At 52.8% G+C, this 57,671-nt stretch carries 41 protein-coding genes and 1 pseudogene (1 of these 42 running past the window's edge); 14 read left to right on the top strand and 28 right to left on the bottom strand.

All coding sequences use genetic code 11. From position 1 onward, the window contains the following. Nucleotides 1-868, bottom strand: the 5' portion of a protein-coding gene (locus tag ON072_RS10500; RefSeq protein ID WP_261752439.1) for a dipeptidase. The gene continues 764 nt to the left of window position 1, outside the view; the window shows 868 of its 1,632 coding nt (coding positions 1-868); it begins with the start codon at nt 866-868; the stop codon falls past the left edge of the window. A 202-nt stretch (nt 869-1,070) separates the two neighbouring features. Here ON072_RS10500 and ON072_RS10495 point away from each other — a divergent pair, with 202 nt between their 5' ends. Next, nucleotides 1,071-3,281 (top strand): M3 family metallopeptidase, encoded by a 2,211-nt coding sequence (locus ON072_RS10495; protein ID WP_208242133.1) that lies wholly within the window; start codon nt 1,071-1,073, stop codon nt 3,279-3,281. Between the two features lie 109 nt (nt 3,282-3,390). On the opposite strand, the gene ON072_RS10490 is transcribed toward ON072_RS10495, so the two are convergent. Further along, nucleotides 3,391-3,807, bottom strand: coding sequence for a GFA family protein (locus tag ON072_RS10490; protein WP_208242132.1), 417 nt, complete (start codon nt 3,805-3,807; stop codon nt 3,391-3,393). 161 nt (nt 3,808-3,968) lie between these two features. Between ON072_RS10490 and ON072_RS10485 the strand changes: the two are divergent. Continuing rightward, a pseudogene (locus ON072_RS10485) lies at nt 3,969-4,250 on the top strand (IS4 family transposase); the annotation flags it as partial. A gap of 37 nt (nt 4,251-4,287) precedes the next feature. Here the strand turns inward: ON072_RS10485 and ON072_RS10480 are convergent. Then, complete coding sequence (locus ON072_RS10480) at nt 4,288-6,453, bottom strand: M3 family metallopeptidase (protein ID WP_208242131.1); 2,166 nt, start codon at nt 6,451-6,453, stop codon at nt 4,288-4,290. Between the two features lie 436 nt (nt 6,454-6,889). Between ON072_RS10480 and ON072_RS10475 the strand changes: the two genes are divergently transcribed. Together ON072_RS10475 and ON072_RS10470 are read left to right on the top strand one after the other, a co-directional pair. Next, the gene (locus ON072_RS10475) at nt 6,890-8,941 is read left to right on the top strand and encodes a bifunctional 2',3'-cyclic-nucleotide 2'-phosphodiesterase/3'-nucleotidase (protein ID WP_167714738.1); all 2,052 of its coding nucleotides are present in this window, start codon (nt 6,890-6,892) and stop codon (nt 8,939-8,941) included. 160 nt (nt 8,942-9,101) lie between these two features. After that, a complete protein-coding gene (locus ON072_RS10470; RefSeq protein WP_144168430.1) occupies nt 9,102-9,722 on the top strand; it encodes a DUF938 domain-containing protein in 621 nt (206 codons plus the stop codon). A 157-nt stretch (nt 9,723-9,879) separates the two neighbouring features. Here the strand turns inward: ON072_RS10470 and ON072_RS10465 are convergent, their stop codons facing one another. The 10 genes from ON072_RS10465 to fabB form a co-directional block, all read right to left on the bottom strand. Continuing rightward, entirely contained in the window at nt 9,880-10,671 is a 792-nt protein-coding gene (locus tag ON072_RS10465) for a class I SAM-dependent methyltransferase (RefSeq protein ID WP_144168431.1), read from the bottom strand. Nucleotides 10,672-10,770: 99 nt separating this feature from the next. Beyond that, nucleotides 10,771-12,285 carry an amidophosphoribosyltransferase gene (purF, locus tag ON072_RS10460; RefSeq protein WP_025889048.1) on the bottom strand — a complete coding sequence of 505 codons (1,515 nt, stop codon included), beginning with the start codon at nt 12,283-12,285 and terminating at the stop codon, nt 10,771-10,773. Between the two features lie 43 nt (nt 12,286-12,328). Continuing rightward, complete coding sequence (locus ON072_RS10455) at nt 12,329-12,817, bottom strand: CvpA family protein (protein WP_025889046.1); 489 nt, start codon at nt 12,815-12,817, stop codon at nt 12,329-12,331. 107 nt (nt 12,818-12,924) lie between these two features. Next, complete coding sequence (locus ON072_RS10450; protein ID WP_044734295.1) at nt 12,925-13,515, bottom strand: SPOR domain-containing protein; 591 nt, start codon at nt 13,513-13,515, stop codon at nt 12,925-12,927. A 172-nt stretch (nt 13,516-13,687) separates the two neighbouring features. Further along, the gene (gene folC, locus ON072_RS10445) at nt 13,688-14,959 is read right to left on the bottom strand and encodes a bifunctional tetrahydrofolate synthase/dihydrofolate synthase (protein ID WP_261752438.1); all 1,272 of its coding nucleotides are present in this window, start codon (nt 14,957-14,959) and stop codon (nt 13,688-13,690) included. Between the two features lie 68 nt (nt 14,960-15,027). Beyond that, nucleotides 15,028-15,813 (bottom strand): tRNA pseudouridine(38-40) synthase TruA, encoded by a 786-nt coding sequence (gene truA, locus ON072_RS10440; RefSeq protein WP_025889040.1) that lies wholly within the window; start codon nt 15,811-15,813, stop codon nt 15,028-15,030. Between the two features lie 132 nt (nt 15,814-15,945). Further along, entirely contained in the window at nt 15,946-19,170 is a 3,225-nt protein-coding gene (locus ON072_RS10435; protein ID WP_261752437.1) for a FimV/HubP family polar landmark protein, read from the bottom strand. Between the two features lie 166 nt (nt 19,171-19,336). Further along, nucleotides 19,337-20,353 (bottom strand): aspartate-semialdehyde dehydrogenase, encoded by a 1,017-nt coding sequence (locus ON072_RS10430; protein ID WP_025010462.1) that lies wholly within the window; start codon nt 20,351-20,353, stop codon nt 19,337-19,339. Then, entirely contained in the window at nt 20,354-21,484 is a 1,131-nt protein-coding gene (locus tag ON072_RS10425; protein ID WP_129978977.1) for a 4-phosphoerythronate dehydrogenase, read from the bottom strand. Nucleotides 21,485-21,649: 165 nt separating this feature from the next. Further along, nucleotides 21,650-22,861, bottom strand: coding sequence for a beta-ketoacyl-ACP synthase I (gene fabB, locus ON072_RS10420; RefSeq protein WP_028781220.1), 1,212 nt, complete (start codon nt 22,859-22,861; stop codon nt 21,650-21,652). A 140-nt stretch (nt 22,862-23,001) separates the two neighbouring features. Between fabB and mnmC the strand changes: the two genes are divergently transcribed. Beyond that, nucleotides 23,002-25,056, top strand: coding sequence for an FAD-dependent 5-carboxymethylaminomethyl-2-thiouridine(34) oxidoreductase MnmC (gene mnmC / locus ON072_RS10415; protein ID WP_261752436.1), 2,055 nt, complete (start codon nt 23,002-23,004; stop codon nt 25,054-25,056). A gap of 71 nt (nt 25,057-25,127) precedes the next feature. Here the strand turns inward: mnmC and ON072_RS10410 are convergent, their stop codons facing one another. From ON072_RS10410 to prmB, 5 genes are all read right to left on the bottom strand, one after another. Further along, nucleotides 25,128-25,397, bottom strand: a complete 270-nt coding sequence (locus ON072_RS10410) for a YfcL family protein (protein ID WP_025010460.1) — start codon at nt 25,395-25,397, stop codon at nt 25,128-25,130. A gap of 3 nt (nt 25,398-25,400) precedes the next feature. Then, nucleotides 25,401-26,528 (bottom strand): ATP-NAD kinase family protein, encoded by a 1,128-nt coding sequence (locus ON072_RS10405; protein ID WP_025889035.1) that lies wholly within the window; start codon nt 26,526-26,528, stop codon nt 25,401-25,403. Nucleotides 26,529-26,570: 42 nt separating this feature from the next. Continuing rightward, the gene (locus ON072_RS10400; protein ID WP_101059307.1) at nt 26,571-27,758 is read right to left on the bottom strand and encodes an MFS transporter; all 1,188 of its coding nucleotides are present in this window, start codon (nt 27,756-27,758) and stop codon (nt 26,571-26,573) included. Then, complete coding sequence (gene aroC / locus ON072_RS10395) at nt 27,759-28,853, bottom strand: chorismate synthase (protein WP_025010457.1); 1,095 nt, start codon at nt 28,851-28,853, stop codon at nt 27,759-27,761. A gap of 96 nt (nt 28,854-28,949) precedes the next feature. Further along, nucleotides 28,950-29,894 (bottom strand): 50S ribosomal protein L3 N(5)-glutamine methyltransferase, encoded by a 945-nt coding sequence (gene prmB / locus ON072_RS10390; RefSeq protein ID WP_054743814.1) that lies wholly within the window; start codon nt 29,892-29,894, stop codon nt 28,950-28,952. A gap of 84 nt (nt 29,895-29,978) precedes the next feature. Between prmB and smrB the strand changes: the two genes are divergently transcribed. Further along, nucleotides 29,979-30,509 carry an endonuclease SmrB gene (gene smrB, locus ON072_RS10385; RefSeq protein WP_107004651.1) on the top strand — a complete coding sequence of 177 codons (531 nt, stop codon included), beginning with the start codon at nt 29,979-29,981 and terminating at the stop codon, nt 30,507-30,509. A 171-nt stretch (nt 30,510-30,680) separates the two neighbouring features. Here smrB and sixA read toward each other — a convergent pair whose 3' ends face one another. Further along, entirely contained in the window at nt 30,681-31,151 is a 471-nt protein-coding gene (gene sixA, locus ON072_RS10380; protein ID WP_025010454.1) for a phosphohistidine phosphatase SixA, read from the bottom strand. A 171-nt stretch (nt 31,152-31,322) separates the two neighbouring features. Between sixA and ON072_RS10375 the strand changes: the two genes are divergently transcribed. The 3 genes from ON072_RS10375 to ON072_RS10365 all read left to right on the top strand — a co-directional run bounded on the left by ON072_RS10375 (nt 31,323) and on the right by ON072_RS10365 (nt 39,338). Beyond that, on the top strand, nt 31,323-34,112 hold the full coding sequence (locus ON072_RS10375; protein ID WP_261752435.1) for an insulinase family protein: 2,790 nt from the start codon (nt 31,323-31,325) through the stop codon (nt 34,110-34,112). 289 nt (nt 34,113-34,401) lie between these two features. Then, a complete protein-coding gene (locus tag ON072_RS10370) occupies nt 34,402-38,649 on the top strand; it encodes an EAL domain-containing protein (protein ID WP_261752434.1) in 4,248 nt (1,415 codons plus the stop codon). A gap of 155 nt (nt 38,650-38,804) precedes the next feature. Further along, nucleotides 38,805-39,338, top strand: coding sequence for a hypothetical protein (locus ON072_RS10365; protein WP_261752433.1), 534 nt, complete (start codon nt 38,805-38,807; stop codon nt 39,336-39,338). A 196-nt stretch (nt 39,339-39,534) separates the two neighbouring features. Here ON072_RS10365 and ON072_RS10360 read toward each other — a convergent pair whose 3' ends face one another. The 3 genes from ON072_RS10360 to ON072_RS10350 all read right to left on the bottom strand — a co-directional run bounded on the left by ON072_RS10360 (nt 39,535) and on the right by ON072_RS10350 (nt 43,183). Further along, nucleotides 39,535-39,753: a hypothetical protein gene (locus ON072_RS10360; RefSeq protein WP_245003301.1), complete on the bottom strand. Its 219-nt coding sequence runs from the start codon at nt 39,751-39,753 to the stop codon at nt 39,535-39,537. Nucleotides 39,754-39,917: 164 nt separating this feature from the next. Beyond that, a complete protein-coding gene (locus tag ON072_RS10355) occupies nt 39,918-42,371 on the bottom strand; it encodes an ABC transporter permease (protein ID WP_208160841.1) in 2,454 nt (817 codons plus the stop codon). Continuing rightward, entirely contained in the window at nt 42,371-43,183 is an 813-nt protein-coding gene (locus ON072_RS10350) for an ABC transporter ATP-binding protein (protein WP_274626047.1), read from the bottom strand. The genes ON072_RS10355 and ON072_RS10350 overlap by 1 nt, the downstream gene beginning before the upstream one ends. On the opposite strand from ON072_RS10350, the gene ON072_RS10345 reads away from it, so the two are divergent. Further along, entirely contained in the window at nt 43,122-43,796 is a 675-nt protein-coding gene (locus tag ON072_RS10345; protein WP_044735765.1) for an arylesterase, read from the top strand. The two genes, ON072_RS10350 and ON072_RS10345, sit on opposite strands and share 62 nt — an antisense overlap. Before the next feature lie 63 nt (nt 43,797-43,859). Here the strand turns inward: ON072_RS10345 and ON072_RS10340 are convergent, their stop codons facing one another. Further along, entirely contained in the window at nt 43,860-44,360 is a 501-nt protein-coding gene (locus ON072_RS10340; RefSeq protein ID WP_054743804.1) for a GNAT family N-acetyltransferase, read from the bottom strand. 208 nt (nt 44,361-44,568) lie between these two features. Here ON072_RS10340 and ON072_RS10335 point away from each other — a divergent pair, with 208 nt between their 5' ends. Next, complete coding sequence (locus tag ON072_RS10335; protein ID WP_044734279.1) at nt 44,569-45,630, top strand: DUF3083 family protein; 1,062 nt, start codon at nt 44,569-44,571, stop codon at nt 45,628-45,630. Nucleotides 45,631-45,726: 96 nt separating this feature from the next. Here ON072_RS10335 and ON072_RS10330 read toward each other — a convergent pair whose 3' ends face one another. After that, complete coding sequence (locus ON072_RS10330; RefSeq protein ID WP_044734278.1) at nt 45,727-46,446, bottom strand: suppressor of fused domain protein; 720 nt, start codon at nt 46,444-46,446, stop codon at nt 45,727-45,729. Nucleotides 46,447-46,684: 238 nt separating this feature from the next. On the opposite strand from ON072_RS10330, the gene ON072_RS10325 reads away from it, so the two are divergent. Further along, nucleotides 46,685-49,327: an SO2930 family diheme c-type cytochrome gene (locus tag ON072_RS10325; RefSeq protein WP_167714757.1), complete on the top strand. Its 2,643-nt coding sequence runs from the start codon at nt 46,685-46,687 to the stop codon at nt 49,325-49,327. A gap of 73 nt (nt 49,328-49,400) precedes the next feature. Here the strand turns inward: ON072_RS10325 and ON072_RS10320 are convergent, their stop codons facing one another. The 3 genes from ON072_RS10320 to ON072_RS10310 form a co-directional block, all read right to left on the bottom strand. Continuing rightward, entirely contained in the window at nt 49,401-50,411 is a 1,011-nt protein-coding gene (locus ON072_RS10320) for an AraC family transcriptional regulator (protein WP_234518400.1), read from the bottom strand. A 386-nt stretch (nt 50,412-50,797) separates the two neighbouring features. Beyond that, entirely contained in the window at nt 50,798-51,820 is a 1,023-nt protein-coding gene (sohB, locus tag ON072_RS10315) for a protease SohB (RefSeq protein ID WP_045283372.1), read from the bottom strand. A gap of 119 nt (nt 51,821-51,939) precedes the next feature. Then, the gene (locus ON072_RS10310; protein WP_261752430.1) at nt 51,940-54,408 is read right to left on the bottom strand and encodes a VolA/Pla-1 family phospholipase; all 2,469 of its coding nucleotides are present in this window, start codon (nt 54,406-54,408) and stop codon (nt 51,940-51,942) included. Between the two features lie 261 nt (nt 54,409-54,669). Here ON072_RS10310 and ON072_RS10305 point away from each other — a divergent pair, with 261 nt between their 5' ends. Together ON072_RS10305 and ON072_RS10300 are read left to right on the top strand one after the other, a co-directional pair. After that, a complete protein-coding gene (locus ON072_RS10305; RefSeq protein WP_039033424.1) occupies nt 54,670-55,407 on the top strand; it encodes a YciK family oxidoreductase in 738 nt (245 codons plus the stop codon). A gap of 95 nt (nt 55,408-55,502) precedes the next feature. After that, complete coding sequence (locus ON072_RS10300; protein WP_123116156.1) at nt 55,503-56,468, top strand: M14 family metallopeptidase; 966 nt, start codon at nt 55,503-55,505, stop codon at nt 56,466-56,468. A 351-nt stretch (nt 56,469-56,819) separates the two neighbouring features. Here ON072_RS10300 and ON072_RS10295 read toward each other — a convergent pair whose 3' ends face one another. Beyond that, nucleotides 56,820-57,356, bottom strand: a complete 537-nt coding sequence (locus ON072_RS10295) for a TetR/AcrR family transcriptional regulator (protein WP_025886787.1) — start codon at nt 57,354-57,356, stop codon at nt 56,820-56,822. Nucleotides 57,357-57,671 lie beyond the last annotated feature (315 nt).

Genomic DNA, 57,671 nt, shown 5'->3' with positions numbered 1-57,671 from the left:
CCAAGGCCTGCTGGGGGATCTGACTGGCAAAGGAGCCACCGCTGAAATGCTGCAGCTGCGGTTTATCGAAATTAGGTGCCTTGACTTTGGGTTCAGGTATCGTGAGTTTTATCTGGCTCCAGCCCTTCTCGGCGGTGACTACAGGATATTCGGCGTCTATGGTGATATTCATATCCCCCGCTTGATAGTCCTTGAGAAACACTTTCAGCGGCTCCCAGTCCGACTCCTCGGCCAGATATACCATGAGTTCAATGCGGCGATTCAGTTTTACCGACTTGTCCTTGAGCGCCTTCATGGCGTACATGGCGGTGACTATCGGCCCCTTATCATCTTCGGTGCCGCGGCCTATCAGCTTGCCCGGTTGCGATTGAGTATCCAGTTGATAGGGACTCTGGTGCCAAAGCGTTGAATTGGCCGGTTGCACATCCCCGTGGGTAATGATGCCAAGCTTATTAGCGCCGCCGCCCCTGTCTTCGCCAAGGCCTATCAAGAGCACATAACCGTGATCGGCATAATCCAGCCCCAACTGCTCAGCCTGGGCCTTGAGCGCCTGCTTGAAGCCGATGAATTCCGGATTGGTGTCGGGTGTCAACCCTGGAATAGCCTCGGTATTAAAGTGCACCAACTCGGCGAGGCTCTGTTCCATCTCGCTGCCGTAGCGGTCAAGGCTGTACTGGGCCAAGGTTTTCGACAGTGGCGAGACTTTACTCGTTGCAGACTCAGTACCTTGGGCAGCGCTTACGCTTGAAGTCTGGCTTGAAACCTGGCTCGAGGGCTGAGCCGTAAGGCCGCTCTCTGCACTTACAAAAGGAGCAAACAAGCACAGGGACAGCGACAGGGATAAACGGGAAAGTGTTCTTATCATCATGGCAGGGTGGCTTTTGTTATCTTTTATTATCAAAGGCCTGAGAGTGTGCCACAGATACAGTTTCGATACTGCATTCGCTAAATTTTGTTACAAACTAAACAGGACAAAATTGGCCTTTTTCAATACGGCATGTTACTAAGGACGGCTTCGGCGCGGCCCGCCGCGCCATACGGGAGATAAACACCAGCATAGAGGAATAACAATGAAGGGAATGACCCTCTCTCCAGTGGCTCTGGCCCTGGGATTGGCGCTGACACTGAGCGCCTGCGACAACCAGCCTGTATCCCAGAGCGACACATCTGCCCAAACCCAAGCGCCTGCTCTCAAGAATGGCACAGGCACAAACCCAGCCGCTGCCAAGGCCGAACAAACCCGGGACAACCCTTTCTTCCAGCCCTGGAATACTTACCTTGAAATCCCCGCCTTTGATCGCATCGAGTCCGAGCATTACCTGCCGGCCTTCAAACAAGGGATTGCCGAGCGCAAGGCAGAGATTCAGGCCATCATAGATGATCCGGCCGCCGCTGACTTTGCCAACACCATAGAAGCCATGGAGCGCAGTGGCGCCTTGTTGACCAAAGTTTCTGGGGTGTTTTATAACCTCACCAGCGCCGACACCTCTGCCGAGCTGCAGAAGATCTCCAAGGAAGTATCCCCGCTGTTATCTTCCAGCCGCGATGATATTTACCTGAACAACGCCTTGTTTCAGCGGGTTAAGACTGTCTATCAGCAAAAAGATCAGCTGGTACTTAACCCGGCGCAACAGAAACTGCTCGAAGACACCTACAAACGCTTCAGCCGCGGCGGTGCCAACCTGGATGACGCCGGTAAGGCGGAGCTTAGAAAGCTCAATGAAGCGATTGGCAAGCTGAGCCTGGAGTTCGGCGATAATGTGCTGGCAGAAACCAACGACTTTGAACTTGTGATAGACAAGCAGGCCGATCTGGCCGGTCTGCCGCAGGATGTGATTGACGTTGCCGCCCAGGCGGCCATCAAGCGCGGCCATCCCGGCAAGTGGGTATTTACCACCCAACGCCCCTCCGTCACCCCGTTTTTGACCTATGCCGATAATCGTGAGCTGAGAGAAAAACTCTACAAGGGTTATATCGAGCGCGGTAACAACGACAACGCCCACGACAACAAGAAGGTGCTGGCAAAGCTGGCGGCTCTTAGAGCCAAACGAGCCCAGCTTCTGGGCTATCCGAGCCACGCCCACTATGTGCTGGAAGAGCGTACTGCCAAGACTCCGGAAAATGTCTACGCCCTGCTGGATAAAATTTGGCCCGCCGCCCTGGCCCAGGCCGAAGCCGAAAAGGCCGAGATGCAAAAGCTTATCGACAGCGAAGGCAAGGACTTCAAACTGGCCGCCTGGGACTGGTGGTACTATGCCGACAAGATACGCGTCGCCAAGTACAGCTTTAACGAACAGCAGACCAAGCCATACTTCTCGCTGGAAAACACCCTCAAGGGCGTGTTCTACACCGCCAACCGCCTCTATGGCATCAGTGTCACCGAGCGTGACGATCTGCCCAAGTATCACCCGGATGTACGCACCTTCGAGGTGAAAGATAAAGATGGCAGCGTTATCGGTATCTTCTTTGGCGATTACTATGTACGTGACAGCAAACGCGGCGGCGCCTGGTCCAATGCCTATCGCCGCCAGGCGGTGGTCGATGGCATCAACGAGCAGCCCATCATAGTCAACGTACTCAATTACCCTCGCCCCAGTGGCGATGAGCCGACGCTGCTGACTTTCGATGAAGCAGGTACCCTGTTCCATGAATTCGGCCATGCGCTGCACGCCTTGCTGTCCAAGGTGGAGTATCGTTCCCAGTCCGGCACTTCCGTGCCCCGCGACTATGTGGAGTTCCCGTCACAGGTGATGGAAAACTGGATGACTCAACCGGATGTGCTGGCGCATTTTGCCAAGCACTATCAAACCGGTGAGGTGATCCCCCAGAGCCTGGTAGACAAGATCCGCGCCGCCAGCAAGTTCAACCAGGGTTTCGCCACGGTGGAATACATGGCAGCCACCAAGCTGGATCTGGACTGGCACAGCAGCAGCGTCACCGAACCTCAGGATGCGGCCGCCTTCGAGCAGCAATCGCTGAGCAATATGGGGCTGATCTCTGAGATAGCGCCGCGCTATCGCTCCACCTACTTCAGCCACATCTTCTCCGGAGGATATTCGGCCGGTTATTACTCCTATATCTGGTCTGACATTCTCGGCGCCGATGCCTTTGAGGCCTTCAAGGAAAACGGTATTTTTGACCCGGCTACCGCCAAGGCGTTCCGCAGTAACATCCTTGAGCGCGGTGGCAGTGAAGATCCTATGGCGCTTTACAAGGCGTTCCGTGGTCAGGAAGCCGCCATTGAGCCACTGCTGCGCAGTCGCGGCCTGCTGGCGGAATAAACGCTTGCCGGATTAGCAATGTCCAGCAGCGCAATCAAAAAGCCGTTCACTCAGTGAACGGCTTTTTTAGTTCTTTATCAAGGCTGGCCTTTATCAGGGCTGGGCTTTCTCAAGGCTGACCGGTGTATTGCTTGACTCCGGGCTGGATAACAAACCAGTCCTGCTTTTCACTGACCCAGGCATGGGCACTCGGCTGAATGATACGGGTATCTTCCAGGTTACTGGGCTTGAGCTTGATACTCTGCGGCTCTGCCGGGTTGTAGTGATAGATACGATTGCCGCAGCGACCACAAAACTTGGCGGCGCTGATATTACCGCTGGCCGAACCACGCTGCCAATGGCTCAGTTCGCCACTGAATTCTATATCTTCGGCTCTGACAATCGCCGTGATGCTGAAGGCACTGGTGGACAGTTTCTGGCATTCCTTGCAGTGGCAGGCCACCACCATCTGCGGCGGCGCCAACAAGCGATAACTGACAGCGCCGCACTGGCAACTGCCCTTGATGGGATAACGAATTGCTTCCATAGCTTTTATCATCTTATTTGAGGGATAAAAAACACCCGCCATTTGGCGCAACGTAGATCAGATAAGGATCGGTTGACCGATCCTCCTGATGAGAGACAATCGGAAACCTGTTTGTAGGTTTCCGATTTTTTATGTCTATTCAAAACTGCTTTGCCGACTTTGGTTATAACTTGGTGAGACGAGAAGCGAGCCAAGCGGCAGTAGAGCATGGTCGAATGCCCAATGAAATCAGCTTTAAGTACGCTTGTCAGTTCATCGCAAGTCAGCTCAAAGTCATGAGCAAAGTGGTGTCACCAGGTAATACGCCGAAGCGTCTAAACAGTCTGCGAGGAGACTTGTCCATCCTTTTTATAGACAAACGCCCTAAGCCAAATCGGCCTAGGGCGGTAAAAATATCAAAGACCCGATATCCTGTTAATCACAAGGCAGCTTCGCTTAAGTGAACTACGTTGCGCCATTTGGCGGGTGTTATCAAAGGTTTCAGTCTACCAGGCCTCGGCGCTTGAGCAGCGCATCCACTGTGGGTTTCTGGCCGCGGAACTGGATGTAGTCCTGCATCAGATCCTCACTGTTCCCCTTGGAGAGAATTGCCTGACGATACTTGTCACCATTGGCTCGTTTGAGGCCACCTTCTGCCATGGTATGGGCAAAGGCGTCGGCAGCGAACACTTCGGTCCACAGGTAAGCATAATATCCGGCCGAGTAGCCGCCACCGAATACATGGCTGAAATAAGTCGACTGGTAACGTGGCAACACAGGCGCGTAATCCAGGCCATGTTTGGCACGGGCCTTGGCTTCGAAGGATTTAACGTCCGCCACTTGTTCACCGGCCTTGAGTGAGTGCCACTCCATATCAAGCAGCGCTGCGGCCAGATACTCTACCGTGTCATAGCCCTGGTTGAAGGTAGCCGCTGCTCGCACCTTTTCCAGCAAGGCTTGCGGAATTGGCTCGCCGGTTTTGTAGTGTTTGGCATAGTGAGCCAAAACGTCCGGATCTGTGGCCCAATCCTCGTTGGCCTGGGATGGGAACTCAACAAAGTCCCTCGGGGTAGCAGTACCAGCAAGGCTTGGGTATTTCACCTGCGAGAACAAACCATGAATGCCGTGGCCAAATTCATGGAACATGGTAGTCACTTCATCAAAGGTCATCAGCGTAGGCTGACCTTCGGCCGGCTTGGGAATATTGAGCGCGTTGTACACCACAGGCTTGTTATCCAAAAGGAAGCTTTGGGTCACGTACTCATCCATCCAGGCGCCGCCGTTCTTGCCTACTCTGGCGTAAGGGTCCAGATAGAAGAGCCCGATAGAGCTGCCGTCTTCGTTGAATACTTCCCAGGCGCGGACATCTTCCTGCCATACCGGCAGATCCTTGCGCTCTTTCATTGTGATGCCGTATAACTTCTGCATGGCGTAGAACATGCCGTCATTCAGCACGGTATTGAATTCGAAGTAGGGCTTGATCTGGCTCTCATCCAGATCGTATTTGGCCTTGCGAACCTGCTCGGCATAGAAGGCCCAGTCCCATGGCTGCAGCTCAAAGTCGGCACCACTAGCCTTGATTTGCGCCTGGATATCCTTGCCTTCAGCCTTAGCCTTGGTAACGGCCTTGGGTGCCAGGTCATCCAAAATGGCAAATACCGCATCCGGATTACCGGCCATCTGATCGGCCAGTACATAGTCAGCCCAGGTTTCATAACCCAGCAGTTTGGCCTTTTCGGCGCGCAACTGTGCCTGCTTGAGTACGATAGGACCATTGCTGGCCATGGCGCGATTGGCCGAAGTCTGCCAAATTTTCTCTCTCAGGCCTCTGTCTTCCAGGCTCGACAGCAGTGGCTGGCGGGTGGTATTCACCAGGCTTATCAGGTAACCCTCTTTACCCGCTTCCTTGGCGGCGTTGGCCAGGGCGCCTATCTCATCCTCACTCAAGCCTTTGAGCTGCGCCTTATCGGTCACCAGGATCACATCATCCTTGAACGACTTGAGAATGTTTTGCGAAAACTCGGTCGACAATGTGGCCAGCTCACCGTTGAGCTCACGCATTTGGGTCTTGTCGGCTTCGCTCAATTTGGCGCCGGCACGGACGAACTGATTGTAATAGAAGTCCACCAGACGCTGATCTTGCGCGCTCAGGCTATCTTTGTGGTTGTAGACAGCTTCAACCCGGGCAAACAACTTGGGATTGAGGAAAATATTGTCGCTGTGTTCGGTAAGCTTGGGAACGATTTCCCCTTGAATGGCCTGAAACTCATCGTTGGAGATCAACCCGGCCAGATTGAAGAAGACCCTGGAAGTACGATTGAGAATGGCGCCGGTCTTTTCCATCGCCACTATGGTGTTATCAAACGAAGCGGCTTCGCTGTTGTTGATTATGCCGGCAATTTGCTGGTTGTGTTCCTTGATCCCGGCTTCAAAGGCCGGCAGATAGTCTGCGATTTTTATCTTGTCGAACTGCGGGGCATGATACTGCAGCGGACTTGGGCTTAGCAGCACATTGCTTGCTGTTTGTTCGGTACTTTTTGCCTCTGGCATACTTTGGCTCGCTTCTTTGGCCGGGGCATTGCTGACGGTTTCATTGGTTTGCTGTTCGGCACAGGCACTCAGCACCAGTGCAGCGCCTATGGCGGTGGCGATTAATGTCTTACGCATCTTGACTCCATTAACGGCAGGCTATTGCTTAGTTATGATTGAATACCCGGGACACCTGTCTCGGCGGGGCAACAGCCCTGTTGATTCCCGCCATTACCTTAACAACTCTTCCGCTATTTGGACAATGACTTAACTGTAAGAAATTCTGCCCTCCCCCGAGGGGCCGACATGACTGAGCAGAAATCCAGCGCCAAAGTCGGGCCTCTTGCGGTCACTGGAACAAGTTTTGAACAACCGGGACAGTCAACGGACATTTATTTGCCACTTGTCACAAATTGTCACCCGTTTTTAACGGCCGATGTCACATAAGTGTCGCCGCCTTTGGGTATACTGCGCCTTGGTTAACCAGATTAATCACATGATTAACAGTGATTTAACCGGATGATGGACGGGATAATCTCCCGGGGTCGATAATAAAAACCAAGAGTAGTAAACAATGCAAACTAAAACATTAGTAACACTGGCGGTTGCCGCCGCAATGGGTCTCAGTGCCTGTGGCAGTGACAACAAGGATGAGCCAACGGTGAGCGTGGATCTGCGGGTTTTGGAAACCACAGATCTGCACACCAACATCATGGATTACAACTATTACAGCGGCAAGGAAGACCCTACTATAGGTCTGGCCCGTACCGCCAGCCTGATCCATGCCGCCCGCAAAGAAGTCACCAACACAGTATTGGTCGATAACGGCGATCTGTTGCAGGGCAGCCCCATGGGCGACTATATGGCCAAGGTCGGTATCGCCGATGGCGAAGTGCACCCCGCCTACAAGGCGATGAACCTGCTCGATTATGCCGTGGGTAACATAGGCAACCACGAATTCAACTACGGCCTGGATTTCCTGGAGAAATCCCTCGCCGGCGCCCAGTTCCCCTATGTCAACGCCAACGTCTATTGTGATGCCGATGATTGCTGGAAGGGACTCAAGAAAGGTGACAACCTGTTTACCCCTTATCTCATCAAGGAAACCGAGGTTAAGGACACTGACGGCAACAGTCACAAGCTCAAGATTGGCTATATAGGATTCGTGCCTCCGCAAATTATGCTGTGGGACAAGCAGAACCTCACCGGCAAGGTACGCGCCGAGAGCATAGTGGAGAGCGCCAAGAAATTTGTGCCGCAAATGAAGGCTGAAGGCGCCGATATCATTATCGCCATTCCGCACTCAGGCATTGGCTCCACCGAAAACCCAGGCGATCCTGCTGCCGAAAATGCCACCTATGCCCTCACCTATGTCGACGGCATTGATGCCATCATGTTCGGCCACAGCCACTCCATCTTCCCCGATGCCCGCTATGCCGACTTGCCCAACACAGATGTGGAAAAAGGCCTGCTTAACGGTGTCCCCGCCGTGATGCCGGGTCGCTGGGGCGACAACATGGGCCTGGTCGACTTCAAACTGCAACGTAAAGACGGCAAGTGGACTGTGCTCTCGGCCCGCACTGAGGCCCGCCCTATCTATGACGGTGCCAACAAGACACCTCTGGTGGAAGCCGATAAGGACATTCACGATGCGGTTGAGCTGGAACACCAGGGCACCATCGCCTTTGTCGAGCAGCCAATCGGGGTAGCTGCCGCCGACATGTTCAGCTTCCTGACGCTGGTGCAGGACGACCCGACTGTGCAGATTGTCTCCGACGCCCAGATAGCCAACGTCAAGGCCAAGCTGCCGGAAGCACTCAAGTCATTGCCTGTGCTCTCTGCAGCCGCGCCGTTCAAGGCCGGTGGCCGCCATAGCACCACCAGTGATGCCGATCAGTATGTAATGGTGGACAAAGGGCCGCTGACCTTCAAGAACGCCGCCGATCTCTACCTCTACCCCAACACTATGGTAGCGGTTAAGCTAAACGGCGCCGAGCTGAAAGACTGGCTCGAGTGTTCAGCCAACCAGTTCAACCAGATAGATCCTGCCAGCACTGAGCCGCAGGAGCTGGTGAACTATAACCACCCCACCTATAACTTTGATGTTATCGATGGCGTGACCTACAAGATAGACGTGACACAGCCGAGCAAATTCGACCGGGATTGTGCTCTGGTCAATGCCGATGCCTCGCGAATTGTGGATCTGGCCTTCACCGACAGCGAAGGCACTGTCTATACAGGTGAAAACCTGGCGGCCAAGGAATTTATCGTCGCCTCCAACAACTACCGCGCCTTTGGCGGAAAGTTTGCCGGCACCGGCAGCGAGCACGTGGTACTGGAACTGCCGGACACCAACCGTGAAGCTCTGGCGGCTTACATCACAGAGCAGTCCAAATACAATCCTGAAACCGACAAGTATGACGCCATGGTCAACCCCACTGCCGACTATAACTGGGACTTCAAGAGTATAGATACGGCTGTTGCCCTGGATATCCGCTTTGCGACTCAGGACAGTGACAAGGCCGCCAACTTCATCCAGGCCAACCAGCAAAGGACCATGACCAAGCTGAGTACCGATGAGCTGGGCTTTGCCGTCTACCGCATAGATCTCAAGCCTGCCCAATAAGACTGTCGATTGAGACTGAAAACGACCCAAGCGCCCTCAGGGGCGCTTTTTTATGCTTCTTCTTGCCATAATTTAAACCTCTGGCAATGTTATAAAGTAAGTACAATAAAACACCAGACTCACTCAGCCGTCACGACGGCAAGATTGCAGGAAATCTTTTATGTCTTCGATACCCGCGCCCTTCTCCCAAGCCTGTGAAAACAACCGCGAGCCGATACTCAAAATACTCAAACAGGCATTCTCAGGCTGCCGCAGGGTATTGGAGATAGGCAGTGGAACCGGTCAGCACTCTGTCTACTTTGCCCCGCAGTTGCCGCATCTGGTGTGGCAATGCAGCGATCAACCCCAGTATCTGGATGGGATCCGCGCCTGGCATGCCAAACTCCCGGCGAGTAACCTGGCCGAGGTAATCACTCTGGAGGTGTGCTCACCCTGGCCGCAGGCGGCAACTGAGCCGGCGCCGGATGCCATCTATAGCGCCAATACTGCGCATATCATGAGCCAGCCCATGGTGGAGGCGATGTTTACCGGCATAGGCAAAGTATTGCAAAGCGGCGGCCGTTTCTGCCTCTATGGCCCCTTCAACTACCGAGGCGATTACAGCAGTAACTCCAACCGGGTGTTCGATGCCATGTTACGGCAGCGCGATCCACAAAGCGGCATTCGCGATCAGGAGTGGATCCTGATGCTGGCCGCAGCCCAGGGGCTTGAGCTTTGTCAAGATCATGCCATGCCCGCCAATAACCGCCTGCTGGAGTTTGTTCGCAAAACGGCTCGCTAACTGAGAAAAAGTCATGCGAAAAAATCACGAGAAAAAGCCACAAGAAAAGTCACGAGCCAACAGTCGTGATAAAAAGCAGTGAACAAAAAGTAGTGAACAAAATAAGCGTTTTACCTGAAAAGCTCAGGCGCTATCAGCCTCTGAAGCGCCTTTGTTTTTACACGGCTTTGGCGTAGAGAAACAGATCTGTGGCCTTGACCTCGCCCTGCTCCAGATAGGGTTTACGCAGGCTGTCGATGAGCTCAAACCCGGCCGCGGCCAACTCACTGACGAAAAACACTTCGGGATAATAGTGGATAAATACTCTGTCTCCTGCGCTGGAGCTTTGATAGCCGGACGCTTGATAGTCATCCTCCATGGAGGCCAGATACAGGAGCCCGCCGTCATTCAGTAGCACACGGCAGTCTTGCAGTAAGGCAATCACATCCTGACGTTCAAGATAAGGCGTAATGAAGAGCAGAAGTATTGCATCAAAACCCTCTGGCGTGTCTAAGCCATCAAGGGCATTAAAGTCATCAAGGGTATTAGAGCCATCAGAAACCCCAAGACTTAGGGGCGTAGCTGCACTTTCAGGCACATCTAAGGTTGCGATAGCCTGCACGGCATCAGCTTCAAGCAGCGACGAAAGACAACCAAGCTCGCGGCTATCCAGCCGATAAAAACGTCCCTCGGGTAACAATTCACTGGCAAGTGCCACCATGGCCGGCGCCGCATCTATACCCACTATCTCGAGCTCAGGCACCCTTTTTGCCAACATGCCGCTGACATGCCCTGGGCCACAACCGATATCCAGTAACCGCAGGCGCCGTCCGGCACAGGCCTGATACTGCTTCAGCAAGGAGGCAAATCGGTTATGGGCCGAGTCATAACAATCGTTGCCGGCAAACTTATCCCGATAGGGAAGCGCCATTTTGTCAAAGGTTGCTACGGTTTCCCGGTACTTATCCATTGTGCTTCTCTCCCTGCACCATCAAGAGTCGAGGCTCAGCATACTGACTGGCACAGAAAAAAGCCAACCTCAAGGGTTGGCTTTATCAGAGAGTACTTATCAAGGATGGCAGACGTTATGCAGCTCCAGGTTGGTACCTATATCCTTGTTGCGGTTGGCCTTGGCATCGTCGTTACGCAGCTGGGTAAGATGATCCAGATAGGCCTGATCCACATCCTTGGTGATGTAGTGGCCGTCAAACACTGAGGTTTCGAAGCGCTTGATATCCGGGTTTTCCATTCGCACCGCTTCCACCAGGTCGCTCAGATCCTGGAAGATAATGCCATCTGCGCCAATGAGACGGGCGATTTCATCGGCATCACGGCCATGGGCAATCAGCTCATTGGAGGTTGGCATGTCTATACCGTAGACGTTGGGGAAGCGGATCTCGGGCGCGGCCGAGGCGAAATACACCTTCTTGGCGCCAGCTTCACGGGCCATCTCAATGATCTGCTCTGAAGTGGTACCACGCACTATGGAGTCGTCCACCAGCAGGACATTCTTGTCCTTGAACTCGGCGTTGATGGCATTGAGCTTGCGTCTAACCGACTTCTTGCGCTCCTGCTGCCCCGGCATGATAAAGGTACGGCCGATGTAGCGGTTCTTCACGAATCCCTGACGGTAAGGCAGATCCATGCCACGGGCAATTTCCAGAGCAATATCACAGGAGGTTTCCGGAATAGGGATCACCACATCGATATCATGGTCATACCATTCCTTGCGGATCTTCTCACCCAGCTTGGCGCCCATGTTGACCCGGCTGGCATAGACTGACACCTTGTCTATGGTGGAGTCCGGACGGGCAAAGTAAACGAATTCGAAGATACAGGGGGCATAGCTTGGCGCTTCGGCGCACTGACGGGTAAACAGCTCACCTTCTGTGGTGATATACACGGCTTCGCCGGGAGCCACATCGCGCATCACTTCAAAACCAACGGCATCCAGTGCCACGCTCTCTGAGGCCACCATATACTCGGTACCAGAGGCTGTCTCGTGCTTGCCGAGCACCAGAGGGCGAATACCAAAAGGATCGCGAAATGCCACCAGGCCCTGACCGATAATCATGGCCACCACGGCGTAGGCACCGCGGGTATCGGCGTGCACCCGGGAGACGGCATCGAACACTTCATCCGGGCTCAAGGTCAGGCTGTCGGTCTTGTCCAGCTCATCGGCCAACAGGTTGAGCAGCACTTCAGAGTCGGACGTGGTGTTCACATGGCGGCGCTTGTTGCGCAGCCCTTCGGCCAGTTGCACTGTATTGGTCAGGTTGCCGTTGTGCGCCAGAGAGATCCCGAAAGGAGAGTTCACATAAAACGGTTGGGCTTCAGAGGCACTGGAGCTGCCGGCCGTGGGATAACGCACATGGCCCAAGCCTGCGTTGCCCTGCAGCCGCTGCATATGCTTGGGTTCAAATACGTCCTTGACCAGACCATTGGCCTTACGCAGGCGAAAGGCATTCTGATCGATAGTCACTATGCCTGCAGCATCCTGGCCACGGTGTTGAAGCACTGTCAGTGCATCATAGATGGTCTGATTGACCGCCGAGCGGCCAACGATTCCGACGATACCACACATGGGTAAGCTTCCTCATTGTAAGATGTTCTGATAATTGTATTTTTTATATTTTGGGTACAAAGCTTGAGGTATTTTCCAGGTAGTCAAAAAACCACTGGATAACCACCCCGAATTCGGGCACCAGTTGCGAACCCTGCCACCAATCGGTTTTGGGCGCGCCGGTAAAGGCATCCATAAAAAAGAGTATGGCACTGACTATCAATGCGCCGCGCAGCGCACCGAAACACAGGCCAAGAATTCTGTCCGTTCCCGAGAGTCCTGTCTTGGAGACCAACTGGCCTATCAAATAGTTCACCAAGGCCCCCACTATCAGGGTGACAATAAACAAGATGGCGATGGCGACCCCGTTTCGCAGCACCTCATCATTGATTTGAGTGATATGAACGGCAAGGTCCTGATAAAACTGGCTGGCGATGAAAAAGGCGGCGAACCAAACCACCAGCGACATGGCTTCTTTGGCAAAACCACGGATCAGACTGATAAGGGTCGATAATCCGATAACTATGATGATGGCGTAATCTATCCAAACCATGGGTAGAAGTATCCGGTGAAGATTTAAGTCGGCGGGATTCTACCAGAGAAGGCAAGCATTCTCACCCCCGGGGCGTAAATAATTGCTTGCCGACTCAGGGCAAACTGTCATCTTTCCTGTGGGTTATAGCGAACCACTTTACCCTTGAGTTTGGTCAACTCTTCAACCTTCTTCTGTTGCTGTTTGATGCGATCACTGGAGACATCCGGACCGACAAACACCCGGGTCAACTTTCCGTCCACAGGCTTGTCCGGCAAGGTATAGGCGCTGAATCCGGCCTTGCGCAATTTGGCTACCAGGGCTTTAACATTGGCCGCGTTACTGAAGGCGCCGAGCTGTAAAGTCCAGGCTGCATCACTGGGTTTGGCCTTGGGTTCAGGAGTCTTTTTGACCTCCTGTGGCTTGGATTGGGCGGTGTTGGAAACACTGTTTTCGGTAGCTTTCACCTCGGGAGCGGGTTCGACTTCAACCTGAGGCTCGTCTGTTTCCTGTGCCAAGTCCAGAGTCTCGGCGACATCCAGGGTTTCAAACTCTCCCGGCTCCGCCAATTGCGATTCGGTATCCGGCCGCAGCGGAATTTCAGTGAACTGCTCTTGCTGGCGCTCTTTCTTGCCATCGAGAATGTCAGGTAAAAAGATCACCCCCAAGGCGACCAATACTACGGTACCTACCAGACGGTTATGAAACTGAGTCGACAAAATATCTTCCTTCCAGTCAATAAGGGATAGTGCGAATAAGTCCTCGTGGCCTTCTCTTTTGTAGAGAGTGGCTTGCACAGCAATTGGCGTTCAAGGCATCTGACTAAAGGCATGCCGGGTCCTGCCTGAGTCAGATAACGCAGAGCACACATGGGACTTGTTCGCACCTTCCTTAGATAAGCGCTTTAAAGCCCGAAACAGTGTAAAAGGAGCCAAAGACAATTACCACATCTTCGGCGCCGAGTTTGGGTTTGAGGTATTGCCAGCAATCCGGCATCTGTTCAAATTCCCGGGCGTCACAGCCATCCGGCAGGGCTTTTCGCAAACGGCCGGCATCGGCACCACGCTCATTATGCAGCGTCACCAACAACCAGCTGTCTATGCTAGGCGCCAGCGCCTGCATCACGCCCTCGATATCCTTGTCCTTGAGCATACCGCAAACGCCATAGACTCGCCCCTTGGCCTGCAGTTCATCCAGCCTTTGCGCCAGATAGCGGGCCGCGTGGGGATTGTGCGCCACATCCAAAATAATCAGCGGCGCCTCACTGATATGCTCCATTCTGCCGCTGAGCCTGGCACTGGCGAGCCCTGAGCGAATCGCCGCTTCGGAGAGTTCAGGCCAGAGTTGTTCCAGCGCAGCCAAGCTGGTGGCGGCATTGGGCAGAGGTAATTGCGGCTTGGGTAAGTCTACAAACTGCCAGTGCTCACCGCAAAAATCCCAGCCTGTGCGGGTTTGCTTGTAGGAAAATGCCTGCCCTACCGCCTTGAGTAAGGCGCCCTTTTCATTGGCAACCTCAACTACGCTGGCAGGCATCTCGGCATCGCCCACTATCGCCGGGCGGTTCTTACGGAAGATGCCGGCTTTCTCACGGCCAACCAACTCCCGGGTGTCACCAAGATACGCCTGATGATCAAGATCTATGGCGGTTACCACACTGACATCGGCATCTATGATATTGGTGGCATCCAGCCTGCCTCCCAGGCCCACTTCCAGAATAACCAGATCCAGCTTGGCCTGCTTGAACAGCAGTAATCCGGCCAAGGTGGCATATTCAAAGAAGGTCAGCGAGGTGTCCCCCCTGGCCGCTTCTATGGTTTCAAAGGCCGAGATAAAGTCGCTATCCGGTGCATCGACGTCGTCTATTCGCACCCGCTCATTGTAATTGATGATATGGGGCGAGCTGTAAACCCCGACCCGATAACCCGCCGCGCGCATGATCTGCTCCAGCATACGGCAGGTGCTGCCCTTGCCATTGGTACCGGCAACTGTGATCACCTTGGTGCTGCCCAGTGACAGCACCCCGAGCCTGGTGGCAACTTGGGTGACCCGCTCGAGCCCCATATCGATTTCGGTCGGATGAATGGCCAGCAGGTAGTCCAGCCACACAGACAAAGGAGCGTTGGCTCCCGGTAGCTGATGCGGATGAGCGGATGATTGCGACATTTGATTCTTCCCTTAAATCTTGATGTTGCCGCAAGCAAAAGCGTAGCGGCAACAGCATGCTAACGGTTTCAGTCCGGCATAAACAGTGGGCCCATGGCCAACTTGGGCAGTTGATATTGCTCAGGATAGCTGACATGCACCAGATAGAGGCCATTGGGTTTGGCCGTGGGGGCAGCCTGGGTTCTGTCTTTGAGCTCCAGCAACTGTCCCAGCCAATCCAGCGGCTGATTGCCAAGCCCCACTTCCAGCAGCGAGCCGACAATATTGCGCACCATGTGATGCAAAAAGGCATTGGCTTCGATATCCACTATCACATACATGCCCTGGCGGGTCACACTGACTCTGTGCACATTGCGAAACGGGGTGCGCGACTGACATTGGATCGCCCTGAAACTGGTGAAGTCGCGCTCGCCCAGCAGGTACTGGGCCGCCTGATGCATCTTCTGCTCGTCGAGGTCGCCGTGATAATGGCTGACGCCACCACGCAAAATGCCGGGACGGAAATTGTGGTTGTAGATGATATAGCGGTAGCGGCGAGCGGTTGCCGAAAAGCGGGCATGAAAACTGTCGTCTACCTCTTTGGCCCAGCGCACCGCGATATTGTCCGGCAGATTGGCATTGACGCCCAGGGTCCAGGCGCCTTCTTTACGCACGGCAGAAGTATCAAAATGCACCACTTGCCCGGTGGCGTGTACCCCGGCATCGGTGCGACCGGCGCATTGCAGTGCTATCGGCTCATTGGCGACCAGGGATAAGGCCCGCTCCAACTGCCCCTGAACTGAATCCACTTCGGCCTGGCGCTGCCAACCATAATAGCCGCTGCCGTCATATTCGATACCCAACGCGATACGCATCTGTTTCTCCCCTGATCTCAAGGCGGCGAATTCTACCACAGAGCGGGCATTCGCCTCCAAGAAAAAGCCCGGACAATAAACGGACTGTATAAAAAACGGCGCTCCAGGCGCCGTTTGAGTATTGATTGAGCTCTAGCCCAAGGTTTTTATAAGGGCTGCAGCTTCCTCTTGCTGGCGGGCGTTGCCGTCCAGCTCCACCTCTTTAAGCAATGCCTTGGCGCTGTCTTTGTCATCGATTTCGATATAGGCCCGCGCCAAGTCCAGCTTGGCATTGACAGAGTTTTCCTCATCATCGACATCGACCATAGCGGCGGCGCCAACGAGGGAGTCGAGCTCACCCATATCCACATCCAGCTCCTTGTAGGGGTCGGTATCACTGTTGCCTTCATCGGCTTCACTGAGCAGGCGCTCAATATCGATAAAACCGTTTTCCTTCTGGAAGGCGCTGAGATCGTGCTCAGGCACCATGCTGGAAGCCACCTTGCCTTTTTCTTTGGCATCGAGGGCCGCAAGCGCTTCATCCACTGTCAGTTTATGGTCTTCGAGATCCAGCGAGTCATCATCATCCAGTTCGAGACTGAATTCCTCATCCGCCTCGGCTTCCTTGGCAACGTTTTCAGAAAAAGCGGCCAACAGGTCATCGTCGCTCAGGCTCTTGTCACTGTCGTCAGTATCCTTGGCCAGGTCAATATCCAGAGCCTGCTCGGTATCTGTTACGCTGTCTTCAACATCAGCAGCCTGTTCCTGATTAGAGAGTTCCTCTTGAGCCAAGAGCTCTTCTATGGCTGAAGGCTCTTCTTGCGCTGAGGGCTCTTGCTTTTCTTGCGCTGAAGGCTCTTCCTCAACCAAGGGCTCTTTGGGTGCGGAGGGCTCCCACTCAAGAATATGGGGATCATGGCTCTTGCTGCCGGCCTTGAGATCGTCGAAGAAGCCGGAATCCTTGTCGCTGCGTTGAGCGCTTTGTGGCGCGCTGTCGGTATCCCTGCTCTCATCGGCTAAAGTATCGGTTTCATCGGACTTCTTAGGCTCATCCAAGTCCTCAGCCTGCGACAAGCCTGCCAGCATGGCATCCAATTCGGCATCGCTGCGCTCAGTGGCATCATCAGACTCAACCTCTGAGCTATCTTCCTCGCCAGTCTCAGCTATCGCCTCATCAGCGTTATCTATCGCAATTACGTCATCCGCAAGCCCTGCCAACAAGGCGTCCAGATCTTCACTCTCTTCCTCAGCTTGAACCGGCTCTGCTTCAGCTTCCTGAGTCTCGACAGCATCGCCCAAGTCATCGAAGCCTGCCAGCAAGGCATCTATGTCTGCCTCTGTATCGCTGGAGTCTATGGCAACATTGTCATCTTCAAGCTCTGCGGCGATTGCGTCACTTAAGTCTTCCGTTTCAGTGCTCTCTTCTGCCGGCGAGTCGAATCCAGCCAACAAGGCATCAATGTCAGCTTCTTCGCCCAGCTCGGTATCAGCTGAGTCATCCTCATCCAGCTCGGCAGCAATGGCAGCGCTGAGATCTTCCTCAGCTTCAGTCTTACTATCGTCTTCAACTTGAGTACCGACTTCAATTTGCGGTTCTGTGTTTTCATTGACGTCAAACCCGGCCAGCAGCGCATCGAGATCGGCTTCCTGTGTCTCATCCAGAGTTTCTTCAGCCTGCTCATCTTCGGCCAATTCGGCAGCGATGGCGGCACTGAGATCTTCATCCTCATCAATGACTACAGCGCTGTCATCGGCCTGGCTCTCCAGATCCAAACTCTGCAGCTCTGTATCCAATTCAGGCTCGGAACTCTGCTCTTCGGGTTCGAGATTGAGATTCTGTTCAAGCTCGGCTTCAAAGCTCTGGTCGAAAGCAGCCGTCACATCTTCGGGTAAGGTTTCACTGAGCTCAGGCTCTGATGCTGGAACACTTTCGGCCTGCAACTCTTCAGGAATGGTTTCCTGTTTATCGGTATCGTCCAATCCGGCCAGCAGTGAGTCCAAGTCTTCTTCAGCGGGTTCTTCCTGCTCACCCGACTCCTGCTCGCCCATGGCTTCGGCCCAGAGCTCATCGAGGGACTGGCCTTCATCTTCGGCCTCTTGGGCGTCATCCCCCTCTCCCGAGTCGATGAACATCTCCTGCGCCATGTCCATCTGCTCGTTGTCACTCTCAACTTCCGGCTCAGGCTGCAGCGCTGAGCTGTCGACATCCAGCAGTGAATCAATGGAATCGTCCGGATCATCATCCAGATGCACCGCCAATTCGTCGTCGGCATTGGCCATCTCGGCTGTAGCCGCGCCGGCGGCAGCCGCGGCAGCCATTGGAGCCGCTTCGGTCTGTGGTGCTTGGGCATCACTCTGTTTACGTCTGCGGCGCAGCATGCTCCATAGCAATAACAACAGCAGTACCGCGGGTATGGCCGCAGCCAGGGCCAGTAACAGCGGGTTATCCATCAGGCTGCGCCAGAGGTCGTCCGGCTCATTAGCCGTAGCACTGGCAGCTTGAAGTTGCTGCTTGAGTTCAGCATTTTCAGCTTTGAGTTGCTGCTCCTGCTTTTTGCTGGCCTGCAGCGATTCTTCCAACACAGACAGACGCTGATTCAGTTCATCGATTTGCGCTTGCAGCCCTTGGTTATCGGTATTGGCCACTGTGAGCAGATCCTGCGCGCGTCCCAGTTCATCGGTCAGGCTCAGATTGCGGCTCTGCAGCGCTTCAATGCTGTTGTCGTCGGCCGTTTCCGGAGTTGCTTCCGTGGCTGCTTTTTCGGTTGTGGTGGCTGGCGATTTGTCTGCAGCCACTTGAGTTGGCTCAGTCGATGGCTCACTGACCTTCGGCTGCGCGCTGTTTTCCTTGGCACTTGTAGCTACCTTGGATGGCTGCGCCGCTGTTGGAGTTTGGGTGGCCGGCGTTGGCTCTTTTGCGGCTTGGCTTTCACGCTCGGGGGCTTTGGCGGTTTCAATTTTGCCATCATCTGCTTTTAGCGGCTTACCGGAAGACCAGCTCTTGTCGTCCTGCTCGGCACGGGCTCTGGCCATACTCTGGGGAATAGCCTGCATCACCTCTTTGGAAGGGATCAGCAGTATCATGCCCCGTTCCAGGCTGTTATAATTATTGGAGGTGAAGGCGTGCGGGTTGGCCTCAAATATAGCGGCCATGACCTGATAGATGCTGACACTGGAATCCGGTCTGACTTTCTGGGCAATGCTCCAGAAGGTGTCTGATGGCGTAGTCGGACCATACTGGCGTACCTGTTGGCGCACCTGACCATCAGGGCCGGTAATTTTCAGGCCTTCTGCATGGGCGGGTTCAATGAGAGTACCTTGGTTCAGGGCAAAAAAAGCGGCCATCAGGCCAACAAGATATGAAGTGCGAAAGTTCATCCATTCTTCCCTTTCAAGCGCTGGTTTCGCCAACTGACGACTGGCTTTAGGCATTTGTATTTATTGAGATTACTATAAACCAGAAATGTCCGCCCTGCTACTGTTCACATTTGCAAAACAAAAAAAGCCTGCTGCTTGCAGGCTTTTTCAACAGAAACAAGAAGTTCTAGAGATAATCGCGGATTAAGATCTCGCCTATCTGTACACTGTTGAGCGCCGCGCCCTTGCGGATATTGTCAGAGACCACCCAAAGATCTATGCCCAGATCGTGGGAAATATCCTTGCGCACCCGGCCGACATACACAGGGTCACTACCGGCACCTTCGGTGACAGCTGTCGGATAATCATCATCATCTTCAAACAACACCACGCCTTCGGCATCCCGCAATACCGCCTTGACTTCCGCGGCATCAACCGGCTGCAGCGTCTCGATATGAATCGCTTCCGAATGGCCATAGAACACAGGTACCCGTACCGCGGTAGGGTTCACCAAGACCTCGCTGTCGCCGAGGATCTTCTGGGTTTCCCAAACCATCTTCATCTCTTCTTTGGTGTAGCCATTTTCCATAAACTTATCTATATGCGGCAACACGTTGAAAGCTATCTGCTTATCATAAACCTTGGGCTCTGAAGGCAAGCCCTGCAGCAGCTTGGCAGATTGACCCGCCAGCTCTTCAATCGCCTTTTTGCCTGTACCGGAAACCGACTGATACGTGGCCACATTGATACGGCTGATCCCAAAGGCATCATAGATAGGCTTGAGCGCCACCAACATCTGAATGGTTGAGCAGTTGGGATTGGCGATAATATTACGGTTACGGAAGTCGGCAATCGCCTGTGGATTGACCTCTGGAATAACCAATGGAATATCCAGGTCGTAACGGTAGTGGGAGGTGTTATCTATCACCACACAACCGGCATCGGCCGCTATCGGCGCCCACTTGGCCGAGACATCGCCACCGGCAGAGAAGAAGCCTATCTGCGCCTGAGTCCAGTCGAAGCTCTCCACATCGAGGATCTCTACCTGTTTACCGTGAAAACTCACGGTTTCACCGGCGCTGCGACTGCTGGCCAGTGGAAACAGATTCGCCACCGGGAAGTTACGCTCCTCGAGGATTTCTATCATGGTTTGACCCACAGCCCCTGAGGCACCCAATACGACAACGTTAAATTCCTGCGACATTTACAGACCGACTCCTGAAAAACCTAAATGAGACAACCAATCTACCCCAGAACCCCCGGCGTTTGAAAGAGTCAAAGCACTGAATTCTCGCCTATGGCGGTGATTTTTTCTCATGTCATCAAAACCTGCGGGGTTTTTCAGCATTTTCCGGAATTTTTCATCGTCATCACGTAGATCATAAATAAATCGGCATAGAGACAACAATGCCTTTTCATCGGGCATACTGCTGATATCGAGCCGGGAATTCCAGCGCTCGGGCAATAGAGTGGCAAGTGACTTGTCCGCCGGGCGATTGAGTATCGCCATCAAGGCCTGATACAGCATGAAAGTGCCCCTGGCCTTGCCTTCCAGGCTGTAACCGGCAATATGCGGGGTAGCAAACTCCACCAAAGGCACCAGTTCCATCATGGGGTTGGGCTCCCCTTGCCAAACATCCAGTACCAACTTGAGGTCCGGCCGTTTGCCCTTGACCCGGATCAGCGCGCGATTGTCTATCACTTCACCGCGGCAGCAGTTAAGCAACCAGCAGCCGGGTTTCAATGTCTCCAGTCGCTGCTCGTCAAACAGATACCAAGTAGGATGTTCGCCATCCCTGGTCAGAGGTACGTGCAGACTAACAATATCGGCGCCGGCAATCAGTTCATCCAGGCTGACAAAACGGCGGCTGTCTCCAGCCTTGGCCAGTAAGGGGTCACAGAGCAAGGTTTTGATTCCGTAGGCTTCAAGGCAGCGCGCCAGCGCCGAGCCGGTATTGCCGGCGCCAACTATGCCAACGGTTTTACCTTTGAGCTGAGTATCAAACCTGTTGGCCAACTCCAACATGGCGATAAAAGCATACTCGCCAACCGCAGTGGCATTGCAACCTGGGGCATTGGAAAAGGGGATATTACGGGACGCCAGATAATCCTTGTCCACATGATCTGTCCCTATGGTGGCACTGCCGACAAACTTAAGTTTATGTGCGCCTGCCAGCAGCGCCTCATTGACCTTGGTGACCGAGCGCACCAGCAAGACATCGGCATCGGCTACCGTTGCCGCATCCAGATGACGACCATCAACCGCCACTATCTCCCCCAGCTCGGCAAACAAGGGCTGCACATAGGGCATATTTTCATCAACCACCAACTTCATCGACTTTCCTGCTCTGTTGTGGATTAAGCCGCTATTCTATCAGCGGCCTGCAGACTTGTCTGAGTCCGGCGCACATTTAAGGAAGCTACTAACAAGTTCTGCGTCAGCTCATAAGCAAAGAAGGAAGCCATTCGGCTTCCTTCTTGTTTCACTGAATCAAGGCGCTTACTTGTACTTGCGCATCACCAGTGTGGCGTTGGTGCCGCCGAAACCGAAGCTATTGCTCATAACAGTGTTGAGCTCGGCGTCGCGGTATTCACGCACAATTGGCATACCTTCTGCGGCCGCGTCCAGATTGTCGATATTGATGGAAGGCGCGATAAACCCACCTTCAAGCATCAACAGGCTGTATATAGCCTCATGAACACCGGCTGCGCCCAGGGCATGGCCTGTCAGCGACTTGGTTGAGGCAATCGCCGGCATCTGGCCGTCGAAGACTTCACGCAAGGCTTCCAGTTCACGCACATCACCGACAGGGGTAGAAGTACCGTGAGTGTTAACATAATCGATAGGTGTATCTACTGACTCCAGCGCCATCTTCATGCAGCGCACGGCACCTTCACCGCTTGGGGCAACCATGTCATAACCGTCTGATGAAGCGCCATAGCCGATGACTTCGGCATAAATCTTGGCGCCACGGGCCAGCGCGTGCTCCAGCTCTTCGACAATCACTATGCCGCCGCCACCTGAGATAACAAAGCCATCACGGTCGGCATCATAGGTGCGGGAAGCTTTTTCCGGTGTGTCGTTATACTTGGTCGACAAGGCGCCCATAGCATCAAAGCCCATGGTCAGGGTCCAGTCGATCTCTTCGGCGCCGCCGGCAAAGACCATATCCTGTTTACCCATCTGGATAAGTTCCACCGCGTGACCGATACAGTGCGCACTGGTGGCACAGGCCGAGCTGATGGAATAGTTCATCCCTTTAATTTTGAAGGGCGTCGCCAGACAGGCACTGGCAGTAGAAGACATAATCCGCGGCACAATATAAGGACCCACACGCTTGACGCCTTTGGCACGCAAGGTGTCTGCCGCCTGAACCTGGTTGGAAGACGAAGCGCCGCCGGTACCCACGATAAGACCCACACGAGGATCTGAATACTGCTCTTCGGTCAAACTGCTGTCTTCAATAGCTTGCTGCATAGCCAAATAGGCGTAGGCTGCGGCATCACCCATAAAACGCAACGCCTTGCGATCAATAAGCTCTGCGGGATTGAGTTTGATGTCGCCCCAGACATGACTGCGCAGCTGCATCTCCTCAAACTGATCCGAGTGGGTGATACCACTGCGGCCAGCCTTGAGAGATTCAGTCACTTCTTGTTTGTTATTACCGATACTTGAAACAACGCCAATTCCGGTGATCACGACTCTTTTCATGTTTTACTATCCATTCCGTACAATTCAGTACCTACTTTTGCTGACGCCATGTTAGCCGTTTTACAGCATTTAAGTGGTCAGCTTTCCGTAAACTTGGGTAAAATAATGCCGAACAAGGCCTCCAGAGTAAAAGATTGCCCGTGAAACAGGAACAACTTCGGCCATCCGGCAGTGAAAATACGCAAACTTGCAGCCAAAATCCCACATCTGCAGAAACAACACAAGCCCCGGCGACAACTCTTGCGCCCTACCAACAAACCCGGCTCGATGACAAGCCCCTTGGACGGCAAATCTGTCTGGCGGCGGTAGGCGGCGAAACCCTGTTGCCGCTGATACAACTCTGGAGCCAACTGAGGCAGGATTATCCCAAGCTTGTGTTACAACTTTTGCTGTTCGCTGCCGATAAAAACGCTCAGGCCGAGTCGCTCGAGCTTCTGAAAAACAAACTGCAATTATGGCAGAAGGCTGAAAATACGACATCCGCCGAGAGTCAAACGACTGCAGTAATGAGTTTGCTCGCCGAGCTGCAGGCAGGAAAACCCATGGCGCTCCAAGGCTGCCAGCGCTTTGTGCTCGATGGCGGCAGGCTGAGACTGGATCTCTATCTTGAATTCGACGCCCAGCTGCTCAAAGAGCTGCCAGGTTTAAGCCATCAAGGTTGGATAGACAACTGGCTGTGGCTTGCCGAGTCCTTGCCCTCTGAGGCAGCGGCATGGCAGATGGCTCGCCTGGCCAAAGACAGCGCCGCCCTGCTGTGCTTACCGGAAAGAAAAGAAAGATTTGCGCCCTTAATGGTCAATAGCGGCCTCAATGCTGCGGATTTTAGCAGCCCGGCATCGCTGCTTTTGACTCACCAAACTGAGCTCGAGCCTATCGCCAAGGCTGAGCGCCTTGCCTTGCGGCACCAAAGCAGTGCCCGGCTGGCGCCCTGGCCACTCTATCGGGAGCCGGCGCTTGCAGCCGATGACAGTGTTGCCATTATCGGCGCCGGTGTGGCCGGCAGTCAGTTGGCGTTGTCGCTGGCCGAGCGTAAACAAGCCAGCCAGGTATTTTGCAGCGAGGAAAACGCGGGTGAAAGTGCCAGCGGCAACCGTCAGGGCGCGCTCTACCCGCTGTTGACTCCGGAAACATCCGAGCTCAACACCCTGTTCCAACAAGGTTTTCTCTTTAGTCGGCGGCGGATAACCGCGCTGGCTGCCGCCGGTTTCGATATCGCCCATGACTTTTGCGGTGTGTTGCATACAGGTTTTGATAAGCGAAGTCGCGCCCGTCTGAATAAGATTGCCGAGGGCCAAAACTGGCACTCGGATATTCTGCGCCGGGTCGACAGCACTGAGGCGACAGAGCTTGCGGGATTGGATATAAAAGAAGATGGTCTTTTTTACCCTCTGGGTGGCTGGGTCTGTCCCAGAGCCCTGTGTCAGGCCGCCATCCAATACGCCGTCTACTCGACTTACTGTGACTTTCAACCCCGAACCTATATCAGCGAGATTTCAAGAGAAGGTAGCCACTGGTGGCTGAGTGCAGCCGATGGTCGCCGCTTTGGACCATTCAAAAAACTGGTGCTGGCAAGCGGCGCTTCGCTGACGGCGCTGCCACAAACTTCGGCCCTGCCCGCCTCCCCCTTTCGCGGCCAGGTCAGTGAAGTGGCAACCCAAGGCGGTTTGGGAGCGCTTAAGACTGTACTCTGCGCCAAGGGCTATCTCACCCCGGCCTGGGAGGGTATTCATTGCCTGGGAGCCAGTTATGTTAAAGATCCCGAGCAATTGGCCTACAGCGCAGTCGAGCAGAGAGAAAACCTGCAAAAAATCGCCATGAGTTATCCGGATGCCGACTGGCACCAGGGGCTGGTGATGGGGCAAGGTGCCAGAGTGGGTGTGCGTATGGTCACCCGGGATCACTTCCCCATGTTGGGACAAGCGCCGGATGTCGAGGCACTAATCCAGGGCTATCAGCAACATCAGCACACTCCCGAGAGTGCCCGCTACTGGCAACAGACGCAGGCGCCTGTGCATCCGGGTCTATATGTTCTTGGTGGTTTGGGTTCCCGCGGCCTCAGTACCGGCCCCTTGGCGGCGGAAATTCTGGCATCAGAACTTTGCCATCAGCCTTTGCCTGTTGGAAGTACACTGCTGCAGCGCCTCAACCCCAACCGGATGTGGATGCGAAAGCTCATCAAGGGCAAGGCGCTGTAAACTCTCTGCATTCGCTATCATTTCAAACACAAAAAAGCCCCGAACGGGGCTTTTTCTTGCTCAAACCAGACTCAGGCGGCGATCCGCTGTTTCAGTTCTGACCAGGCGTTATCCACCAGACGGTAATCGGCATCTTCAAGCTCTTTGGCTGCCAGTTTCAGGCATTGCTGCATCCGCTCATTCAAGGCATCCGGCCCTTGCTCTGACTCGTTTTCCAGCTCGGCCAGCACCACGGCAAAATGCCCCTGCAGGTAACCGCTGGCAAACAGGGCATCATCATCACCGCCGGCCACTATCTCGCCAATCCACTGCTCCAATGCCTGTTCGTACTTCTCTAACATGCTCTACTCCGCTAAGTCTGGGTTGGCCACCTGATACATCACGTAATCCCGATAACCTGTCACAATTCGATAATAGCCACTAAGTTCGCTATCCAATTTCTGGTCGCCACTATCCACGATAAGCGGCCTGCCTTCAAGTGCTTTTAGTTTGCTTTTGGTGGCAAGGATGATGATATTTTCCTTGCCAATGCGCCTGATAAGCTCGGGCGACAACTGCTGATTGCCACGGCCAAGAATGTGCCCTTGGCCACCTATCAGGGTAATGACCAACTTAACCTTTTGATTTTCAGTGGCACTCAATAACTGCGCCGCATTAAGATCCGAGGCCAGCAGGGTCTTGTCCTGCACCAGATCCACCCCGAGCAGGGTGTTATCGAGCCCCAGCTCCTCCATCACGGCCGCCACTGTACTGCCGGAGCCCATGATATAGAGCTCATCTTCCATATCGCCGACCACCTCGGCGGCAATATCCGCCAGCACCAGTTCATCCACCTCGCGGCCGCCCATCTTCACCGCCTGGATATATCGCGGCTCGGCAGGCACTGTCATTTCACCATAACGCCGCGCCCTGACAGTGCCTTGGCGGAAGGCCTCTTCGTCTATGTCCATCACATCGGCGCTCATCAGACTCACCAGGGCGCCTTCCAGCAGTTGCTTCAATACCAGCCCGGATGCATGGGGAGTAATGCCGTAAACACCCGAATGAATTTTGACCCCGGCCGGTACACCGAGTACAGGGAAGTGCTCACCGACAACCCCATAGATATCCCTTGCCGTGCCATCGCCGCCGGCAAACAGCAGCAAGTCCAGCTCCTGCGCCATCAAGGCCTTGGTGGCAGCCTGGGTATCACTGCGACTGGTATCCGTTGCCGCCTGATAACACACCTTTGTGCGGAAACCCAGCTTTTGCGCCAGGTCGGCGCCCATGTTACCCGAGGCGGTATAAATTTGCAGGCGCTCGGCAAAAGGCGTTATCACAGCCAAGGCCTGCTCCATTCGCAGCCCGGCCTTGGGGGTGGCGCCCAGGCTCAGCGCCTCTTTTGCCACACCGTCGCTGCCCTTGAGGGCGACACTGCCCCCAAGCCCGGCCAGCGGATTAATGATAAGGCCCAGTCGAAACATTTTACTCATAACTCTCTCCGGCAAATGATGCTCTGCTCTTGTAAGAAATCATCAGGCGTCAATGGGGTCACTCTGTGATTGACGCCTGGAGTCGCTACCCGGAATAGCCAGCACGGCCAACATGGACAGCAAGGCGCACGCAGCGGCAAACACCCAACACCAGAAGGCGCCGCTGCCATCGCCCCAAATCAGGCCGCAGATCCAGGTGCCCAAAGCGCCGCCGACGCCAAAGCTCAAACTGGCGTAAAGTGCCTGGCCCTTGCTTCGGTGGCTGATATCAAAATTACGGTGAACAAACTGGATGGATGCCGCATGGGTCAAACCGAAGGTAAAGGCATGCAGCAGTTGGCTGAGCCCCAAAAGCAACATGCTTTCGGCGCCAAAAGCCACCAGAAGCCAACGCAGTGCCGTCATGCCTATGCTCACCAGCAGCAGCGTCTTGACCCCATAGCGACCGAGCAACCTGGGCGCTATCATAAACATGAAGATTTCCGCCATTGCCCCGAGAGCCACAAAAATACCGGCGCTGGCCTCTGTGTAACCCACCTGCTTGAGATAAAGCACGAAAAAGCCGTAGAAAGGCCCGGCGCTGGCTTGAAGCAACATGGCAGACAGTAAAAACCACAGCAGCGGCCGCCCGAGTTTGAGTGCCGGCTTATTCTGCACGGCCCCCGCCGAAGCCCGATTCGAAGGCAAGGGTAAGGCACTGCCCAGTAACCCAAGAAACAGACTCAGCCCCACATAAAGCAGCACCTCGGGGCCAAATTCCTTGATGGCCCAGCCTGTGCCCACCACCAGCACGATATAGCCGACACTGCCGAAACTGCGAATGAGGCCATACTTGTTGGCTTCAGCCCCCAGGGTTTCCAGGGTGATCACCTCAAGCTGCGCCAGAATCGCATTCCAGAAGAAGGTATAGAGGGCCAGACTCAGCGCCAGATAGAGAAAGCCACCATGATAAAAGAAACTCAGATAGGTCAAGGCGGCGGCGAAGGCGCCGAGCTTGATAAGCTCAGAGCGCATGCCGGTGCGATCCGCCACCAGCGCCCAGACATTGGGCGCGACTATGCGGGTTGCCATAAGTATGGCCAGCAGGAAGCCTATTTCGGCGGCGTCGAAACCACGGTTGTCAAAAAATACCCCCAGATAGGGCACCATGACACCGAGTATGCCAAAGAAGAAGAAATAGCAGGCAGAAAGCCAGGCGAGCTGTCCCCCTGCGGGAAACAGTCCGCGCATTTATCGCATTCCAAGTACAGGTGTAAGGCTGCTGACATCCTGGTTTTGGGCCCGATGACGCAGCAAGTGATCCATCAAGACTATCGCCAACATGGCTTCGGCAATGGGCACGGCGCGGATCCCGACACAGGGGTCATGCCGCCCCTTGGTCACCACTTCGGCCTCTGTGCCCTGCACTGTCATGCTCTTGCCTGGCACGCTGATACTGGAAGTGGGTTTGAGCGCCATATGGGCCACTATGGGTTGCCCGGAAGAGATACCCCCGAGCACGCCGCCGGCATGGTTGCTGTCAAACCCGGCTGGCGACATCAGATCTCTGTGCTCTGAGCCCTTTTGGTTAACAACGGCAAAGCCATCACCGATTTCAACGCCCTTGACCGCATTAATCCCCATCAGCGCATGGGCAATATCGGCATCGAGACGGTCAAATACCGGCTCGCCAAGGCCGACCGGCACATTGGTGGCCACCACACTGACCTTGGCACCGATGGAATCACCGGACTTTTTCAGCTCGCGCATATAGTCATCCAGCGCTTCCAGCTTGGAGGCATCGGGGAAGAAAAAGGGGTTCTGTTCTACCTGAGCCATATCCAGAGTGTCAGCGCAAATAGGCCCAAGCTGGGAGAGATAACCCTGGATCTCAATGCCGTGTACCGCCTTAAGGTATTTCTTCGCCACGGCCCCTGCCGCCACCCGCATGGCAGTTTCCCGCGCCGAGGAACGGCCACCGCCGCGATAATCGCGCAGTCCATATTTTTGCTGATAGGTATAGTCGGCATGCCCGGGACGGAACAGATCTTTGATATTGGAGTAGTCCTGGCTGCGCTGATCGGTATTTTCAATCAACAGACCGATGGAGGTGCCTGTGGTCTTGCCCTCAAACACGCCGGAGAGAATACGCACCTGATCCGGCTCGCGCCTGGCTGTGGTATAGCGGGAAGTACCCGGACGGCGACGGTCGAGATCCTGCTGCATATCGGCTTCGGTCAGCTCAAGCCCTGGCGGGCAGCCATCGATAATGCAGCCGAGTGCAAGCCCATGGCTTTCACCAAAAGTGGTGACGACAAAGTTCTGACCTATGCTGTTTCCCGACATCCGCTTAATTTCCCCCTGGAGATAAAATGACCGAGCGCTGAGGTTCGGCCATCCGAACCTCGCCTTTACTGGCCCATTGGCTAATGGGCCGCTTTATTATTCACTGTCTTTAAAAATGGCGAACAGTGATTGATTTTCAACTAGCTGATCTTTGGTCAGCACAAACACCCCATCACCACCATGTTCAAAGCTGACCCAGGTGAAAGGCACATCGGGGAACTGCTCAATCAGGTGCACCATGGAGTTACCCACTTCAACCACCAGAATACCGTCATCTGTGAGGTAATCGGCGGCGTTGGCCAGAATGCGTTTGGTGATATCCAGGCCGTCGCGTCCGGACGCCAAACCAATTTCCGGCTCATGGCGATACTCATCCGGCATATCGGCAATATCTTCGGCATCAACATAAGGGGGGTTGGACACAATCAGATCGTACTGCGGCGCTCGTGGCACTGCGCTGAAAAGGTTGGACTGCATGGGAAACACCCTGTCCATCACGCCGAGCGACTCAACGTTTATCTGCGCCACTTCCAGTGCATCCTCGCTGATATCCAGCGCATCGACCTCAGCCTCTTCAAACTGATAGGCACAGGCGATAGCGATGCAACCGCTGCCAGTGCAGAGATCGAGGATCCGTCTTACCGGCTTGTTGTAGAGCCAGGGACCGAATCCGTTTTGGATCATCTCGGCAATGGGTGATCTAGGCACAAGCACCCTTTCGTCCACATAGAAGTCCAGCCCGGCAAAACGGGCGGTGTTGGTCAGATAAGGTACGGGCAAGCGCTCGCGTACCCGGCGGATGATAAGCTCAACTATCTTGTGTTTTTCGCTGCTGGTGAGATTGGCGTGGATCACCTGCTGACCAATGTCATCGGGCAGATGCAGGGCATGAAATACCAGGGAAACCGCTTCGTCCCACGCGTTATCTGTACCATGGCCATAATAAACATTGGCGTCATTGAAACGGCTGACGGCCCAGCGCAACATGTCGCCTACCGTCCGCAATTCGGTGACGGCTTCATCCACAAAGATCTTATCCAAAATCTGACTCCGGCTTTATTCTTATTCCGCCCCCATTGTAACTGAAGTCTGTTCAGAAGAAACAGGATTCAATAAAATAGCCTAATGAACGAAGAAAACGACAAAGAAGGCCTGGCGGAATTTCAGGCACTGGTATCCGGGATCACCCCGCTCGACCAGGATAAACGCCATTTCCGCCCGCCGAGCAAAACCAAGAAGCAACTGGCTGAAAAAGAAGTTCAGATACAGGCGGACAGTTATTTTTCAGACGTTTACCAGCCATTATTGCCAGTTAACGGCCCTATGCGTTGGTGTCGGAACGATGTGGACGCCATGGAAGTCAAACGTCTGCGTAGAGGCGATTATGTGCCTGACTTTCTTTTGGATCTGCATGGTTACCGCCAAACCGAAGCCAAGCTGGAACTGGCAGCCTTGATCCAGGCCTGTATCCGTGAACACAGCCCTTGCTGTAGTGTCATGCACGGCTACGGCACCGGCATTCTCAAACAGCAGTTACCCATGTGGCTGGCGCAGCACCCCAAGGTCAAAGCCTTTCACCAGGCCCCCAAAGAATGGGGCGGCGATGCGGCGCTGTTGGTACTGATAGATATCGGTGAACATCCCCACAGACGCTAGCCACAGTAGAGCTGCCCCCTTTTAAAGACTTAGCGCGATAAATGCAAGGAACCCGGCCATGGCCGGGTTCCTTGTTTAGCTGGCGCTTTAAGATTCATCTTTTAATCACATAAGGCGCATGATTTCAGGTTAGTTGCAGCACTAAAGGCGGCTTTAAACCTGGGGAAAGCACTAGGCGATATTGTGCGGCCCTTGCTGCCACATCACGCTTGCCTGCTGACCATGTACATCAATAAGTGCCACTGACGAGGTCGCAAATAACGGCGGCTCAATGCCGGCCACCAATTCACTGACCATATAACCCAATAGTGGCATGTGGGCTATCACCAACACCTTGTCAGCCTTGAACTGTTCCGCGTATGCCTTCACCAGGCTGGCAGCCATTTCAGGGTCAGCAGATGGTACCAATTCATCCAATACCATCCATTTACGCGGTTCAGGAAAGTGCTTTCCCAGTTCTTGCCAGGTCTGCTGCGCTCTGAGGTAGGGGCTTACCAACACCAGATCAAAGGCAGAGACTGAATCATTCAGCCAGTTGCTCATCTGTGTCGTATGGAGGCGTCCGGCATCAGTCAGCATTCGCTCCCGATCCGAGGGTGCTTCGAAACTGGCCTCACCATGGCGCATTAGAAAAAGCTGCATACATCACTCACTACAGAAAAAGTTCTTATGGTTCTATGTCAATTGTAGCCGTTTATAGCGCGGCAACAAACCGCACAGCTCTCAATCTTTAGTCGAAAAATCCAAGAGATATTTGCCAAAAAAGCATAAGGCTATCAATATATAACAATCTGTCTATACGGGAGTTATCCCTTGAGCACTTGCCAGTCTGTCATTTCCAGCCCCAATGACCACCGCAGCTATCGTCATCTGACTCTGACCAACGGCCTGCGGGTGTTGCTGGTGCAAGATATGCATTCTGCCCAGGCCGCCGCATCCATGGCGGTCAATGTCGGCCACTTCGATGATCCTCAATCCCGCCCCGGGATGGCACATTTTCTCGAACACATGTTGTTCCTGGGTACAGCCAAATTTCCCGAGGCAGGAGGTTATCACAGCTTTATCAACCAACATGGCGGCAGCAATAATGCCTGGACGGGCACAGAGCACACCAACTTCTTCTTTGCCATAGATCCCCTGGTATTTGCCGAGGCACTGGACAGATTCAGCCAGTTCTTTATTGCACCTTTGTTCAATCAGGAGTTGGTGGACAGAGAAAGACACGCCATAGAATCTGAGTTCAGTCTCAAGCAGAAAGATGATATCCGCCGTATCTATCAAGTATTGAAAGAGACGGTCAACCCGGCGCACCCTTTCAGCAAGTTTTCCGTCGGTAACCTGCAAACCCTGGGCGGAGACGAGCAACAGCTCAGGGAAGAACTGCTTGCCTTCTACAAGAGCCATTACAGCGCCAATCTGATGACCCTGTGTCTGGTGGCTCCCATGGCAATCGATGAGCTCGAGCAGTATGCCAGACGCTATTTTTCGGCAATAGAAAATCATGATCTGCAAAAAACCTATCCCGAACTGCCACTGTTCTCCAGTGAGCAACTGCAAAAGCAGATCCATATAGTGCCGCTTAAAGAGCAAAAACGCCTGACCCTGAGCTTTGCCCTGCCCGCTATCGATCGCTTCTATCGCAGTAAGCCACTGACCTTCATCAGTCACCTACTTGGGAGTGAGAGCCACGGCAGCCTGTTTTCCAAACTCAAGGAAGCCGGTCTTATCAACGGGCTTTCCGCCGGTGGCGGCATCAACGGCTACAACTTCAAGGAATACAGCATCAGCATTCAGCTGACCGACAGAGGTTTGAACCAAACCGACAAGGTGGTTGCTGCTTGCTTCGGTTATATCAAACTCATTGCCGATACTGGGCTGGAAGACTGGCGCTATCAGGAAAGAGCCAATCTGCTCAAACTGGCATTTCGCTACCAGGAACAGATAAAAGCCCTGGATCTGGCCAGTCATCTCAGCATCAATATGCAACATTATCAGGTTGAAGATACCGTCTATGGCGACTATCGCATGGATGGCCTGGATGTCGCTGAAGCCAGAGCACTGATGAGCCTGATGACCCCGGATAATATGCGCCTGCAACTGGTGGCCCAGGATCTGGATACCGAGCAACAAGCGGCCTGGTATCACACCCCCTATCAAATTAAGCCCATAGAAGACGCCAGGCTGGCACTGTGGCGCTGCGCAGAGGCTGAAACCGGGATGAAGCTGCCAAGGCCTAACCCTTTCATCGTTGAAGACGCCATAGCCCGAGGTGAACCCAGCCGGCATCCTGAGCCGGTGATTGTCGCCGAAGGTGCCGGTTACCGTATCTGGCACAAGAAAGATGATGAGTTCAATGTCCCCAAGGGCCATCTGTATCTCTCACTCGATTCGGATCAGGCCAGCCCCACGCCGAGACATGCCGCCTTGACCCGGCTGTATGTGGAGATGCTGCTCGATCATCTGACCGAACATACCTATCAGGCGGAAGTGGCCGGCCTCAGCTACAACATCTACCCCCATCAGGGCGGGCTGACCCTGCATTTAACCGGTTTTACCGGCAACCAGGAAACCCTGTTGGCGCTGCTGATAGACAAAGCCCGGGAGCGCAGTTTTACCCAGGAGAGGTTCAACCTTATCAAACGCCAGTTACTACGCAGTTGGTATAACCATGCCCAGGCCAAACCCATCTCCCAGCTGTTCACCAGCTTGACGGTAACCTTGCAAAAACGCAGTTATGAACCACTGCGGATGGCAGAGCTGTTGGAAGATATCACCCTAGACGATCTGCATGACCATGTGAGCGCCTTCTATGAAAAAATCTATCTGGAAGGCCTGGTCTATGGTGACTGGCTGGAACAGGAAGCCCAGTCTCTGGGAAAACGACTCAGCCACATTCTGTCGCTGGTTTCCAAGCCCAGCCGTGAATCGGCCAGGGAGTTGGTCAACCTTCAGGGGAAAGGAACCGTACTCAGGGAGCTGAACATAGCTCACCCGGACAGCGCCATCATAGTCTATTACCAATCCGTGTTTGCCACTCCTGAGAAAATGGCGTTGTTCAGCCTGCTGAATCACACCATGTCGTCAACTTTCTTCCACGAGCTGCGAACCCAAAGACAACTCGGTTATATGGTGGGCACAGGCTATCTGCCGCTGAACCGCCACCCGGGGATGATCTTCTATGTACAGTCACCGACCGCCGGGCCACTGCAATTACTGGAAGCCATAGATGAGTTTATCGCCGACTTTAACTACGCCGTGATGCAGATAACCAATGAGCAGTGGGAAAGCACCAAGCAGGGACTGATCAACCAAGTCATGGAACATGACGCCAACCTCAAGACCCGCGGCCAACGTTATTGGGTCAGCATAGGCAATAAGGATTATCACTTTAATCAGCGTGAGCTGGTGGTAGCAGAAATCAAGCGCCAAACCCGGGCCGGCCTGATCAAGTTTATGATGGATAAAATGCGCACCAAACACAGCGATCGTCTGGTGCTGTTCAGCACAGGAGAACAACACAGACATCTGGAACGTCTGCAAGCCGGTTCCTTGATCACAGATTTACGCGCCTTCAAGCAACAGGCTGAGCAGTTTAACCTTTAATCCCTGGACTGCCCTTGCTCAAACGAGGAATTTTTCTCCATTCCAATTGGTATCGAAGATTGTTCCAAGACAAAGGGCTGCAACAGTTATAATCAAAAGGTATTATATTCAATAACAGCACAGCATGCTTTTAAGTGGATAGCACAGCTCGATTTATCACCACATATCTGGGGCAGAAATGAGATAAACGTATGTGATAGAAAGGTTTAATTTTGACAATCAAGCTACTTTCTGAAAGAGTTATCATTCAACGGTACTGGCATCACTCATTATAAAATTTACTAAATTTATGCCTAAATCACTGCACGGTCTCACACTCTCCTTTTCGCTGGTGCTTGCTGTTTTATTCACTTTGGTATCATCACTTCCTGCCTCAGCCATCCCAATCCAACTGAAAGCCGATGTTTACAGCGTCCCCGAAGGGTTATCACAAAGCACTGTTACATCAATTGCTGAAGATCCGGATGGCTACATCTGGGTTGGTACAGTAAATGGGTTAAACAGGTTTGATGGAAGGTCCTTCAAACAGTTTTTTTCCAACGATGGTTCTGGATTGAAAAGCTCATTCATCCGCTCTTTAATCTATTCAAGAAAGTACCAAGCACTCATTGTTGGAACAGATTCTGGGCTATCAAAATACGATCCGGAAACGGAAAGATTTATTGATGTGAACTTTTCAGAACCTGTACTAAGCATAGATGAAAGTGATGACAAACTCTTTATCACAACCCCAAAAAATACCTATATTTTCAATGAAATAGAAAAAAGCCCTATCCACAAGAGCTCAACATCTGTAAAAAATATTAAATCCGGTATCTTAATAAAAAATAGTGAATATATTCTCACTTACTCGGGTGAGTTATTACATAACAATAAAACTATCAGCCTAAACATTGAAAACATTGAGAAAATTTCTGATTCCCTGTATGCAGCAAAAAAAGATGAAGTCATTGAGTTTATTGATGGGAATAGAGTAAATTCCATTTCTGGTACATACGACTCTTTAGGTGGTGACAGTGAGCACCTTTACTATACCTATGGCAACAGTATTTTTAAGCTGAACAAAGATAATTCAAGCTCTTATATCGGAAGAGTATCATCAAAAAAGTACTCGCTTAAAAGTCCATATATAAAAAAAGTTAAAAATGGAATCTTACTTTCAAATATAAATGAAGGGTTCGTTTATTTGAAGAGTAGTAAAAATCTGTTAAAAAAGCTTGACATAACCAACAAACCGACTTGGTCATTAAGCCTAGACAGTAGCGATCATGTCGTTATTGCAGATCAAAGTGATAAAATACGAATATTAAACAGTGACCTTGTTAAAGGTGAAAGTTTTGATAGTAAATTTACTGGTCCAAAGTCAGTACTGAGTGACAATAATAGATTCTTGATTGGAAATAGTGACGGGTTATTCCAACTGTCTAAAGATACTATGTCTATTAGAAAGATTATGGCTACTCCTGTATCCGTTGTGAAAAGAATAAAAGATCAGTTTTTAATTGGCACTGTTGATGGTCAAATAATATCTTTAGATACAGAAAATCTAACCAAGATAGAAAGTTTTACTGTAGATACTCAATTCCCAGTTTTTGATATGATTAGCTATAACAATGAGTTATACATTGCAACACAAGGTGGCTTGTATAAAAAAGATAGTAGTGGTATCAATAACATTTATTCTCATGATATGGTTTTCTGCTTGTCAGCAAATAAGAATAGCGTTTATTTTGGCACGCCTAAAAACATACTTAGATATGATGGGAAAAACACTTCATTATTTTATTCTAACAATAAATCCATTTTCTCAATTGTCGCAACAGATGAATTAATTGCCGCATCATCAATAAAAGAAGTTGTAGTGTTTAAAGACAGCCAAGAGTTTGTAATAAATTCGAGTTATGGCGCTCAGTTGGAATACAACTCTCAAAGTGGCGTTATAATTAACAACAAATTACTATTCGGGGGTAACTCAGGCATAAGTATACTAGATATAAGCGAGCTATCTGAGTATATAAACTCTCAAGAAAGAATCATTCCAACCATTGACTCCCTACTCATATTCAACATAGAGGAGAGTGTTGGTGACGGTGTACTGGATAAGTCTATTCAACATACAGAAAAAGTCGTATTAAAGCATTCAGACTACCCTTTTACTCTAAAATTCAGTGCGCCTAGCAGCGATATAGATAATATCGAATTCATGTATAGCATGGAGGGACTTTCTGATGACTGGATTTCATCGAAAGGAACGAACTCAGCAACCTACACCAACTTATCTCCTGGTACCTATAACTTTCATGTTTATGCGATTAATCCTTTGACTCAGCAACAAGGCATCACCAGAACACTGCAAATTGAAATAACCCCTCCTTGGTGGCTTTCCACGCTTGCCAAAACTCTCTATGTATTGGCGATACTGCTGATACTGACGGCTATCACCAAAGCCGTGCTGCGCAAGAGAGAGATCCAGCGTCAAATAGCCTTGAGTGAGGAGCGTCTAAAGCTCTCCCTCTGGGGTAGCGGTGATGAGATGTGGGACTGGGATATAGAAACGGGGCAGATATACCGCTCCAATATCTGGGGCTCTCTCGAATTTCCCCGCGACGGCCAGCGCTCCGGCCACCATGGTGAAGAGAGCAATATTCACCCTCAAGATAGAGAGCGGGTAAGAGAAGCACTCAATAAACATTTTTACGGTGAAACAGATCATTTCGAAGCAACCTACAGAGTCAAAAGCAAGAGTGGTGAATGGCTGTGGATCCTCGACAGGGCCAAAATTGTTGAGCGGGATGAGCATGACAATGCCCTTCGTATGACGGGAACCATCAAAAACATCAACAGTTTCAAGACAGCAGAAGAGCAGCTGCGCCTGTTCGAGCGGGCGATAGAGAATATCTCGGAAGGCATGTTTATTCTGGATGCCGATTTCCATTATGTTGAGGTTAACGAAGCCTGCTGTGAACTAACCCAACACAGCCGAAACCAGTTGCTGGGCACAACGCTGCAGTTCAGCCGTTATCCTGACAATTACAATCAACAGATAAAACAGTTATTGCAGCAGTACGGTCGCTGGAGCAACGATATAGAAGCCATTAAGGGCGACGGTTCAGAGTTCTTGATGGAGCTCACCATAGATGCGATTTACGATGAGCAAGGGATCCTGACCCATTATGTTGGGGTGTTTTCCGATATCTCCCGTCGTAAACAGCAGGAAGAAGAGCTGCGCAAGCTCACCAATAATGATCTCCTGACCGGTCTTCCCAACCGCTCCAACCTGCAAGTCACCCTAGGCAACCTGGTGAAAAAAGATCATCACCACACTCTGATGGTCCTTGATCTGGATAATTTCAAAAAGATCAATGACTCCCTCGGTCACCAAATAGGTGACGAGCTTTTGATCCTGGTCGCAGAAAGGCTGCAGCAATCTATACCCGGACACACCAACCTTTATCGCCTCGGTGGTGATGAGTTTGCCATTTTGGTGGACAAGAATCCCGATATAGGTTCCAGTGCTGTGATAGCCAGCCGCGTCATAGACGCATTCGGTCAAGCCTTTGAACTGGTAGGTGAACAGCTGGTTGTCGGCGTCAGCATAGGCATAGTGCTTTATCCCGAAGACGAGCAAAATGAGCAAGCGCTGCTGAGAAAGGCCGATATCGCCATGTACCATGCCAAGTCTGCCGGTGGTAACCGTTATCAGTTCTACTCAGAATCCTTGAACCGCAATGCAATCCGGCAGTTGGAGGTAGAAAATCTCATCCGAGAAGGCCTAAAAGACGATCTGTTTGAAGTCTATTACCAGCCAAAAATCAACCTGCGCAGCGGTTTGGTGTCGGGTATGGAAGCCTTGGTTCGCTTGAATCATCCTCAACACGGATTGATCCCACCCAATGACTTTATTCCGCTGGCAGAGGAAAATGGCCTGATTGTTGAAATAGGTGACCTTGTTATGCGAAAAGCCTGCTTTGCTGCCCAACAGTGGCGTGAGCAGGGATTGTTTGATGGCCGTGTGGCTGTCAATTTGTCGTCGCGACAATTCGCGCTTCCCGATCTGCAGCAAAGAATCGCGTCAATTTTACGTCTGACCCGCCTGCCACCGGCTAATCTGGAACTGGAAATCACCGAAGGGACTGTTATCAAGCATCCGGAAAAAGCCATTAAAGTCATGCAACAACTGGCTAAAATGGGAGTCTGTCTGGCACTCGATGACTTTGGTACCGGCTATTCATCTCTGTCCTATCTGAAACGATTCCCCATTCACAGCTTGAAAATAGATAAAGCCTTTGTCGACGATATCGATAAGTCTGACAGAGACCTAAAGATGGTCGATTCCATCATCACCATAGCCCACAATATGGGGCTTTCCGTTGTGGGAGAAGGCGTGGAAGACTCATCACAACTCAGTATTTTAAAAGCGTTAAACTGTGAAGAAATACAAGGGTTTATTTACAGCAAAGCCGTACCGGAAGCTGAGTTTTCCGAGTATCTGAAACAAAATCTGCCCGCATTTACAGGAAAGAAAAATACAATTTAAAAACCAAATTTAAACCGCATATGAACCGATAAAAAGCCAAAATAAAACCAATTTAAAACTGAAATAACACTTTGGCATAACTCCTGCTTTATCTCTCTCAGCGTCAAGAAGTTAACCGCTGACTGTTACCACTACCCTGAGAGAGAGATAAAATAATGATTAAATCAATACTTGCTACCGCCGCCGTTGTTACCAGTTCACTGGCTTTTGCCGCCGTCCCTCACATTAAAGTACTGGACACCCAAGTCGCTGCTGTGCCACATATCAAGGTGCTAGATACTCAGGTCGCCGCAGTACCGCACATCAAGGTGCTGGATACTCAGATTGCTGCTGTGCCACACATCAAAGTGTTGGAGACTCAAATTGCTGCTGTACCACATATCAAGGTGCTGGATTCTCAAATTGCCGCAGTACCACACATCAAGGTGCTGAATACTCAAATTGCCGCTGTACCACATATCAAGGTGCTGAATACTCAAGTTGCCGCAGTACCGCACATCAAGGTGCTGAATACTCAAGTTGCCGCAGTACCGCACATCAAGGTGCTGGATACTCAGACTGCTGCTGTGCCACACATCAAGGTGCTGGAGACTCAAATTGCTGCTGTGCCACACATCAAGGTGCTGGAGACTCAAGTCGCAGCAGTGCCACATATTAAAGTCGTTAACTCTGTTGAGAGCATTGCGTAAGGGGTTCCAATATGATCATATCAATCAAGAAGTTATTGGGTCTGACCAAACCAGAGCGTAAACGGGTGAAACTGCCGGAGGGTCTGTGCCACCTGGAAGTGGTTCCTGCCAGAGGTTGGTGGAACTGATGAAACAGCGAAAAAACAAGGGAGCATTTATGCTCCCTTTTGCTGTGATTTGGAATCAATAGACGATTCTAGAAGGAATGCTTGCTATCGCCGGGCCGAGTGGTTTTGCGGTACGCTAATTGCCTATGTGCATTAAATAACAACATGGCAGCGGGTCCCAGCAACAACCCGGCAGCCACCCAACGTTTAACCCCCATCCCCGCCTTGAAGGCTGAATGTCCCAGAGTGTAAGCGGAGACGCCCAGAGTCCCCACCAAAGCCAAAGCGCCTGCCAGTATCAGTGTCAACTTGCCTCACCTCACTTGTTGCAGCGCATCCCTTCACTGTCCAAAAGAAAGCCGGAATACTACCCCAGCAGCGCTCAAAATAACAGCAAAAGGTCAGTAATTCGCCACCCGAGCCTGGCAAAAAATGGTTCGACAAAAATAGCCTGACAACCAATCCCCTGGCATTACTCAAGCCTTAACAGCTCACCACAGGACTTTTGCAGCAGACTGCGACAACGCCACAGGCCAAGTAGTGCCACCAACAAGGCGCCACTGAGGGGAGCCAACAGCCACCATTGCCAGTGAGGGCTGACTCTGAGTTCAAACACCTGAGTTTTCAAAAGCCAGAGCGCAAACTCCGCCACTGTGACCGCCAGAATGCCCGCCACGGCACCTAGCAGTGCAAACTCCAACGCCGTGGCAAGCTTAAGCAAGCTTCCCGGCGCACCAAAGGTGCGTAGAACCGCCAGCTCTCGTTGGCGACTGGCCATGCCGGCTTCGGTCTGCGCTATCATCACCAGGGCACTGGCCAATACCACCAGCACCAACACCAGCGTCAGCGCCAAAGATACCTGGGCTACTATCTCTTTGAGCTGAGCCACCATGGCCCCCACATCTATGATGGAAACAGTGGGGAAATTACGGATAAGCTCAAGCACAACGGCCTTTTGACCATCATCCAGATGAAAACTGGCCATGGAGGTATAAGCAAAGGGGGCCAAGGCTTCCTGACTGAAAATCATAAAGAAGTTGGGTTGCAGAGTTTCCCACTGCACAGAACGAATACTGGCCACCTTGACAGTCAGCGTTTGGTTATCGATAACAAAACTCAGGCTGTCTCCGACAGTAATTCCCAAGCGCTCGGCCACCCCGGACTCCACCGACACGTCATCGGTTTGCCGATTAAAATGGCCCTCAAGGATCTCATTGTTGGGCGGCAAGGTATTTCGCCAGGTGAGATTCAGTTCCCTTGAAATCCCAAGACGCCCTCTCTGCCCCTGTTCCTGCTCTTCGGCAGTGATCACCTCCTCACCATTGATAGCGCTGAGCCGACCACGGATGACAGGATAGATATCTGTGGCAGCAATCTGGCGCTGAGCCATAAAGTCCGCCAGCGGCTCTACTTCGTCCGGGGCTATGTTAACCAGGAAATAGTTCGGCGCATCCTCAGGCAACTGCTTCTGCCATTCGCTGAGCAAGTCCTGACGCAACGCCATTATGGTCAGCAATAACACCAAGGCGCTGGAAAAGCCCACCAGTTGTACAGCGTTTTGTCTGGCACGGCGCCGAAGGCCCGCCAGTGCCAGCGACAAGGGGTTGGTCGTGCGCATGCCAACACTCTGCCCCAGGCGGATTAACAAAAACCCCATCAGGCTGAGCAGCACCCCAAGCAACACCACGCTGGCCACCACGGTCAGGGTCAAAGGCAAAGAGCGCGAGTAGAGCCAGCCGAGTAATCCCATGGCCGCCAAACTCAGCAGCAGATGCAACCACATGCCCAGACGTATTCCTTCTAGCTGGCGTTGCAACACCCTGAGCGGCGGAATAGCCAGCAGCCGCATCAGCGGATAGGCACTGAACATAAAGGCGCTGATAAACCCTGTAGCCAACCCCAAGAGAAGCGGTCTGAGCATAGGCGGTGAATAGGCGGCAATTTCCGCTGGCAAGGCTCGGCTGATGAGATAATCCAGCACCAGGCCACCGAAGATCCCCAAGATCACTCCAAGAAAGGTCACCAGCAGCAGGTGCAGACCGAACAATAAACGGATTTGTCTTGCACTGGCGCCAAAGGTTTTCAGCATGGCAACCACATCATAGTGACGCTGGCAATAACGCTGGGCGGCAATGCCGATGGCGGCGCAGGCAAGGGCTATCCCCAGCAAGCTTGCCAGCAGCAAGAATCGCTCCGCCCGCTGCACCGCCCCGGCAATCGGCGAATCGCCGGATTGTACATCAACCCAACGTTGGCTGCTGGTCAGCAGTGGCTTGGCGTATTCTTCAAAACGGCTCAGCGCCTGGCTGTCCCCGACAAACTGATAAAGATATGTCACCCGGCTGCCGGGTTGAATGACCCCGGTTGCCGCCACATCATCAAGGCGCATCAACACCAAGGGGGAAGAAGCAAATGGATTGAAACCGGCATCGGGCAGCCTGTCTATCTCCTTGGCCAGCGCCATCTGGGCGTTACCCAGCTCAACACTCTTGGGATACCCCAGCAGGCCCCCAAGACGCATTTCAAACCACAGTTCACCTGGCTGCGGCAAGGTACTGGTTTCTCCTTGACGCAAGACAATTTTGCCCTTGAGCGGATAGGCATTATCAACGGCCCTGACAGTGACCAACTGAAAGGCATCACCGCTGTAAACCATAGAGTTAAACTGCAAACTCTGTGATTGCTTCAGCCCTAACGCGTTGGCCTGCTGCAGTATGCCTGCATCTATGGGGACGGGTGAATTAATGATTCGGTCGGCGGCAATAAACTTGGCCGCCTGGCCATTGATGGCGAGCTGCAATCTGTCACTGACCCGGGCCAGACCGGTGACAGACAACACCGCCAGGGTCAAGGCCAGCACAATCAATACCAACTGCCCTTGCTTGAGTTCGCGGCGAAACAGGCGCCATGCCAGCGTCCATTCCATCAGCGCCCCTCCTCTGCCGTTACCGATGCCGCCGGCACCTGGCTCTCTGTCTTGGCCTCATGCAAACCGACCTCTTCCGGCGGGGTTTGCTGCCCCTGTTCATACAATCGCCCTTCGTGCATCTCCAACTGGCGCTCACAGCGACTGGCCAATTGCATATCGTGGGTCACCAAAATCAAGGTGGTCGAACTCTCGCGATTGAGCTCAAACAGCATGTCGGCAACCCTGTCGGCGTTGTGTTTATCCAGGTTGCCCGTGGGTTCATCGGCAAACAACACCTTGGGTTCGCTGATAAAGGCTCTGGCGATAGCCACCCGCTGCTGCTCACCGCCGGAAAGCTGTTTCGGGTAATGATTGAGCCTGTGCCCGAGGCCAACTCGCTCCAGCATGGCTTTGGCTCGCTCTCTGGCATCCTTGATACCCGCAAGTTCAGCCGGCAGCATGACATTTTCCAGGGCGTTGAGGGTATCAACCAACATAAAAGACTGAAAAATGAAGCTGACCTTCTGCTTACGCAGCGCAGCCTTCTGCTCTTCATTAAGCCCGGCCAGGGCACTGCCATCGAGCCAAATCTCACCGGACGAGGGGATATCCAATGCCGCCAGCAGGCCCAGCAGAGTTGATTTACCTGAGCCTGATGGCCCAAGAATGGCCACACTCTGGCCCGGCTTGACATCCAAATTGATGCCACTCAGGATAGTCAGGTCACCTTCCTGGGTAGTGACAGTTTTTACGAGATGGGAAACCTTAATGGCACTGTTCTTCAAAATTGCTTCCTTATGCTTGCGTCCGCTGGCATTGATACCAGTCATATTCTTGTTCTCTGCGCTGCCCGTCAAGGCCGCTGATGTACTGATCCTGGGGGACAGCCTGGGAGCCAGTTACGGCATGGCCGAGAAACAGGGTTGGGTCGAAGGGCTGAGACAAGCCTTACCCGAGCATAACATTGTTAATGCCTCTGTCAGCGGCGAAACCACGGCCGGTGGCCTCAGAAGATTGCCTCAGTTGCTGAAGTCGGTAAAACCCTCGCTGCTGTTGGTGGAGCTTGGCGGCAATGATGGTCTGAGAGGCTTTCCGCCAACGGAGCTGAAAAACAATCTTACAAAAATCATTGCGCTGGCTCATCAATCCGGCGCCAAGGTGCTGCTTTCCGAAGTCATGGTACCGCCAAACTACGGCCCCAGATATGCCAACGCCTTCAGCGCCGTTTACAGTGACCTGGCCAAACAGCCCAACGTCACCCTGATGCCCTTCTTTATGACAGAGATAGCGCCTTTCCCCGAGTTGATGCAGGCCGATGGGCTGCACCCGAACGAAAAGGCCCAGCCCAAGATCACCGCCTTTGTGCTGCCCTGGGTTGAATCGGCAATCGAAGCCATCAAAGCCCCTGCCACAGACGCATCTGCGCCGGCAACGGGCGGATAAGACTATCGCCGGACATAATAGCAGCCGGACATAATAGCCGCAGGACGACATAGCTAAAAACGACTAAAGGCTGCGGCTGAATACCCTCACCTTGTGCCCCATCAGTTCACTTTCTTCCTGCGGCAGCATTCCCAACTTGAGGGCTATCGCTTCCGAGCCCAGGTTGCCATCCATGATCAGGGCTATCAACTCATTCACGGCGCAAATCGCTTTTATTTCTGGCAATGCATGGCTGGCGGCTTCATAACCCAGTCCCTGGCCCCAGTATTCAGGCAGATATCGGTATCCCAACTCAACCTTGCCGAACTCCGGCAGGAACTTGGGGCCGCAAAAACCTATCACCTTGCCATCGGCCTTATGCTCAACTGCCCAGCGACCATAGCCATACTTGCGGTAGTCGGCCAAAATGACCTTTTCAAGCACCTGAGCGGCCTCTTCAATATCCTTCAATGGCTCGCCGGGAATATACCTCAGCACTTCGGGAGTACTGTTCATGGCAAATAAAGCCTGCTGATCACCATCACGGAACTGTCTCAAAATTAATCTGGGGCTTTCGGTAATCAAGATTAACGACTCCTTGTTATTCAGTTTGTTGCCTTAAGGTTGGCTAAAGTTTATTAATGTTTAATAAATCATAACCATAGATTACACTAGGGCGGGCGCGATAAGTCCATACCCGATCGGATTGAAAGTTGTTTTGTCGCAATAAGATTGCAGTGCAACCCGGCTAGTATGCCCATACCGGCCTGATAACATAAAACAAGGAAAGCGTATGTCCCAGCAAAAAGTCTATATTCCCCTGGCCACCCGTACCAGCCAGTACATCATGGCTGAAATACTGATGACAGATGCGCTGCTCAGCCACTATGCCAGTTACGAAAACTGCTACCGCGAGATCAGCAAGTTGGTATTCCAGTTGGCAGAAAAGGAAGATCTGCACAACATTCATGTGATCGCCAATGACAAACTGCCTGTGGTGCGTTTTCACACCGAGGCCTACTGCTTCCAAACCGCCGAACAGATCCTGTTCTTTTACAACCCGACCTACCATGAAGCCCAGAACCTTTTCTTCCAGCCGGACTACAAGGCCCGCAAGTTAAGACTGCTGTTTTTGGCCACAGGTAAGGAAATTCGCGCCAACGCCGCCAATTTCCACAGCCGGGTCAATGCCGTATTGAATGGGGTGTTGGACAACCTGCCGGAGCAGGAATTAAGGGTCAAAGTCCGTGATCACCAGCACATGGCCTACGATCTCTTCGCCCGCGCCAAGGGGGAGAAAAAGACCTATGGCTACAAGCTCAGGGATATTTATCAGCGCTACAAGTCGCGCAAGTGCAAACTGCCGGAAGATCACAGCTCATTGGCCTATGTCACCGTCAGCCTGCCGCTGAGCCGCCGCCTGAAGCAGAGCGTGCTGGAAGAAGAGCATACCGAAGACTTCAGCCCGCTGTACCAGTTCCTTGAGGACAAGTTCCGCAGCGCGGCGGCCGGCAAGCAATTGCACCGCATCGCCATGGTGGCCAACGGCCTGATGCCTTTGGTTCGCAACAGTAAGTTCGAGAAGGTGGAAAGTACTGCCGAAGCCCAGATGATAGGCTTTGATCCTGCGGCAACCGACACTCAGTTTGTCAGCCATTGGGATGGGCGCAACCTGGTAGAATCGGTGCACTTTTTGCTGGTTGCCGGTAAAGAGGACTACACAGAGCCAGGTTATGGCCGCTATATGAACCAGGTGGAAGCGGCTTTGAAAGACTTTGCCGAAGCCATAGGCTTGGATCCGGAGCGCCGTGAACTGGTGTTGAGATTCCATCAGCACATCAGTTACAAGCGTTAAGACTCAAAAAAGTCGGGCTAGCCTGCACAATGCAGCTCAGCCCGACTTTTTACCTTGTAATTATGAGTGTGCTATGAGTGAGTCCCCGGGGCTCGGTTATTTCCGCCCTGTGACCACATTGATTCTGGCAACATCCACCAGATCGCTCACCTGATATTTGTCGAACAGATCCAACAAGGCATCGCTGCCCTGCTCCAGTTTCAACATCATCTCTTCTTCATAAAGCGGCACCAGGCTATAAAAATTGATGCACTTGTCCTGGTCAATCTCCAGGGTGTGGAAACCCTCATCAACCAGCAGTGACGGCAGAACTATCATGCCGTTTTGACGGGTATTTTCGGCAAAGGCTTCGGCAGGATCACCATTGGGTATTGTGTGTCCCCAGCCCAGCCAGCTGTCGTATTTATGCGGAAAGCGCGCCAAAAACTTAAGCTGCCTTACAGGCCAGTACCACTGTTCATCGCTGAAGGCTTCCTGACTTATCTGCCAATGCGCCGGCAAGGTGATCATCAGCTCCATAAACCTGGGGATATCCGCCTCTTCGGGGGTACTCATAGGCAAGTCACTCATGCCGGAAGTCACCAGAGTATGGAAAGGTCGCTCGTCTGTCGGTGCCACATAATGCACATCAATATGCACAGTATCCGAGATAACTTCATGAAAGACCCAGGTGACTTCACCAATATGGCGCTCAATATGTTCGCTTATCTGGACGATACACTCTTCACCCATAGGCGACTGCCATTCCTTTTCACCATCCGTGTATCTGAAAATGGGATCACCGGAAAGACTGTATTCTTGTTCATCCTTACTCATGCCAACTCCTTTTGATTCTGACGCATGAGGTTTTATCACTGCCGGCGAACTAAATCCAGAATAAATGATGAAAAACAAACTGTTGTTAAAATAGTGTTTACATATGGCGATAACATCTCAATCTGTTATTTGCCGCTACTTGCATTATTTGGCGCTAATTTGGCCGGATTTCACATTGTCAGTCGGGAAATGAATCGGGATCTTGTTAACGGAATAATAACAATAATCAGGAGAGATTATGTTCAACAAGAAAAACCCCCTGACTTTGGCGTTGCTGGCAGCCGGGTTAACCGTGGGACTCATTGCCTGCTCGGATGACGACAATACGTCTCAAACCACTGAACCGCCGGTCGTGACGCCACCGCCGGTAACCAGCCCCTTCCCCGAAGGCGCCATCATGGTTGAAGCCGGAGACAATTTGACAACCCGAATTCAGGAAGCTCTGATCAACGCCCAGAGTGGCGCTGTAATCGTGTTGCCAAAGGGCCGATTTGAGATAGATGCCACCTTGTTGTTTGACGGCGATGTCGACGGTGACGGCAGCTATGCCAGCAATGTCACTGTCATGGGCCATGGCCGCGATGAAACCATTCTCGACTTTGCCAATGCCAACGCCGGTGACGGTATCTTTGTGCAAAACGCCCTCAATATCACCATCAAGGATCTTTCGGTCTATGAAGCCAAAAACAACGGCATCAAGCTGAAAAATACCAATGGCATCATACTGCGCAATGTCTCCGCAGTGTGGGAAGGTGAGCTGGATCAAGGCAATGGCGCCTACGGCCTTTACCCGGTGGAATGCGAGAATATTTTGATTGAAGACAGTTATGTCCGCGGCAGCGCCGATGCCGGTATCTATGTGGGCCAGTCTGAGTACATAGTCGTCAGGCGCAATATCGCCAAGGAAAACGTCGCCGGTATCGAAGTGGAAAACTCGCGCTTTGCCGATGTCTATGACAATGAGGCCATGGGCAATACCGGTGGTATTCTGGTGTTCGACCTTCCCATTGGCAACCACAAGTACGGCTCCAGCGTACGGGTATTCAACAACAAGGTTTATGACAACAATACCCACAACTTCGCCAACGCCTCTGCCAACCCGGCCGGAGTGCATATTGTTCCTCCCGGCACCGGGGTGATCATACTCTCCACCAACGATGTGGAAGTGTTCAACAACCAGATCAGCAACCACGATACCCTGGCGGTCACAGTCTCCAGCTTCTTTATCGCCGAGCCGGATGTCTCCGCCTTTGCCGCCAGCTATGCCCAGCCGGGTCAGGCCATTGAAGATGGCTGGCGCGCCACACCACGCAACATCTATATCCATGACAACCAGATAAGCGGTTTTGCCACCAAGCCCAACGGTTATCTTATCGAGGATATCATCAAGGCCTACATCTACAGCCATGGCCGCTTCCCGGGGATCCTCTACGATGGCCTGGGTGAACTGCTCGCCAACAATGGTACCGGCGCCTATCTCGGCTTTGGTGAACTCCCCTTCAACCCTGACGGCAGTGAAAATGTCTGTGCCAGCAACAATGGAGATGTCAGTATTGGCCAGCTCTACGGCAACAGCAATACCGATGTCAGCATTCCCGATGTCATGTATGAAGCCAAGCAGCAGCAACTGTTGCAATGCTCTTTGGTCAGCCTACCTGTGCATACCGTCACTTTCGGCGAACAGATCTTCGGCTGCGGCGTGGATGATGATACCGAAGGTTGTGACGGTGGCGTGCTGGTCGGCGGTGGCGGTACTATAGGAGAAGGTGAAGGCGGCCTTGAAGGCGATGGCGACCTGTCGCTGTGCAGCGCTCAAGGCTCTGGTGTGAACTGGGATGCTCTGACGGGTGCCAATTGCAGCAGCCTGGCACAATACCGCCTGTTTGCCGACGCCTCTATGCCGGCGGCCATGCCAAACAGTGGCGGGATCCCTTACGATCTCAACACGCCGCTGTTTACCGACTATGCCAGTAAGTATCGCTATGTGTTTGTGCCGGAAGGGAAACAAGCCAACTACAGCAGCAATGAGGCCTTTGACTTCCCGGTAGGCACAGTACTGGTGAAAACATTTGCACTGCCTGCCGATACCGCAACCAGAGGCGTGGACAATGAAACTCTGATTGAAACCCGGTTGTTGATCCACAGAGAGTCGGGTTGGACCGCCCTGCCCTATGTCTGGAATGCCGAGCAAACAGATGCCACTTTGGCCAAGGCCGGTGCCATTCAAGGCAAGAGCGTGGTGCACAAGGGGCAAACCCTGAACTTTGACTACGTTGTCCCGTCAATGAATCAGTGCAAGCAGTGTCATCAGTTCAAGGCCGACAGCGCCAGTCAGGCGGTGTTTATGCCGATTGGTCCCAAGGCCCGCCATCTGAACCGGGACTACCCCTACCAGGATGGCAGCGCCAACCAACTGCTTCATTGGCAAAGCGCAGGTATTCTCAGCGGCCTGCCAACCCTTACCAGCGTCGACAAGGTACCAGCCTACGTGGATGGTGATGAAGCCACTTTGACTCAGCTCAGTGACAGCGAGCTGATGCAAACTGCCAAGGGTTACCTGGATATCAACTGCGCCCACTGCCACAGACCCGAAGGCAATGCCTCCAATACCGGGCTGAAACTGGAATACCAGCGCAGCTATGATGAAGACAACGGCTTCAGCCACGGCACCTGTAAATCGCCTGTCGCCTATGGCGGCGGCACCCTGGGCTACGATGTGGTACCAGGTAATCCGGCCGAGTCCATCATGCATTTCCGGATGCAGAGCAATGAGCCGGGCGACAGAATGCCCGAAATTGGCCGTAGCCTCAGCCACGATGAAGGAGTCGCGCTGATAAGCGAATGGATTAAACGTTTACCGGCAGCCAGCTGCTCCAACTGAAGCTGGAGCCAAGCAGACTGAAAAACGCTTACCGCAATAAGCAAAAGGCCCGGGTTTGAAGACCCGGGCCTTTTTAGTCTTCCTGCCCCAAGCGGCTGAAATAGCCTGGTGGATAACCGAGCCAATGCTTGAAGCTCTGGCGAAAATGACAACTGTCGCTGTATCCCAAACGCTCGGCAATCTCACTCACCGATAGCCGGCCCTCAAGGATCCAGCTCACCGCTCTTTGACACCTTTGCTGATCCACCAGGCGTTGATAGCTGCTGCCGAGGGCCGCCAGCTTGCGCCTCAGGCTGCGACTGCTCATGTGTAACCTGAGTGCCATGGTTTCCAATGGCGGCACAGCGGGAAAGTCGCCATCCAGCTCGGCAATAATCTTTTCAATCAGCGAACTCTGCTGCTGACAGTTTTGGCTGTGATCGGAAAAATGACTCAGATCCACAGCCAGCGCCAGGTAGGATTTATCGAGGCGCCATTCATTGAAGTCACTCTGAAACTCCAGCTGTTTGGTCAGTTTTGCCAATCCCTCAGACGGCATCAAGGTGCCGGTAACACAGATACAGTTAAAGCTGACCTCTTGACCGGTTAACTCCCGCGCCAAACTCAGCAGCGCACCTATGCTGTGAAGAAATTCGCCGCGATAGATTAACGACTCGGCCCGGCCGGTATTGAGCCAGCGCAGGCGGATTTCCCGCTCATCTTCCAGCAGCAACAGATCGGCAAAACTGCCCACCCACTTGGGATGGTTGAGCACAAAATCCAAGCATTCACCGAGATCCCGGCAATCCCCAAGCAAAGGCAACAGAAAGCCCAAGTCGGTTACCTGGGTATTGAGACCAGCCAGCAGGCTGATATCCTCACGTCGACTACGCTGCATGAGAAACGCTATGGTGGCGCTGAGCTGCCAGACCCGCACCAATTGGCACTCCTTGAGTTCATTGATACCCGTGCCTATGTGCCGGCATATCTCTTCGGCAGCCTCGGCTCCCAATTGTGACTGAATAAAACGAATAAGGTTGGCCAGTTCAAAAGCCGGGTACGCCTGATCCCCAACCATCATGTTGGCTCGGTATTTGATCTGCATAGTTATTGTTATCTTTTTGTTAATTCCCCAAGGCTGTTTTAACGTATCCAGCCAGAGAATTAAAGGCGTACTGCATAAAAAGGCCTAAATGCCTCTGTTTATGAATTTTAAAAGCATTAATGTCGGTGTTTTATGCAAAACAACGTCAATTAGCCGCTCGAATTTGTCTGCGCTTGCGGTCGTTTTCTCAAACTCATCCGGAGACAGAAGCAGCCAAGGTCTTAAGCACATTAGGAATGCGTTCGGCCGAGGTAATCCTGTGGCTGAATGGTTTTGGTAGCGACTTGAGTGACGATAACGCCGGCACGGCTTTGCCGGAAGAAATAGTGGCATAAAAAGCCCCGGCGTGCCGGGGTTAGATTAGCGAATGGATTAAACAGCAGGAGTTACATTGGCCGATTCTTCTCGGCCAACTTGTTGTAGCAGGCGTTGAGCATCAAAGAAGCGCTGTGGGCCAACTTGTCGGCCAGTTTCTTGCGCAGCTGATATTTTACCTTGATCACAGTGCGATCCGCGGCCAACTTCAGCAAGAGATCATCACTGGTGCCGACTTCATCTATGAGCCCCAGCTCTATGGCCTGCTGACCATACCAATGTTCACCGGTTGCCACCTTGTCCAGCTCAAGTTGCGGCCGATAACGCCCGACAAAGTCTTTGAACAGCTGATGGGTTTCTTCCAGTTCCTGTTGGAACTTGGCTCTACCCTCATCTGTGTTCTCACCGAACAGCGTCAGGGTGCGCTTGAAATCACCGGCGGTATGCTGCTCATAGTCAATGTCATGCTTCTTCAGCAGCTTGTTAAAGTTCGGCAATTGGGCAACAACACCTATGGAGCCTATGATAGCAAACGGCGCGGCAATAATGCGGTCGGCAACACAGGCCATCATATAACCGCCACTGGCAGCCACCTTATCGACACAGATGGTCAGCGGTAGCCCGGCATTGCGGATCCTGTCCAGTTGGCTGGCCGCCAGGCCATAACCATGAACCATGCCGCCACCACTCTCAACGCTGGCGACTACCTCATCACCTTCCTCGGCAATTGCCAGAATGGCGCTGATCTCTTCCCGCAGTGACGCCACTTCGGCCGCTTCTATGCCACCTTTGAACTCGACGACATACACCTTGGGATCTTTGGCTTCCCCGGCATCAAGCGCCTTGTCGTGGGCCTTTTGCTCGGCCTTGAGCTGTTTCTCATAGGCCTTGAACGCCTTTTTGCCCAAAAGCTCTGCCTTGAGGTGATGCTTGAGCGATTTAAGCTCATCGCTGAGATGCGTCAGTTTCAGCTCGCCCCTGTCACTCTTTTGTTTTACCGCCGATGCCACCACAATTACCACTATGGCACCCACTGCCACCACCAAAGTGATCGCCTTGGCCAGAAATAATCCGTACTCGTATAAAAATTCCACTACAGGGTTCCTTTCACCGCGAGAAAGCACACAAAATCGCGCTATTCTAGCAGCCCTTGCATAGATAAAAAAACCCGGCATTTCGCCGGGTTTGTTACAAAAAACATATGAGTAACCGCTTAGCCACCGCAGCTTTGCAGAACGGACGAGTCGGTCACCAAAATGCTGGCACCATCTTTACCGGCAGAAGAGGCAAAAATAGACACCTGAGACTGCATTTCTGCTGTCGCCTGAGCCGCCATGCCATCGGTCACGCCCGGTACTTCGGATGGGTCGATGAGTGAGCTGTGATGCCCCTTGGCAAAGCGCACAGCGCCGCCACCGGCACTGGTCTGATCGACGCAGTTAAGCCCCAGAGTCGCAATCAAAGGCTCAGTGCCGGACAGCGGGAAGCCCGCGACAGTACCAGGCAGAACCTGATCGCCCTTGTTACCAGCGCCATCACCGACGATTTCCACCAGATGCACCGGCAAACCCGTGGCCTTGAGCATGGCAGTCTGGTTGATAGGATCGGCTGACTCTATCCCGGTCTGCACCGCAAAGGCGAAGGTAGGGATAAATTCGGCGTATACCTCCTGAACCAGTGCCTCATATTCGGCCGAACCCGGCTGATATCCTTGTTTATTGGCCGCGTCCACCAAGGCCTTGAAGGTATCGGAAGCCGTCACATTGGCAAACAACAGAGGTGCAAAGGTGGCTGAACCGGCGAAAGAACCCGCCAGGCCGCCGCTAGGTGCCACCAAAGATGCGCCCTTGATGCCATAGTAGTTGGGCAAGGCTGTGCCGGATGCAGGGTCTTTCAAACCTGTGCTGGCATAGGTCGCGAAGTTGGTGCCGACAATGGCTCCAAGGCTAAGCCCCTGAGCGGTTATCTGGTTATTGTCAAACACCTGAGGCGCGCCCATTTCGGCCAGTTGCGCCGACATACCTGTTATCGCGGCTCTAAGCGCCAGATGATCCATGGTCGCCTGACGGAAGTTATCCCGTACCGACAGCGTGCTTTCTATGTTGACAAATACCAGCGGATTGCCATTTTGGAAGGCATCCGGCTTGCCGACAACATTGCCATAGGCAGCACCTGAGGCCGACACTTCATAGATGCCGTCACCATTTGCATCGAATGAACGGGCACCGTGCAGCGGCATATCTATGGCCACTGTAGCCACACCGGCAGCGGCATAACTACCGGCATAGGCCAGCGACATCTCTTTGCCGCCACCCAGACCATGCAGCGCTATCGTGGTAGGCCAGCCACTGGTTGGTGGCGTGAAAGGCAAGCCCTGGCTGGCATAAAATGCCGCAAGCTTAGTGGCGTTGGGCATGGAGATCAGCACAGGCACAGTTTCGTAGTTGCGAATCGCCGGAATGGGATTAAAGCGGGTCAGGTGCTTGGTGGCATCGGCCGCACTGTCATCATCCAGTTTCCACGCTTTGCCGGCCAACAAGGAAGGATTGGCCAGTGCAGCGGCGGGATCTATGTTGTAAGCCATCGCCTGGGCGGCAAAGTTCTCCTGGCTCAGAGTACCGGCCTGCAGCGCCAGCAACACAGATACCGGGCTGTCGCCCTGGGCCTGCCAATAGCCGTTAATGCCGTCACAGCTTGCCGATGAACAAGTGCCGTAAACCGGTACTTCAATGGCCGCAGTGTAGACATCGGCCAAATCCGCCAATACATAGGCTATGCCGTCAGCAGGAGTAAGCCCAGCTGCCATCGCCACTGTATAGCCGGCTGGAGTCGGAGTTTGCAACCACTTGGGCGCATAGGGTGAGCCGGGTTGCAGCATCAGCAGCTTGGTGGTTTCATAAACATCGGCCACCGACTGGGTGGTAAACAGGCCTGAATAGGTAATGCTTTCCTTGTCGACGCCATGAGCCGCCGCCATGCCCTTCTCATAACTGTTTACCAGAGTTTGCAGCATCAATTGATCGGCGGTTTCCAGCGGCGCTGTGTCGATATCCAGTTTCAACAGGCCATAGGTGTAGGAAGGCGCTATCGGGCGCTCGGCCGAATCCATGATGAGTTTAGTGGTGGCATAGATATAAGACTGAGCTGGCTTAAGTGGTTTCAGTGGAACAATGACAATCTTGTTGCCGGACGCTTGAGTGATAAAGTCTTCCCCCCAAACCAGCTCTTCACCCACTTCACAGGCAGAAACCGAAGGCTTGGCCTGGCACTCTGCTTGGGAAGAAAGCGGGCCGCCGCTGACGGCTTCAAACATTCTCACCGCTCCAGGCTGGGCCACGGAAGATGCCAGCAGGCTCAGGGTATTGCCGCTGTTATCTTTGGAAGGTGCAATATCTATGGTTATCGGTTGCGTGGTTGACCAGCCATCCAGCGCGCCCAGCGCCAGCTGCGGATTGGTATAGTCACCGGAGGCTTCTCCGGGAATATTCAAGGTACCGTCTGTGGTGCCGTTGAGCAGTAGGTCGTTTGGCAAGGGAACTTCAGCTTTGGCAGGATCAAACACCAAATGGGACTCAGGGATGAGCGGCTCTGTCTTATCCTTAAGTTCGTTATAGCTGTCTTCACCACATGCTGTCAGTCCAAGTGCAGATGCGATTGCAACACCCAAAATGAGTCTTTTCATCTTTTTTCCCCAAATCTTGTTGTAATAATTTTGTTTTCCCCAAGAAATTGGTCACAATACCCCAGACACTGTGACCAGAGGAGCTGAAATCAGTCCTCAGCTCGTCTCAAGTTAACGTAAAAATATTGAGTTAGCTACATTTTTGTCACAGTTGCACGCAACGAAAAGTAACAATGAACAGTCATTTGTTTTAAACAGATGTATACCGCTGTAGTGAGTCGAGTATTGGCGGGCTTTAGCGCGAAGAGGAAACAACTCCCCATGTTGGAATATCAAGCAGCAAAAGATCTTCTCAAGGGCAAAACTATTCTGGTAACCGGTGCCGGCGACGGCATTGGCAAAACCGCAGCCAAGACCTATGCCGCCCATGGCGCCACAGTGATCCTGCTGGGCAAAACGGTCAAGAAGCTAGAAGCCGTTTACGATGAAATTGAAGCCGCCGGTGGCCCGACTCCAGCGATTGTGCCTCTGGATCTCAAGGGCGCCAGCGAACAAAACTACCGCGACATGGCCGAAACCATAGAGCAGCAATTCGGCAAGCTCGATGGCCTGCTGCATAATGCCAGCCTATTGGGCGCTTTGGGGCCATTTGAACATATTGATATTCAGTCACTGGAAGATCTGCTCAAGGTCAATGTGGTGGCGGAAGTCATGATGACCAAGGCACTGTTGCCTGTGATGCGCAAGGCCGAGCACGCCTCAATTATTTTTACCTCCAGCAGTGTTGGCCGTAAGGGCCGCGCTTACTGGGGCCCATATGCCTTCTCCAAGTTTGCTACCGAAGGCATGATGCAGGTGCTGGCTCATGAATGTGAAGGCACTCAGGTGCGCGCCAACAGTATCAATCCGGGAGCAACCCGCACCGGCATGCGCGCCAAGGCTTATCCGGCAGAGAACCCTCTGGATCTCAAGACGCCAGAGCAGATAATGCCCGTTTATCTATATCTGATGGGCGACGACAGCCTGCAGGAAAACGGTCAGGCCTTTAACGCCCAGTAGTATTTTCCTCAAGAATAAACGCAGTCCAATGGGCTGCGTTTTGCTATTCATACGCCATTCATACACGTTTTATAAAAGAAGTAAGGAGGCAATCCATGAGTCAAGAATACCCTATAGGCACTCCAGGTACTCCCTGGGGAGAGGCCGAAAAATCCGCCTGGCGCGCCACCCAAAACATCAAACGCAGCTACCGTGAGCAGGTGCTCGACAAGATCTATGCCCTCAAGACAGCTTTTGAATGCCGCCGGTACGGCGCCTTAAGTTATGACCCGGAACGTTATCCCCTGCTCGCCCTGCAGAGTAAATCGCCACAGGCAGATAAGCCCTGGGTATTGGTCACTGGCGGGATCCACGGTTATGAAACCAGTGGCGTTCAAGGTGCGCTGCAGTTTCTTGAGCAGGAAGCCGAACGTTATCAAGCAGATTTCAATCTCCTGGTCGTCCCCTGTGTCAGCCCTTGGGGATACGAAGTCATCAACCGTTGGAATCCTTTGGCTATCGATCCCAACCGTTCCTTCTTTGAACCCAGCCCGGCAGAAGAGTCTGCCGCATTGATGGCTCTGGTTGCTAGCCACGGCGCCCCTTTCCTGGCTCATATCGATCTGCATGAAACCACAGACACGGATGAAACCGAGTTTCGCCCGGCGCTGGCGGCCCGCGATGGCAAAATCATAGCTCCCGGCGAGATCCCGGACGGTTTTTATGTGGTAGATGATGAAGCCATGCCGCAACCTGAATTCCAACGAGCCATTATCGAAGCGGTCGCCAAAGTGACCCATATCGCTCCGGCCGACAAAGACGGCAATATCATCGGCTCTCCTGTGGTCGACCACGGCGTTATCCGTTATCCGCTCAAGCAGCTTGGTCTATGTGCCTCGGTTACCAATGCCCCATACACCTGCACCACAGAAGTCTACCCGGACAGCCCGCAAGCAAGCGATGAACAGTGCAATGCCGCCCAGGTAGCCGCGGTTTGTGGCGCGCTGGATTATCTAAGGAAGGTGCGAATAAGTCCTCGTGGCACTCTGGCTTGCACAGCAATTGGCGTTCAAGGCATCTGACTGAAGGCATGCCGGGGCCTATCGAAGTCGGATAACACTAAGAGCCGGTTGCTGTGAAAGCCCCGAAGGGCGTGGCTTACAGGCCTGCCTGCTGTGTTGTGCTTCTTGCAAAGGACTAGGGCCATTTGCTGCGAACCACGCCTTGCATCCAGGCCCTTAAGCCGACGCAGAGCACACATGGGACTTGTTCGCACCTTCCCTAAAGCTAACCCGGAATTAAGTTTTCAGGATTGAAGCTTGAGCCTTGAAACTTAAGTCTTGAGGCTCAAATAACTAGACCCGGCACTAAGCTTTGTGCCCCAGTGCCGGGTCTTAATTAACTTATTTTCCTCGCCTTTTGGCGATGTGACCTCACAGCAACGCCAGTTTGGCACTAAGACGCTTCACCATGGTATCTGCATCGGGATTCGGCACATTCAACCCTTCAACCAAGGTCATAAAATAGCAATCCATCATAATGGTTGCCCTCACTGCATCATACTGAGGCGCACCGGTAAACAGCAGCTCTTTGAACTGGCGGATCTGCTCATCAAAGAAAGCTCCTTGCCAAATTAAGCCTTGCAGCAAGGTTTTACTGAACTCCACATGCTGCAAATAGAATCCGTATAAATGCCTGGCATAATGCTGCATCTTCAACTTAGGCTGCTCAAAGTCATCGCTGCTCTGCGCCTCGCTGATAACCCCGGCGATAAGCTCCAACATCAACGCCTTCAACAACTCTTCTTTATTGCTGAAGTGGCTAAACAAGGTGCCATTGGCAATCCCAGCTGCTTTGGCAATATCGCGGGTCGATGTCGCTTCAAAACCTTGCTCGATAAACAGCTCCCATGCGCATTGGCAGATGCGCTCGCGGGTTTGGCGTTTTTTAGGGGTCATATCTGCAGTCAAAAGTGAACCTTTTACTTGTAATTGAGCGTGCTCAATAAATATAATGAGCGCGCTCAATTTTATTTATACCAAGGTAAATCACATGAAATCAGTCGTTAAGATTCTAACACTCGCAGTAGGCTATGTCTTATACATCCCCTTTATCTGCTTCTATTCGTATATCTTGGGGCCGATACTGAAAGCCGTCCTGATACCCGGTGGACTAGTGCTTATTGCGCTTATGATGAGCCCCAAGGCGGCCTGGCAGGAGTGGAATAGTGCTGACCTTTCCCCGAGATTAGTACCAATCTCTTGATGAGATTTTCCAGCTTATGC

Source organism: Shewanella sp. K8, assembly GCF_028823715.1.
GTDB lineage: Bacteria > Pseudomonadota > Gammaproteobacteria > Enterobacterales > Shewanellaceae > Shewanella > Shewanella algae.
Note: the sequence above shows the minus strand (reverse complement) of the source record. Positions and strands in the feature narration are given on the sequence as shown.

Excerpts from the sequence above, each read along its gene's own strand:
- ON072_RS10495 (WP_208242133.1), top strand. The coding sequence starts at position 1,071 with ATGAAGGGAATGACCCTCTCTCCAGTGGCTCTGGCCCTGGGATTGGCG.
- ON072_RS10490 (WP_208242132.1), bottom strand. The coding sequence starts at position 3,807 with ATGGAAGCAATTCGTTATCCCATCAAGGGCAGTTGCCAGTGCGGCGCT.
- ON072_RS10480 (WP_208242131.1), bottom strand. The coding sequence starts at position 6,453 with ATGCGTAAGACATTAATCGCCACCGCCATAGGCGCTGCACTGGTGCTG.
- ON072_RS10475 (WP_167714738.1), top strand. The coding sequence starts at position 6,890 with ATGCAAACTAAAACATTAGTAACACTGGCGGTTGCCGCCGCAATGGGT.
- ON072_RS10470 (WP_144168430.1), top strand. The coding sequence starts at position 9,102 with ATGTCTTCGATACCCGCGCCCTTCTCCCAAGCCTGTGAAAACAACCGC.
- ON072_RS10465 (WP_144168431.1), bottom strand. The coding sequence starts at position 10,671 with ATGGATAAGTACCGGGAAACCGTAGCAACCTTTGACAAAATGGCGCTT.
- purF (WP_025889048.1), bottom strand. The coding sequence starts at position 12,285 with ATGTGTGGTATCGTCGGAATCGTTGGCCGCTCGGCGGTCAATCAGACC.
- ON072_RS10455 (WP_025889046.1), bottom strand. The coding sequence starts at position 12,817 with ATGGTTTGGATAGATTACGCCATCATCATAGTTATCGGATTATCGACC.
- folC (WP_261752438.1), bottom strand. The coding sequence starts at position 14,959 with ATGTCGCAATCATCCGCTCATCCGCATCAGCTACCGGGAGCCAACGCT.
- truA (WP_025889040.1), bottom strand. The coding sequence starts at position 15,813 with ATGCGTATCGCGTTGGGTATCGAATATGACGGCAGCGGCTATTATGGT.
- ON072_RS10435 (WP_261752437.1), bottom strand. The coding sequence starts at position 19,170 with ATGAACTTTCGCACTTCATATCTTGTTGGCCTGATGGCCGCTTTTTTT.
- ON072_RS10430 (WP_025010462.1), bottom strand. The coding sequence starts at position 20,353 with ATGTCGCAGGAATTTAACGTTGTCGTATTGGGTGCCTCAGGGGCTGTG.
- ON072_RS10425 (WP_129978977.1), bottom strand. The coding sequence starts at position 21,484 with ATGAAGTTGGTGGTTGATGAAAATATGCCCTATGTGCAGCCCTTGTTT.
- fabB (WP_028781220.1), bottom strand. The coding sequence starts at position 22,861 with ATGAAAAGAGTCGTGATCACCGGAATTGGCGTTGTTTCAAGTATCGGT.
- ON072_RS10410 (WP_025010460.1), bottom strand. The coding sequence starts at position 25,397 with ATGTTAGAGAAGTACGAACAGGCATTGGAGCAGTGGATTGGCGAGATA.
- ON072_RS10405 (WP_025889035.1), bottom strand. The coding sequence starts at position 26,528 with ATGAGTAAAATGTTTCGACTGGGCCTTATCATTAATCCGCTGGCCGGG.
- ON072_RS10400 (WP_101059307.1), bottom strand. The coding sequence starts at position 27,758 with ATGCGCGGACTGTTTCCCGCAGGGGGACAGCTCGCCTGGCTTTCTGCC.
- aroC (WP_025010457.1), bottom strand. The coding sequence starts at position 28,853 with ATGTCGGGAAACAGCATAGGTCAGAACTTTGTCGTCACCACTTTTGGT.
- smrB (WP_107004651.1), top strand. The coding sequence starts at position 29,979 with ATGAACGAAGAAAACGACAAAGAAGGCCTGGCGGAATTTCAGGCACTG.
- sixA (WP_025010454.1), bottom strand. The coding sequence starts at position 31,151 with ATGCAGCTTTTTCTAATGCGCCATGGTGAGGCCAGTTTCGAAGCACCC.
- ON072_RS10370 (WP_261752434.1), top strand. The coding sequence starts at position 34,402 with ATGCCTAAATCACTGCACGGTCTCACACTCTCCTTTTCGCTGGTGCTT.
- ON072_RS10365 (WP_261752433.1), top strand. The coding sequence starts at position 38,805 with ATGATTAAATCAATACTTGCTACCGCCGCCGTTGTTACCAGTTCACTG.
- ON072_RS10355 (WP_208160841.1), bottom strand. The coding sequence starts at position 42,371 with ATGGAATGGACGCTGGCATGGCGCCTGTTTCGCCGCGAACTCAAGCAA.
- ON072_RS10345 (WP_044735765.1), top strand. The coding sequence starts at position 43,122 with ATGGCACTGTTCTTCAAAATTGCTTCCTTATGCTTGCGTCCGCTGGCA.
- ON072_RS10350 (WP_274626047.1), bottom strand. The coding sequence starts at position 43,183 with ATGACTGGTATCAATGCCAGCGGACGCAAGCATAAGGAAGCAATTTTG.
- ON072_RS10335 (WP_044734279.1), top strand. The coding sequence starts at position 44,569 with ATGTCCCAGCAAAAAGTCTATATTCCCCTGGCCACCCGTACCAGCCAG.
- ON072_RS10330 (WP_044734278.1), bottom strand. The coding sequence starts at position 46,446 with ATGAGTAAGGATGAACAAGAATACAGTCTTTCCGGTGATCCCATTTTC.
- ON072_RS10325 (WP_167714757.1), top strand. The coding sequence starts at position 46,685 with ATGTTCAACAAGAAAAACCCCCTGACTTTGGCGTTGCTGGCAGCCGGG.
- ON072_RS10320 (WP_234518400.1), bottom strand. The coding sequence starts at position 50,411 with ATGCAGATCAAATACCGAGCCAACATGATGGTTGGGGATCAGGCGTAC.
- ON072_RS10310 (WP_261752430.1), bottom strand. The coding sequence starts at position 54,408 with ATGAAAAGACTCATTTTGGGTGTTGCAATCGCATCTGCACTTGGACTG.
- ON072_RS10305 (WP_039033424.1), top strand. The coding sequence starts at position 54,670 with ATGTTGGAATATCAAGCAGCAAAAGATCTTCTCAAGGGCAAAACTATT.
- ON072_RS10300 (WP_123116156.1), top strand. The coding sequence starts at position 55,503 with ATGAGTCAAGAATACCCTATAGGCACTCCAGGTACTCCCTGGGGAGAG.